Below are 57671 nucleotides of genomic sequence, written 5' to 3' on the forward strand. Positions count from 1 at the left end.
TCCGCGGCATGTAGGCATAGATCGCCTTGTCGTCCGCCACCCCGGTACCCACCGCGTTGGCGATCGCCACCGCGCCTCGCCGCCACGCCTCGATCAACCCCCTTACCCCCAGCGTGCTGCCGGGATCGAACGCTTCGGGATCGAGGAAATCATCGCTGATTCGCCGGTAGATCGTGTGCACCTGCGCCAACCCGCAGGTCGTGCGCATCCACACCTTGCCGCCGTCGACGCACAGGTCGCGGCCTTCCACCAACGGCACGCCCATCTCGCGCGCCAGGAAAACATGCTCGAAATACGCCGAGTTGAAGATGCCGGGCGACAGCACCACGACCTGTGGGTCATCGACCCCCGGCGGCGCGATCTCCGCCATCGCGTTGTGCAGACGCAGGCCGTATTCGTCGACCCCGCGCACCCGCAAGCTGGTCATCAGGTCCGACATCACCCGCAGGCTCATGTGACGGTTCTCGACAACGTAGGCGACGCCTGACGGTGTCCGGGCGTTATCCTCCAGCACCCGAAACGTGCCGGTCTCGTCGCGCACGATATCGATGCCGCAGACATGGACATAGGTGTTGAACGGCACGTCGAAGCCGACCATTGCCTGGCAATAACCGGCGTTTTTCAGCACCAGCTCCGCCGGGATAATCTTGTCGGCGAGGATTTTTCGATCGTGGTAGACGTCATGCAGGAACATGTTCAGCGCCCGTACCCGCTGCACCACGCCGGTCTCGATCTGATTCCACTCGGCCGGCGTGATAACGCGGGGAATCAGGTCGAACGGCAGGATGCGGTCGATCGCGGTGGCGTCGGAATACACCGTGAAGGTGATGCCGCGTTCCAGCAGATCCCGCTCCGCCGCGGCCGAACGTCGGCGCAGGCTGTCGATCGGCAGCGCCGACAGCCGCGACAGCAACAGCGTCAGCGTCGGGTGCTGCGGCTGGCCGGGGCGCATCATTTCACAGAAGAACGCCGCCGGGTCGTAGCCCTGCATCGTGCCATGCGGCTGCAATTGGGCTTGCAACTGACTTTGGACTTGAGTCTGGCTGTCACCGCCCGGCTGCATCCGCGTCTCCGTTTTGCAATGCGGGATGATAGAGCAAACCGGTTCGGGTGAAAGGGTTTTTCCCACCGCCGGCGGTCCCTGCTTTCAGCGATGCCGCGCAGCTTAACCTGCCACCGACCCGCAGACCCCCGAGACCCGCCGGGCCGCGCCCGGCGCCCAGGTCACGGAAATGCTTTATCCGCCACGCCCGCCCCTGTATGGACCCGGCACCGATCGCGGGAGGTCGCCTTGGCTGACGAGTCTCACACCCAACAGCAGGTGGCGGAAATCGCCGATGCCAGAAGCCGAACCGCGACCACCCTGCGCCCCACCGTCCCGGCGTTGGAGGCCATGCTGTTCCATGCCGTCCCAGTGCTCGACCATGGTCTCGTTCGGGTCATCGACTACATGGGTGACGACACCGCCATCGTGCAGGCGGCCCGTGTCTCCTACGGCCGCGGCACCAAGCGAGTGCAAGAGGATGCCGGCCTGATCCGCTATCTGATGCGCCACCGACACACGACGCCGTTCGAGATGTGTGAGATCAAGTTCCACGTCAAACTGCCGATCTTCGTCGCCCGGCAATGGATCCGCCACCGCACTGCAAGCGTCAACGAATATTCCGCCCGCTATTCGATCCTGGACAAGGAGTTCTACATTCCCGCCCCCGAACAACTCGCTGCCCAATCTACCGCCAACCGTCAGGGCCGCGGCGAGGTGTTGGCAGGCGACGAAGCCGCCGAAGTGCTTGGCCTGCTGCGCGACGACGCCGAACGCACCTATGCCAACTATGCCGTGATGCTGAACGAGGGCGCGACCACTGATCCCGCGCGCCGCGGACTGGCGCGCGAGCTTGCCCGGATGAACCTGACGCTGAACACCTATACCCAGTGGTATTGGAAAACCAACCTGCACAACCTGTTCCACTTCCTGTCGCTGCGCGGTGACGCCCACGCCCAGTACGAAATTCGCGTCTACGCCGACGCCATGCAGCGGATGACCGAGGCCTGGGTGCCGATCGCCGCCGCCGCGTTTCGCGACTACCGCCTGGACGCGGTCACCCTTTCGGCGCAGATGGTCGCCGTGCTGAAACGGATGTTGGCCGGTGAGGCGGTCACCCAGGAGACCAGCGGGCTCAACCGTCGCGAGTGGACCGAGTTCAGCCGGCAGATGCTGCCCTGACACTGATATTCCAGGCGCCACCCTTGCGGCGCACCGCCCGCTTGCGTGCTGCAAACAAAGCGCCAGAGTAAGACCAGCCGCGCCCCGCGACCAATCGGCTCATAGCGGGGCGCTGCCAGCCGTTGCCCTACACCATTTTCCGCATGACTGTACCTGCCGAAAATGGTGTAGCTCTTTGTTTTGTCGCATGATTCACGCGCCTTGAACGTTCCGCCCGGCGCGATCATGCTGTACCCAAGCATTCGCCGCCCATCATGAGGTCAACCGTTTGAGCCACGATCATGAGCCCGACGCACGCGGCTCGACCAAGCCAAGCTTCGGCGTGCTGATGGCGGTGTTGGGCGTCGTCTACGGCGATATCGGCACCAGCCCGCTCTACGCCTTCAAGGCCAGCCTGCAGTTGTTCGAGCCGACCCGGACCACCGCCGTCGAGGTCATGGGCGTGCTGTCGCTGATCTTCTGGTCGCTGATCGTCATCGTCACGGTCAAATATGTCTTCCTGGTGATGCGCGCCGATAATCGCGGCGAGGGCGGCATCCTGGCGCTGATGGCGCTGGCGCAGCGGGTTTCGGTTGGCAGCAGCGTCAAGAGCGCGATCGCGCTGATCGGCATTGCCGGCGCCTGCCTGTTCTTCGGCGACGGCGTGATCACCCCGGCGATTTCGGTGCTGTCGGCGGTCGAGGGTCTGGAAGTCTCTGCCCCGCAGCTGAAATTCTACGTGCTGCCGATCAGCATCGCGGTGATCGTAGCGCTGTTCGCGGTACAGTACACCGGCACCGGCCGCGTCGGCCGGATCTTCGGCCCGGTGATGGTCGCGTGGTTCTTCATCATCGGGCTAAGCGGGCTGGGCGAGATCATTCCCCATCCGTTCATTCTGCTTGCGATCTCACCCAGCTACGCGGTGGCGCTGTGCATCCAGTACAAGGGCATGGCGTTCTTCGTGCTGGGCGCTGTGGTGCTGTGCGTGACCGGGGCCGAGGCGCTGTATGCCGATATGGGGCATTTCGGCGCCCGACCGATCCGGCTCAGTTGGCTAGGTTTCGTGCTGCCCTGCCTGATCCTGAACTATTTCGGCCAGGGTGCGCTGATCCTGCGCGACCCGTCGGCGATTGAAAACCCGTTCTTTCTGCTCGACCCGGTCTGGGTGCGGTTGCCGATGGTGCTGCTGGCGACCGTGGCGACGGTGATCGCCAGCCAGGCGGTGATCTCCGGCGCGTTCTCCGTGGCCCGCCAATGCATGCAGCTTGGCTTCCTGCCGCGGATGATGGTGCGGCACACCTCGAATATGGAGGAAGGCCAGATCTACGTCCCGCAGGTCAACATCGCGCTGGCGATTGGTGTCGTGCTGCTGGTGCTGGCGTTCAAGACCTCGGACCACCTCGCCTCCGCCTACGGCATCGCGGTCACCGGAACGTTCCTCTGTACCGCGGTGCTGGCTATGGTGGTGTTTCGCCGCCAGTTCCACTGGTCGCGCGCCGCCTCGATCTCGGTGTTCGGCACCCTGTTCCTGGTCGATATCGTATTCTTCAGCGCCAACACGGTCAAAATCGTCGAGGGCGGCTGGGTGCCGTTGGTGCTCGGCCTCGGCTTGACCGTGATGATGACGTCGTGGAAGCAGGGGCGCGACCTGCTGTTGTCGCGCTGGAAGCAGTCCAGCATGCCGCTGGCCCCGTTCCTTGCCCGGTTGCCGCAGTCGAGGATCATCCGGGTGCCCGGGCTGGCGGTGTTCATGACCAGCAATCCCGACTACGTGCCGACCTCGTTGCTGCACAATCTCAAGCATAACAAGGTGCTGCACGAGAACGTACTGTTCGTGACCGTGCAGAACGAGGACGTGCCGGAGGTATCGCCGCGCCGCCGCGCCGAGGTCGCGCAACTGGCGCCCGGCATCCACCGGGTGATCCTGCGCTACGGTTTCATGGAAAGTCCGAACATCCCACGCGCGCTTGAGGAACTCACCGATCAGCTCAACGTCCGGGTCACCCAGGCGAGCTATTTCCTCGGCCGCGAAGTGCTGGTGCCGGGTATGGCCCCGAAACTGTCATGGTGGCGCCGCGCGCTGTTCCTGGTGATGGCGCGCAACGCGGTGCCGGCGACCGAGTTCTTCCGCATCCCGAGCGATCGCGTGGTGGAACTGGGGGTGCGTATCACAATCTGATGCCGGCGGCCGGCTACCGCCGCCGGCGGTAATTTACCCGCTGTAGGTGAAGGTCGGCATGGCATTCAGGGCGGCCTTGCTGGCGCCCGGCAGGGTCACCTTGGTACCGTCCTGGCCGCTCTCGATGTGCAACTGGTGGTACGGTACCGCGACCAACTTGTTGCCGATTCCCAGAAAGCCACCGACCGAGATCACCGCCGTGACGATCTGGTCACCCTGCTTGATGATCAGGTCGTCGACGCTGCCAACCTTCTCGTTCTGATCGTTATAGACCGCCGAACCAATCAGCCTGCTGGCCCGAAAGCCGCCCTGCTGTTTCACCGTCGCGACCACCAGATCGGTGCTTTTCGGCGCACCCGGCAGGTTCGCCGGCGCGGTCGCCGCCGGCGCGCTCGGGGGTTGCGGATGCAGCGGGGCTTGTGCCCGGGCTGATCCAAGCGCGCCAAGCAAGGCGATAAGGCTGAGACGGACCGGGCGGATCATTTCATTTCCTCGCGTCTGGGTTGATCGCCGGGGTCTGTCGGTTCGCATCCCGATGGGACGAATGCCTGAGCCTCTTGGCGGCGCGGGCCTGACGGTGGCGGCATGGGCTGAATAGGTCTTCTGGGTGCGAAGATAAAGCCGACCGTCGTCGTCTGGCGAACCGACATGATTGTCACACGTCATCGGATTTTGCCGCCCTGTCCCCAGGTGTTGACGCACTCGATGTCAATGCCCCTTGACGACGGGCGCGAAGATCGAAAAAGTTTTCACCGGTTTGATGCTGCGTGTTTGGAACGGCACGCAGCCAAGAGGGAAGCGGTACACTACCGGGGCTGCACCGCAACTGTAAGCGGCGAGCGGCTTTCCAATAACGTCACTGGGGTGCGCGCCTCGGGAAGGCCGGACGGTTGCGCTGACCCGCGAGACAGGAGATCTGCCGCAGCAACAATACACGGACGGGGTGCACCGTTAAGATGCAGGCGTGGCGTATGCCGCGGGCCGGAGATCTGCATTCGGGTGTCCCTGATCGGCAAGAAACGATGGGGAGCGGCCATGCTGGATACCCACGCCTCGACACCCACCGCCAGCACAGCGTCCGTCAGTGCTGGTTCAACGGCAACGCCATCGTTATCGACGATGGTCTACCGCAGCCGGGCGGTGCGTCCGCTGTCTGGATTGGATTTGTATCGATTGACCCAGGCGGCACAGACGCGCAACCGTGCCGAATCCATCACCGGGCTGGTGCTGTACGACGATTCGCGCTTCTTTCAATGGTTGGAAGGACCGCGTGACAGTCTGGCCAGGGTCATGCGGTCGATCCTGAACGATGTTCGCCATACCGACATCGAGATCCTGTACGACCAGCCGATCGCCGATCGCTGTTTCGGTGACTGGAACATGCAGTTGGCGACGCTGGGCGGTCGCAACGGTGCATGGAAACGCGACGTCGTTCAACCGTCCAGGCAGCTTATTCTCGACCTACGCCGAGATCCGGATGCCGCGCCGGCTTTGCTTGCCAAGCTGGTACCGCGCAAACTGGCGTTGCCGTCAAGCGGCTTTGCCGCACCTGACTTGGCGCCCCTTGCGTCCCACGCACCGACCGCGACGATCTTGCAGAACCTGATTCTGCAAACGGTGATGCCGCGGGTTGCGGCCAGGCGAGCATTGGCAGGGGGCACCCATATGCCGCCACCGGGTCCGCTCGACGGTCCGGTCGAGCAACTCGCGGGTCTGCTGACCGGATCCGACCCAGCAGCAGCGGCTGAACTGATCAGCCAGATCCAGGGCGGCGATGGATCGGATTTGCGGCTTTATTCAAGCTTGTTCGAGCCGGCGGCGCGCCGGTTGGGCGACTTGTTCAGCCAGGATCGTTGTAGCGACGCGGACGTTACATTCGGCCTCTGTCGATTGCAGACCGCGATCCGGGTACTGGGTGCCGGCAAACCTCCCCGATCGCGACCGATGCTGTCCGCCCCCGCTGTGCTGCTGGTGCCTCAGCCGGGCGAGCCGCACGGGTTGGGCGCGGCTCTGGGTGCGGACGTGCTATGGCACGCCGGGTGGGTGCCGCGCTGCGATTATCCCGCCGACGACGCCGCGTTGCAGGCGCTGCTGGCGAATACCTGGTTCGATGCGCTGAACATTTCGCTGAGTCCCGCGTTGTGCCGCGGACACTGGCTAGGGCGGGTTTCCAGCACCATTGCCGGGGCGCGCGCGGCGTCTCGCAACCCGGACCTCGCTGTCCTGGTCAGTGGGCGGCTATTCGCCGAACAAAAAGCGGATTGCCTGTCGGTCGGTGCCGACGCGGTGATTCCCACTGCCTTGCAGATTACGCGCGCCATCCTGCTCGCGGTCGCGCGCGATCGGTCTCAGCCGACCGCTCCGCCCGCGCCGGTTTCGCGCAAGCCGCTGGCATGCCTGCCAGCCGGCAATCTTCAGCCGGCGCATCCCGGCTGAAGATTGGGCGATGATCGCGCGGATGCGGACCGTTCACCCGCGCGATCATGCTACACCGCCGGTCATGGCACGGAGCCGGGCATGCCACAGAGCCGGGCATGCCACAGAGCCGGCGTTCAGGCTGTCATCGAGGCCAAAGGCCCGGCGATCGGATGACCGACCGCCAGGCCAACCGCGCGGCGATCAGCGGACGATGATTTCGACACGCCGGTTTTGCGGCTCGCGAACCCCGGGTCCGGTCGACACCAGCAGGTGGGTTTCGCCCAATCCGTGGATATCGATGGCGTTCTGCGGCACGCCGTCGCGGATCAACTCGCCGGCCACGGCACGCGCCCTTCGTTCTGAAAGACCAACGTTGTAGCGGGGCGTGCCGGACGTATCGGTATAGCCGTTCACTTCGATCCGGGTGTACTGCACCCGAGTCGAATTATCCGCGGCTTCCTTGACGATCGCCCGGGCGCGATCGGTCAAAGTCGCCTTGTCCCAGTCGAAGAACACCAGGTAGGACCGGGCGGCGGCGGGCGCTGGCACCGCCACCGGCGACGGTGCCGCCGGCGGCGGCGGGGTCGGCGCTCCGAAATCGTAGCGGATACCGATCAGCAGGGCATGGTTGAAGTCGTTGCCAAGCTTCACCCGGCCGTTGGTGTCGGCAACGCCGGGCGCAGTTTCCACCGTGGCGTCATAGCTGCGGTCCGCCGTGCCGAGAAACCGATACTCGATAGTGGTCGCCAACTGCGGCAGAAACCGGAATGGAATCACCGCCCCGATGATCGCCTGATAGGCCAGCGCGCCGCGGCTGTCATCGGAGAACTGGCGCGGGAAGCCGGTGGCATCATTATAGGTATGGAATGAGTTCAGCCGCGTCCACTGATAGCCGACGCCGACACCGGCGTAGGGTGCCACATAGGGAAAACTCGGGATCAAGCCGGTCAGGTCGTAGACCACGTTGAACATCGGCCCGAACTTGGTCTCACCGCCGCCGGCGCCTGCCGGGTAGCCGAAATTCTTGCCGCTGGAAAACCCGTTGTGCCGATAGTCGCCCTCGAATTCGAGCCGTAGCCCGTTGCCAAGACCGTAGCCGAGGGCGCCGACCGCGACCCCGCCGAAATGCGAGGCCAGGCTGGCATCCGAGGTGTTGCCGTTGGCTCCGACGATGTGCTCGTTCTGCAGAAAATTGCCGCCGCCGCCGAAGCTGACATAGGGCCCGGTCACCGGCGGTGGGTTGAAGGTCTGCGCCTGGGAACTCAGCGGCGCCGCGATCAGGGGCGCCGCGATCAGCGTCGTAGCGAGCAGCATGGTTTTCAATTTCATTCGTCAGTTCCTGAACTCGGTGGGTAAGGCTTCGGTGCCCGCGGGCCGGCAGCCCTTACCGAGTGCGAAGTGTCCTGGCAACCGAATTGATAATCCGCGATTTTGTTCGATTTCAGACCGGTGTCGTGCCGGTTCGGCGCAAATCCGCCGGCGGAGCGGCGCTGATGCCGGCGCGGCCGCGGCGACGTCGCGCCGATCACCCTCAGAGGTCGTCCGCGACCCTCTGATCCGGCGATGACGCTGGCGTCGGCGCCACCACCGCCGCCCCCGAAGCCGTCGACAGCACGGAGATGTGATTACAAAGCGTAATAAGTCCGGATACCCATCGCCGATCGGCCCCTCGCCATCGTGGCCGCGCCCGAGGCACCCGCTCAGCGGCGCCCGAACAGCTTCTCCAGATCCAGCCGCGACAATTTCAGCACCGTCGGCCGGCCATGACTGCAGGTCGAGGCCCGCGGCGTCGCCTCCATCGCCCGCAGCAGCGCGTTCATTTCCGCCGGCGCCAACTTGCGTCCGGCGCGAATGCTGCCGTGGCAGGCCATCCGCGCGATCACCGCGTCGAGCCGCGCCGATAGCACCGTCTGTTCGTCGAACGCGGCGAATTCGTCCGCCAGATCACGCAGCAGCGGGCCCGGTTCGGCCGGCCCCAGCACCGCCGGCAGCGCCCGCACCAGGATCGCCCCGACGCCGAACGCCTCCAGGTCCAGTCCCAGCCGCCCAAGCTCCGCGGCCCGCCCCGCCAGCCGTGCCACGTCGGCGGCGGCCAGGTCCACCACCGCCGGCAGCAGCAGCGGCTGGCTGCGCACCGTCCCGGCCAACAGCTGGGCGCGGATCGCCTCATGCGTCAGGCGTTCATGCGCGGCGTGCTGATCGACCAATACCAGCGCGCCGTCGGATGCCACCGCGATGACGTAGGTATCCAGCACCTGGGCCACCGGCGCGCCCAGCGGGTGCTCGGGCAACGGCGCGGCGGCGGCGATCTGACGCGCCGCCGGCGCGGCGAGCAACCCCAGTTGCGCCTCGGCCAGCCCGGCGTGACCGCCGCCGGGAGCCGCCCGGTCGATCATGGCTCGGTCGATCATGGCCCGGTCGATCATGGCGGGAAGGCCGTCGCCGCCGTTATCGGCGGGCACCGCCGGCGCCGGATAGATCGGCCGCGCTGGCCGCCCGCCGCCCGACCACCCGCTGGCTCCAGACCACGCCGACGCCGCCATCCCGATGGCCGATCCGGCCGCCATCCCCAGCGCTCGCCGCACCGAGCCGATCACCAGCGCGCGCACCGCGCCGGCGTCGCGGAACCGCAACTCGGTCTTTGCCGGATGAACGTTGACGTCCAGTTGCTCCGCCGGCAGGTCCAGGTAGAGCGCCACCACGGCATGCCGTCCGGGCGCCACCACGTCGCGATACGCCAGCTTGACCGCGGTGCGCAGCACCGGATCGGCGACCGGGCGGTGATTGACGATCAGCGCCTGTGCCGCCGGTGTCGCCCGGGTCAGCGCCGGCGAGCAGGCATAGCCGCTGAGCCGCAGGTCACCGCGGGTCTCGTCCAGCGCCAGCATCGCCGCCGCCGCCTCCGCCCCCAGCAGCGCCGCCACCCGTTGCAGGCGCGACTGCGCCGGCGCCTCGAACGCCACGCGCCCGTCGAGCTCCAGCCGGAACGCCACCGCCGGCGCCGCCAGGGCCAGCCGGCGCACCGCCGCCTCGGCGTGCTCGGCCTCGACCCGTGCCGATTTGAGGAACTTACGCCGCGCCGGGGTGGCGAAGAACAAGTCGCGCACCACGACCCGGGTCCCCGCCGCGCCGGCGGCCGGCGTCACCGCCGAGACCCGGCCGCCCTCGACCGAGATCGTGCTGGCATGATCTGCCGCCGCGCCCGCGACCCCTCCCGCCTGATCCGCGCCCACCCGGCCTGCGCCCACCCGGCCTGCGCCCACCTGACCCGCACCTACCTGGCCCGCACCCACCTGACCCGGACCCATCTGAGCGGGGTCCGCTTGATCGGGCTCGGGCGAGCCGGTTGCGGCCGCACCGGGGTCGCGTTGGTTCGGCGGCAAGCGTGACCGTGAGGTGATCCGCAGCCGCGCAGCCGCGCCGATCGCCGGCAGCGCCTCGCCGCGAAAGCCCAACGTGGTGATCCGCAGCAACGTCTCGTCGGCCAGCTTCGAGGTGGCATGGCGGCGCACGCAGAGGCCGAGTTCGGTCGCCGACATGCCGATGCCGTCGTCGGTGACCTCCAGCCGGTCGATGCCGCCGCCGTCGAGGCACACGGTGATTCGTGTCGCGCCGGCATCCAGCGCATTCTCGACCAGTTCCTTGAGGGCGGCGGCCGGCCGCTCGATCACCTCGCCGGCGGCGATGCGATTGACCGTGGTCTCGGGCAATAGCCGGATCCGCGACAGCGGCATGCTCAAGGCGTCCCCCCGCAAGCGCCGAACGCGCTGCTTTCACCAGTCCCCGCAGCCGTCTTAAACCGCAGCCGTCTCAACCGCGACCGTCCCAACGCCAGCCGGCCCAACGCCAGCCGGCCCAACGCCAGCCGGCCCAACGCCAGCCGGCCCAACGCCAGCCGTCCAGCCGGACCCGTCGCAAAACGCCACGCAGCAGCGACTGCGAAGCGCATATTTACTTGGCGTCGCGCGAGGGTGCTGTCCACCGGGCGCAAGATCACAGCCTTGCCACGGCAACGCCCGGTGGCATCGCCAGCCTGCATTCCACCCTGCATCCCACCCTGCATTCCACCCTGCATCCCACAGGGCGGTCCTCCAAGGCGCCCCCTGCCGGCAGCCGTGGAACCGGTGGCCTGCCAGCGGCCCTATCGGAACCCTCTTTGCCGCCCTGCCCGGACGCGCTATGGGTGGGGCGCCACAGGCGCGAGGGCACTGATGGAAGACGATCAGCAGCAGCGGCCGGAGAGTCTGCTGCCCTATGAGACATGGATCGCCCAGGCGCTGCGCCACGTCGTGGCGCAGGCGGTCGAGCACGTGGCCACCGCCGGCCTGCCCGGCGGGCATCATTTCTACCTCACCTTCCGCACCGATCACCCCGGCGTGCAGATCCCCCCGCGAGTGGCCGCGCAATATCCCAATGAAATGACCATCGTGCTGCAGCATCAGTTCTGGGACCTGACGTTCAATCGCGCCACCCAGGCGATCGGGGTCGGCCTGTCATTCGGCGGCGTGCCGTCCCGACTGGTCATCCCGCTCGACGCGGTAGTCGAATTCGCCGACCCGCATATCCGCTACGGCCTGCGCTTCCAGGTCGCGGACCCGGCGGTCGCGGCCTCACGACCGCCGTCCCCGGCCGGCAAGCCCGAGGGTCGCGGCTCGGCGGCGGGGGAGGACGCAGCTGGGGAAGACGCGGCTGGTGAAGGCCAGGGCGCTGACTCCGACGCCGCGGCCAGGGCCAGCGAACCGGCTCAGGTGGTCAGCCTGGACGCCTTCCGCCGCCGCTCACCGCAGGATTGAGCACCGCCGAGCCCGGCGGCTGAAAGGATCGTGACGTGGCTTCCCCCACCCAGCGGCCCGCCGCCCCCGCCGCTGACTTGGCCAGTCCGGCCGCTCGTTCCACCCAAGACGCTGGCCAAGACGCTCGCTCCGGGGCAGCCCCTCGCCCGGCCGGATTTCGTTACAGGCCGATGTTCCCGCTGGCCGCCGACGCCACGTCCTGGCGCCGGCTGCCGATCGAGGGCGTGCGCAGCGTCAGCATCGAGGGCAAGCGCGTGCTGCGGATCGCGCCGGACGCGCTCAGCGAACTGGCCCTGGCCGCGTTCCGTGACGTGTCCCACCTGCTGCGTCCGGCGCACCTGGCGTCGCTGCGCGCCATCCTCGACGATCCCGAGGCCTCCGCCAACGACCGCTTTGTCGCCCTCGACCTGTTGAAGAACGCTAACATCGCCGCCGGGGGTGTGCTGCCGATGTGCCAGGACACCGGCACCGCCATCGTGTTCGGCAAAAAGGGTCAGCGCGTCTGGGTCGACGGCGACGAGGAGGAGGCGCTGTCGTGGGGCGTGCATCGCACCTACACCGAGACCAATCTGCGCTATTCGCAGATGGCGCCGTTGTCGATGTTCGAGGAGGTCAACACCGGCAACAACCTGCCGGTGCAGTTCGACATCATGGCCGCCCCCGGGGAGGACCATGCCGACGAGTTCCATCTGATGTTCGTCGCCAAAGGTGGCGGGTCCGCCAACAAGACGTTTCTGTTCCAGGAGACCCGCGCCATCCTGAACCCGGCCGGCCTGGCCAAATTCCTCGAGACCAAGCTGAAGACGCTCGGCACCTCGGCCTGCCCGCCGTACCACCTCGCCATCGTCATCGGCGGTACCTCGGCCGAGCTGACGCTGAAGACCGTCAAGCTGGCCTCGACCAAGTGGCTGGATGCGCTGCCGACCGCCGGCGACGCCAGCGGCCATGCATTCCGCGATCTCGAGCTCGAACAGCTGGTGCTGCGGATCTCACGCGATCTGGGGATCGGCGCCCAGTTCGGCGGCAAATATTTTTGTCACGACGTGCGCGTGGTGCGGCTGCCGCGGCACGGCGCGTCGCTGCCGGTTGGCATCGGCGTCTCATGCAGCGCCGATCGCCAGATCAAGGCGAAGATCACCGCTGAGGGGGTGTTCCTGGAACAGCTCGAAACCGATCCGGCACGCTTCCTGCCGGATCTCCCCACCGCCGCCATGGGCACAACCCAAGGCGACGAGGCCGCGCCCGGTCACCGCGGCGATCCCGCTGACGCCGCGGTGGCGATCGACCTCGACCGGCCCATGGATGAGATCCGCGCCGAGCTGAGCCGCCATCCGGTGAAGACCCGGCTGTCATTGACCGGCACCCTGGTGGTGGCGCGCGACATCGCCCATGCTCGGCTTTCCCAACGGCTCGACAATGGCCAGCCATTGCCCGACTACCTGAAGCAGCACCCGGTATACTACGCCGGCCCGGCGAAGACCCCCGACGGCATGGCCACCGGCAGTTTCGGCCCCACCACGGCTGGGCGGATGGACAGCTACGTCGCCGCGTTCCAGGCCGCCGGCGGCTCGCTGGTGATGCTGGCCAAGGGCAATCGATCGAACGCCGTCAGGCAAGCCTGTCGCACTCACGGCGGCTTCTACCTGGGCAGCGTCGGCGGTGCCGCGGCGCGGCTGGCGCAGGACTGCATTCGTCGCGTCGAGGTGCTGGAGTTCCCCGAACTCGGCATGGAAGCGGTCTGGCGGATCGAGGTCGAGGACTTTCCCGCCTTCATCGTCATCGACGACAAGGGCAACGACTTCTACGACGGGCTCGGCTGATGCGCTTCACCATCGACCGCATCGATCATCTGGTGCTGAACGTCGCCAGCGTTGAGATCAGCGCCGCCTGGTATCAGCGCGTGCTGGGCATGGAGCGCGAGGATTTCGGCGCCCAGCACCGGACCGCGCTGAAATTCGGCGGTCAGAAGATCAACCTGCGCCCGGTCGATGCCGATGTCGGATCCTGGCCAACCGGAGTGAACGCCGACCCCGGCGCCGGCGACCTGTGCTTCATCACCGCCATACCGCCGGACGAGGTGATCGGCCACCTGCACGACAACGGCGTGCAGGTATTGCAGGGCCCGGTGGAGAAAGCCGGCGCTCTGGGCCCGATCCAGTCGGTGTACTGCCGCGATCCCGACGGCAACCTGGTCGAGATCGCCTCCTACCAGCCGGGTTGAGTGATGCGACCGACCGATCTACGTCGATGATGCCGACAGCCTGGCTTCTGGTCGGATCGGTCGGCGGCATTGCGCCTGGTATCGACCGACCGGATAGCGATTCGCCTCGATGACCACGGCGCCGGACAGCGATCGGGCCGACAGCGGCGCGGCAGCGACCCATCAGGCCGCGCCTGAGCCGGCGGCGACCGCTCAGGCGGCGACCGACCAGGTCGGCGAACCGAGCGTGGGCGAGCTCGGCTTGGCCGACTTCGACTACCCGCTGCCGGCCGGGTTGATCGCCCAGCAACCCGCGCGCCCGCGCGATGCCGCCCGGCTGCTGCGGGTCGGCCGCGACGGCCTGACCGACCGCGCGATCCGCGACCTGCCTGGCCTGCTGCGCCGTGGCGACATCCTGGTGGCCAACGACACCAGGGTGTTTCCGGCGCGGTTGCAGGCCAGCCGCGGCGCGGCGCGGATCGGCCTCACGCTGGACCGGCCGCGCCCGGACGGGGCCTGGCACGCGCTCGCCCGCAACGCCCGTCGGCTGCGTCTTGGCGACACACTGGCGATCGAGGCCGCCGACGGGCTGACCGCCCAGGTCATCGACAAGGCGGCCGACGGCAGCCTGGTGCTGGCGTTCGGCCGCGACGGCGAGGCGCTGATGGCTGCGTTCGCGCAGGCCGGCGCGCTCGCCCTGCCGCCCTATATCCATCGCCCGCACGGTCCCACCGCGGCCGACGAGGGCGACTACCAGACGGTGTTCGCCCGCCATCCGGGCGCGGTGGCGGCGCCGACCGCCGGGCTGCATTTCACCCCAGGCCTGCTGGCGGCGCTCGACGCCGCCGGGGTGCGCCGGGCCACGCTGACGCTGCATGTCGGCATCGGCAGCTTCCTGCCGGTGCGCGCGGAGCGGGTCGCCGATCATCGCATGCATGCCGAGTGTGGTGAGATCAGCGCCGCCACCGCAGCGGCGATCAACCAGGCGCGGGCGGCCGGGGGCCGCGTTGTCGCCGTCGGCACCACAAGTCTGCGGCTGCTGGAAAGCGCGGCGGCGGCGGACGGGTCGGTCACGCCGTTCCGCGGCGACACCGAACTGTTCATTCTGCCGGGCTACCGGTTCAAGACCGTGGATCGGCTGCTGACCAATTTTCACCTGCCACGCTCGACGCTGCTGATGCTGGTCGCGGCCTTCGCCGGACGGCAACGGATACTGGCCGCCTACGCCCACGCGGTGGCGACTGGCTACCGATTCCATTCCTATGGCGACGCGTGCTTGCTCGAGCGGTTATAGCAAGCCTACTATTGTCGTAATGATTTGCTTGACATCGCAGGGCTACGATCCGCTATCTTGAACTGTGGTGGAAACGTCCTTCGCCGCCCCGCCTGCCGTCTCCGGCGCGTCCGAAGGAACACACAGTTGAAGACAATCGAAAGCGTCATGCTCGTCACGCCGGTCAGGAGAGTTGTGCCCGCGGAACATTGTCGGCCGGTGCGCGGCATTGCCGGCTTCGGGTCACCGGCTTTGGGCGCCCGACCGATCAAGCGGTTGGTGCTCGGGATTCTCTTCGCTGCGATGTTGCAGTCCGGCACCCGGGCGCAGCCCGACCAGGCGGTTGATCCGACGATCGGCATGGGTCCGCCGTTCGGTCTGCGTGGCCGGTCCTGCAAACAGTATGACGACACCGGGCGGCTCTACATCTACAGCGAGGGGTTGCCTGATATCAGCATCATCTCTTGGCTGCAACGATCGGCCAACGGCACTCGGCCAAACGTGCCGATGCCTGAGGCGCTGGCGCAGGCTCTGCCACTGCTGCCGGGCTGCCTGCCAGGCAAGCACCACGCCGCATCGGCACACGGCTGACCCCTGCGACCGGCGAAACGCCTAGCCACTATCGCGCCACGCAAAGTCCCCACCGGGTCAATCACCGCTCCCGCCGCCGGAGTTTCCAGGCCGCCCCAACTCGCTCTAAGCTCCGGCGCGCACCAGGGGGATCAGCCATGCCACAAAGCGAACCGGTCACCGGGGCCGAGTACCTGGCGCGGAGCCTGGCGGCCAACGGCACCAGCCATGTTTTCTTCATCGACGCCGTGCTGCGCCGGACCCTGATCGAACTGGGCACGCTGGGTATCCAGCGCGTGCTCGGTCACAGCGAGAAAGCGGTCGCCTACATGGCCGATGGCTATGCCCGGATCGCCGGCCGGCCGGGCGTCTGCTTCGCCCAGTCGGTGGGCGCGGCAAACCTGGCCTCCGGGCTGCAGGATGCCTATCTCGGCCGCAGCCCGGTGATCGCGATGACCGGTCACAAGCAGATTTCGATGCAGTATCGCAACGCCTACCAGGAGATTCCGCACACCCCGCTGTTTGCGCCTGTGACAAAATTCTCCGCCCGGGTCGACCAGGCCGCCGACTTGCCCCGGCTGATGCGCCAGGCCTGGCGCGAGGCAATGACCGGCACGCCCCGCCCCGCCCATCTCGACCTCAACGGCCTGCAGGCCGAGGTGATCGAGGCCGGCGCGGTGCATGAGCCCCCGGTCGCCGATCGCGCACTGCAACTGACAATGCCGCCGCATGGTCCGCTCGCCTCGGCGGCGGACATCCAGCACGCCGCAGAATGTATCTTGCAGGCAACGAACATCGTGATCGTGGCGGGCGAAGGTGCAACCGCGTCTGCTGCCGGCAAGGAAATTCTCGCGCTCGGCGAATTACTGGCGGCCCCGATCGCCACGTCCTTGGGCGGTCGCGGACTGATACCCACCCGCCACCGGTTGTCGATCGGGTGCGCCGGGAGCTACGCCGCCCCGCCGGCCAACCGGATCGTCAATCAGGCGGACCTGGTGGTGTTCATCGGCTGCGACACCGGCGATCAGGTCACTCATGGCTGGCGCATCCCGGCAATCGATACACCGTGCCTGCAGATCGACCTCGATCCCGCCGAGATCGGCCGTTCCTATCCCAACACGACAGCAGTGATGGGCGACCCGAAGGCTACCCTGGCGGGCTTGCTCAGCGCGCTCGGCCGGCCGCGGCGAGACCCTGCGTTCGCTGATCGCGCCGCCGCCATCGTCTCCGCCTGGCGGCACGACCGCGCCGCCGCGCTGGCCAGCCACGCCGCGCCGATCTGGCCCGATCGCCTGTGCGACGAGATCACCCGTGCCCTGCCAACCGACGGCATCCTGGTCGCCGATACCGGTTATTCCGGCATCTGGAGCAGTTCGCTGATCGAGCTCAACGGCGAAGGGCAGACGTATCTACGGGCAGCCGGATCACTCGGCTGGTCGTTTCCCGCCGCCCTTGGCGCCAAATGCGCGGCGCCGCACCGCAAAGTCATCTGCTGGTCGGGCGACGGCGCGCTCTACTACCACCTGAGCGAACTGGAAACCGCCCGGCGTCGCGGCATCGCGGTGGTGCTGGTGGTGAACAACAATTCGGGCTTCGGCCAGGGCTGGCCGAAAATCCAGCGCCAGCAAGGCAACAAGCCCGGAGACGTCGCCGAACTGGTGCGCTTTGGGCCGACCAATTTCGCCGACCTGGCCCAGGTGTTTGGACTGCACGGCATCCGCGTGGAAGACCCGGCGCAAATCGGCCCGGCGCTGCGCGAAGCCCTGGCATCGGATGAGACCGTCGTGGTCGACGTCGCCACCGATATCGATTGCCGAGCGCCTGAGCCTTGGCTGCCGGAGGGGGTGTAGCATGACCGAAGTCGCGGTCCTCGGCGCCGGCCTGATGGGCCACGCGCTGGCCCTGGTGTTCGCGCTTGGCGGACATCGCGTTCGTCTCACCGATAACGACGCGGCAACCCTGGCACGCGCGCCCGGCCTGATGGTCACCGCGCTGACAACGCTGGCCGAGGCCGGCGAAGCCGACGGCACCTGGAACCGGCAGCGGCTCGCCAACGCGGTGCGCTGCGTCCCGGCACTCGCCGAGACCGTCAAGGGTGCCACCCTGGTGATCGAGGCGGTGGTCGAGCGCCCCGACGTCAAGCGCTCGCTCTACGTCGAGCTTGAAGGGCTGATGGAACCCCAGGCGATCCTCGCCAGCAACACATCAAACCTGGATATCTTCCCGCTGGTGCCGGCCGGTCTGCAGGCCCGGACCATTATCGCGCACTGGTACACGCCGCCCTACCTGTGCGATCTTGTTGACCTCTGCCCGGGCCCCGGGACCGATCCTGCCGCCGTCATCGCGGTGCGCGATATCGTCGCGGCGATGGGCAAGGCGCCGGTGGTGTTCAAGCAGATGGTGCAAGGCTATGTCGCCAACCGCCTGCAGGCGGCGATGCAGCTTGAAGTCTATCGATTGCTCGACGAGGGCCTGGTCACCGCGAAAGACATCGACGACTCGGTGCTGCACGGGCTGGCGCTGCGCATACCGATCCTCGGCATCATGGCCAAGGCCGACTTCACCGGATTGTTGCTGATGCAACAAGGCATGCGCAACCGCAGCTACACGCCGCCCGAACCGCACGACCATAGCGAAACACTGGACGCGCTGATCGCCGAGGGGCGCACCGGGGTCATGGCCGGCAAAGGCTATTTCGACTGGGGCGGACGCACAGCTGAGGAATTGTTCCGCGAGCGCGACCGCAAACTGCTGGCACTGAAACAAGCATTGCGGGCGATCGGCCCGATGGAGGGCAAATGATCCACTACGACCTTTCCGGCAAAACTGCATTGGTCACTGGAGGTGCCTCCGGCATCGGCTTGGCCACCGCCAGGATGCTAGCGGGCTTCGGCGCGACGGTGGCGGTGAACTTCCTGAGCGATGATCCGCGCGGGCCCGAAGCGGTCGACCGACTGATCGCGGATGGCGGTAAGGCGTTGATGGCTCCTGGCAGTGTCGCCGATGCGAACGACGCAGTGCGCATGGTTGAGCAGGCCGTTGCCGAACTCGGCCGCCTTGACCTGCTGGTCAACAATGCCGGCACGCCTGGCACCCGGCACCGGATCGCACCGCCGGCGCTGGATCTGATCACCGAAGAACTCTGGTCGCTGCTGCTGGAAACCAACCTGCTTGGGGTGTTCCGCTGCGCCAAGGCCGCGGCGCCGGCTTTGAGGAAGGCTGGGGGTGCAATCGTCAACACCGCCTCGATCGCCGGTCTGGGTCGAGCCGGCAGCAGCCTGGCCTACGGCGCGACCAAGGCCGGCGTCGTCAGCCTGACGCAGAATCTGGCGCGGGCGCTGGCGCCCGAGGTGCGGGTAAACGCCATCGCTCCCGGCGCGGTGGACAGTTCCTGGATGGTGGAGTGGAGCAACGAGGAACGCCAGCAATCGATCGAACACGCGCTGCTGAAGCGCCGCTGTCAGCCGGAGGATCTGGCCGAGGTTATCGTGTTTCTGGGCTTCGGCGCGGCGATGGTGACCGGACAGACGGTGACCGTGGATGGCGGTTTGACGCTGTAGGCGGTTCGGCGGGCCTGGGAAGCTTCCCTGGCCCGCCGTCGCGGTCGAGGCCGGATCAGAACGTCAGCACAGCGTCGGATGCGATGGTGAACGAGCTGTTGTCTTTGTTGCTGTTGAACGCCCGAGCGCCGCCGAGGTCGGTGTCCCAGCGGATTTCCGGACGGAGCAGCAGGCCGCTGACCACGGGCGGCAGATTGGCCGGTTTGTAAGTCACGCCAAGGGTAATTTCGCCGTAGGTGGTCTGATGCAAGGCTGTGCTAAGCGGAGTCCCGAAGCCTTTCTGAAACTGATCGAAGCCATTGTTGGCGCCGAAGCCAGCGACGAAAAAGTTGTTGTCATCTCTAAATAGTTCGCCACGTCCATTGAGCGTGAGCGTATCGGTTAGCGTGTAGCTGGCATATTGGGCGATGCCGAGGCCGTTGGATGCCGATGGTTTGCCGGTGGCGAAACCGGTTGCTCCGAAGTCGTCACGAATCCAGTCCAGTTCGGTTGTCAGGGTGAGCGCCGAGGTCGCCTTGTAGGTGATGACGATGTCATTGAAGTATCGATAGTAACCATCGGCGTTGAAGCCGGCGGGCGATAGCGCGCGCGAAGCATTCTCGGGTCCGAGGTGGGTCAGTGCCAGAACGGTCAGATTGCCGTCGAGCAAGGTCAGGTTGACGCCGCCGAGAAACGCCACGGCACTGTTATTCTCGCCCAACGGCCCGAATGTGGTGTTGGACCCAGTGTCTGCTCCGAGGTAGACGTCCAGCATCGGGTTGACATGGCTGATAGTCAGGACGCCGGTATGCTTGAACGGCAAGCCGAAGTTGAAGATGTAGGAATGCGAGTAGAACGGGTTGGTCGAAGGGTCGATCGTTTCGTAGCCCAGGGGTGTCACATACTGGCCCGCCTTAAGGTCGACACCACCGGAGAATAGCACCGGCAGGTGGAACAGGGCATTGGCTTCGACGATGTCAAACTGGTTGCGGTCGTAAGGATTGACCCGGTCGAGCTCGCCAAGGAAGTGGGTGTAGCGGGCATCGGAGCCGTACATGCCCTGCAGCTTGAAGCCCCAGTCGAAGTCGGTCGCCTTTGGGTCGAGCGGTTTATTGGCGGTCAGCAGAATTTGGTTGAGCAGAAGCGTGTTCGGCTTATCGGTGAACAGCTGGCCGAAATTTTGTTTGGGGCCCGCGAAGTTGCCGGTGATGCCACCTTCAATCTGAGCCGACAGGTGGATGCCATCGATCCAGAAGCCGGGCGGCGGCGCCGGAGCAGCGGCGGGCGCCGGAGTAGGGGAGGGCGCCGGAGCAGGGGAGGGCGCCGGAGCAGGGGCTGCTTCGGTCGCGGCCGGTGGCGCCGGCGTTTGTGCCGCTGCCGGTATGACATTTGTGGCCATCGCGGTTGCCGCGGCGAGCCACGCGCCGTGCCGCAGTTTCATTATGGGCATTAGTTGCGTTCCATTCTGGTCTGATGCAGACGTAACTGAAGACGTCCCGAAGCAACTATATGAACAATCTGTTGCGGTGGGGTGTTCATCTGGCAACACACAGACAAAAACGGCGCCCCGAGTTGGCCGGGACGCCGTCTGACAGACTTAAAAGATCTGCTCGCCGTGCAGAACGATATCGAGCCCTTCGCGCTCTTCGTCCTCACCGACGCGCAACCCGACCAGCGCCTTGGTGACCATCAGCAGGATCAGCGTCATGACACCGCTATAGACCAATGTTGAGCACACGCCGATGGCTTGGAGCTTGAGCTGCGCCAGACCTCCGGGGCTGCCATCCGGCGAGGCATCGGTTGCCGACAGCGGACCGTAGGAGAACACACCTGTCAGCAGCGCGCCGACGATGCCGCCGATACCGTGCACGCCGAAGCAGTCCAGGCTGTCGTCATAGCCCAGCAGATGCTTCAGAGTGGTGGCTGCCCAAAAGCAGATCACACCGGCCGCGACGCCGATCACGATCGACCCACCGGGCAGCACGAAGCCCGAAGCCGGGGTGATGGCGACCAACCCGGCAACGGCGCCGGAGATGACGCCCAGCACGGATGGTTTGCCTTTGGTGATCCACTCCGCGAACATCCAGCCCAAAGCCGCCGCGGCGGTGGCGATCTGAGTCACCGCCATCGCCATGCCGGCGCGGCCGTTGGCCGCGACCGCGGACCCCGCGTTGAACCCGAACCAGCCGACCCAGAGCAGCGAGGCGCCGATGACCGCAAGCGACAGGTTGTAGGGCGCCATGTTGTCGTTGCCGTAGCCGACCCGTTTGCCAAGCACCAGCGCACACATCAGACCGGCGATGCCGGCATTGATATGCACGACGGTGCCCCCGGCGAAGTCCAGGATCCCCATCTGGTTGGCCCATCCCGACGGCGACCAGACCCAGTGCGCAATCGGCGAGTAGACCAGCAAAGACCACAACGCCATGAAGATGCACATCGCCGAGAACTTCATGCGATCAGCGAACGCGCCGGCAATCAGCGCCGGGGTAATGATCGCAAACGTCATCTGGAACATCATGTAGACCGTTTCGGGAATCGTGGTCGTCATATCCGCGACGCCCTTCACGCCCGAAGCCAACACGAAAGCCTGCGAATCGTTTCCCTTGACGATGTGCTCGCCGATCCCATTCAGCAAGATGCGCGAAAAATCGCCCATGTAGGCGTTGCCGGTGGTAAAGGCGATGCTGTAGCCAGCCACCATCCAGACGATCGTTACAATACAGCAGATGGTGAACGACTGCATCATCGTCGCCAGCACGTTTTTCTTCCGGACCATGCCGGCATAGAACAGCGCCAGGCCGGGCACCGTCATCAGCAGCACCAGCGCGGTGCTGCTCAACATCCAGGCGGTATCGCCGGAATCGAGTTTCGGTGGGCCGGCAGGCGCCGCCGCGGCGGCGGCCGGCGCGGCGGCGGTTTGCGCCAAGGCCGGCAACGCTAGCAACAGAGCGAACAGCAGCGCGCTCAGTCCCCAGAAATAACGGGGTCTCTTCATAGTCCTGTTTCCCTCTGCTTTTTGTTTACAGCGCTTCGGTATCGACTTCGCCGGTGCGAATACGCATGGCGCGCTCGATGTCGATGACGAAGATCTTGCCATCGCCGATCTTGCCGGTATGCGCGGCCTTGGAAATCGCCTCGATCACCTGATCGGTCAGGTCATCCGGCACCACGACCTCAATCTTGATCTTGGGCAGGAAGCTGACGTGATATTCCGCCCCACGATAGATCTCGGTCTGACCCTTCTGTCGTCCAAAACCCTTGACTTCGGAAACCGTCAGGCCCTGCACGCCAAGCGGCGTCAGGGCCTCCCGCACGTCGTCGAGCTTGAACGGCTTGATGATGGCCATGATGAGTTTCATGTCGGCCGATCCTCCGGTTTTTCGTCGCGGTGGGGGAAGTCCTGCATTTTTCGGTCCTGTCCTGCCGTTTCGCCGCGCCGCTACGATGAACAACGGCCAGACGCGCTTCCGGTAGAATCAACAATCATGCCAACGTCATCTTAGCGCGGCGGCGGCATTTTCACCGATACTTCACCGACACCGATGCACATTAATCAGGCAGTTGCCCGCGCACGGTCCTCTTGGTCCGCGATACGGTTTTCCCCATCGATCAGCCGCCGCCCATCGGCTTGCCGACGAAGACGTCGGTAATTTGGTTTAGACAAAAAAACCCCGCCGCAAAGACACGGCGGGGGCCGATTGATGTCCAGTTTTTAGACCGAATAGTACATTTCGAACTCGACCGGATGAGGTACATGTTCGAAACGATATACCTCATTCCACTTCAGTTCTATATAGCTCTCGATCTGGTCGGAACTGAACACGCCGCCCTGCAGCAGAAAGTCATGGTCGGCGGTCAATGCCCCAAGCGCCTCACGCAGGCTGCCGCATACTGTCGGGATACCCTTCAGTTCTTCCGGCGGCAGGTCGTACAGGTCCTTGTCCATCGGGTCGCCTGGATGGATCTTGTTAATGATCCCGTCCAGCGCCGCCATCGTGATCGCGGAATAGGACAAATAGGGGTTGCAACTAGGATCCGGGAAGCGAACCTCGACCCGCTTGGCCTTCGGGTTGGTGGTGTATGGGATGCGACACGACGCCGACCGGTTGCGAGCCGAATAGGCCAGCAGAACCGGCGCCTCGAAGCCCGGGATCAGTCGCTTGTAGCTGTTGGTCGAAGGGTTCGAAAAGGCGTTGATCGCCTTGGCGTGCTTGATGATGCCGCCGATCGCATACATGCAGGTCTCAGAAAGGTCGGCGTAGCCATTGCCGGCAAACAATGGCCGTCCAGCCTTCCAGATCGAGATATGGGTGTGCATGCCCGACCCGTTGTCGCCATAGACCGGTTTCGGCATGAACGTCGCCGTCTTGCCGTAGGAATGGGCGACGTTGTGCACGCAGTACTTGTAGATCTGCATCTGGTCCGCCATTGCGGTCAGCGCGCCGAACTTGAAGCCGAGTTCGTGCTGCGACTGCGCGACCTCATGGTGGTGCTTTTCGATGGTCAGTCCCATCTCCCCCATCGTGGACAGCATCTCCGCGCGCAGATCGCTGTCGCCATCGACCGGCGGAACCGGGAAGTAGCCTCCCTTCACCGTCGGACGGTGACCCATGTTGCCTTCCGGATAGTCCTTCAGATTGGAACCGGGGCCTTCGACGCTGTCGACCTGAAAGCTCGCGTAGTTGCCGCCGGTGCCGAACCGTACGCTGTCGAAGATGAAGAATTCGGCCTCGGCGCCGATGGAAACGACGTCGCCGACGCCGCTGGACTTGACGTAGGCCTCGCACAGCTTGGCGGTGGCGCGCGGGTCGCGGGCGTAGAACTGACCGGTGGACGGCTCGATGATGTCGCACACCACGATCATGCTGGGCTTGGCCGAAAACGGGTCCATCGTCGCGGTCGCCGGGTCCGGCATCAGAATCATGTCGCTCTCGTTGATCGCCTTCCATCCCGCGATCGATGAGCCATCGAACATGATGCCGTCACGGAACGCATCCTCGTCCATGGTCGAGACATGCTGGGCGGTATGCTGCCACTTGCCGCGGGGATCGGTGAATCGCAGATCCACATACTCAACTGAGTTGTCGCTGAGCATCTTGAGCACTTTGCCCACGTCGTTGTCCGCGTCTGATGCTGCTACTGCCGGCTTCTTCGCCATCCTGGTATCCTTGTTGTCTGTCTGAAAGCCAAAACCATCCCGCCCGTCATGCGGCGCGGCAACCGAACGACCCCAGCATTCGCGGGGCTCATCTGTCCTGTCCCGCTAGCCACGCCCGGCAGCGGGTTGGAAACCCAATAAATCCGTTCTGAGTGGGAAATCGCACCCGCCCAAACCGGCGGGAGCGGAGAGACCGGGTCGGGCAAGCCGATTAGATCGCGTCCTCCCCACGTTCGCCGGTCCGAATGCGAATAACCTCATCGACACCGGAAATGAAGATCTTCCCGTCGCCGATCCGGCCGGTGCGAGCAGAGTTCACGATCGCCTCGACCGCTCGCTCCACAACCGCATCCTCGCAAATGACCTCGATCTTCACCTTGGGCAGAAAGTCCACCACGTACTCGGCACCGCGGTAAAGCTCGGTGTGACCCTTCTGACGGCCAAACCCCTTGGCTTCCACCACGGTAATGCCTTGCAGTCCAACCTCGTGCAGCGCCTCTTTCACTTCATCGAGTTTGAACGGCTTGATGACGGCTTCGATCTTTTTCATGCTCATCAAGCCCGGTTTAGCCGGGCCTCCCACAAAGTTCAGGCTGCCCGGGTCGCATCAGGAATGTCATGCGGCGTGAACAGCGCCACAGGTTTGCATGCGGCGTGCCAAGCTACAACGACGAAGGTTGCATGGTATCCACCTTTTTGGCCGTTTAATTGCCGGTCCGTCCCCGCCCAGCCGCAAAACCGGCGCCCCCAGCCGCCGGCCGGCTTGGTGCTCACCGCCGCGACCGAGGGCATCGCCGGTTCCCGCCAAGCGCCGTGCCGAATATCGACGGCGCGTTGCGCCGCGCCAACCGCAAAACCGACTGCCGCTTATTTGCTCAGAGGAAACGGATGCAGGTCGCCCGTTTTTTATGCATCGGGTGGAGTCAATATAGACTGCCGCTATGCTTGCCTCCTGGTCTTCCCAGTGCGAGTTGAGAACGGCAGTCCAATGTCTCGCGCGGTGCGCCCCAGCCAGTCTCGCGCGACCAAACCACGACGGAGTATAACCGATGCGCGGAGCCAACAGCTACCTGGGATCGATTGGCACCACCATCTTCACGGTGATGTCGGCGCTCGCGACCGAACATCGATCGATCAATCTTGGCCAGGGCTTTCCGGACACCGACGGTCCGGCGGATATCGTGCAAGCCGCCTGCGACGCACTGCGCGACGGCCGCAATCAATATCCGCCGATGCCCGGCGTGGCTGACCTTCGAGAAGCCGTCGCCGGGGCAAACCGGCGGTTTTATGGCCTGGACATCGACGGGGCGCGCGACGTCACGGTGACATCCGGCGCCACCGAGGCGATCACCGCCAGCCTGATGGCGGTGGTCGACCCCGGCGATGAGGTGGTCCTGATCGAGCCGCTCTATGACACCTACGTCCCGGTTGTTCGTATGCTGGGCGCCGTCCCGCGTATCGTGCGCCTGTCGCCGCCGCATTGGGACCTGCCGTTCGACGAACTCGCGGACGCGTTTGGCGCCAACACCAAGGCGATCCTGTTCAACTCGCCGATGAACCCGTGCGGCAAGGTGTTCACCGCCGACGAATTGGGCTTCGTCGCCGATCTGGTCACCCGCCACGACACCTACGCGATCTGCGACGAAGTCTACGAACACCTGACGTTTGATGGGGCCAGGCATATTCCGCTGATGACGCTGCCGGGCATGCGCCAGCGCACCATGCGGATCGGCAGCGCCGGCAAGACGTTTTCGCTGACCGGATGGAAGGTCGGCTACGTGACGGCCAGCGCGGCGCTGACCCCGCTGGTGCAAAAGGCGCATCAGAACCTCACCTTCACCACCGCGCCCAACCTGCAACGCGCGGTCGCCTTGGGCTTGGCCAAGGACGATGCCTACTTTGTCTCCCTCTCGCGCGACCTGCAGGCACGGCGGGACCAGCTTGCGCAGGGCCTGGCCTCGATCGGATTCTCTGTCCTGCCCACGCACGGCACCTACTTCCTCACCGCCGACTTCGCGCCGCTTGGTTTCGTCGGCGACGACCTCGCATTTTGCCGTCACATTACCGAACAGGCCGGGGTGACCGCGATCCCGGTCTCGGCCTTCTACGAGCAACCCGGGGCTCCACGGCATTACGCTCGCTTCGCCTTCTGCAAGCGGCAAGAGGTGCTGCAAGAAGCGATCGACCGCCTGAAACGTCACTTCGCCGCCCGGTGATGCCGCGCCTCGGAGCCGATCGAAACCGCGAACCGTCGGCGCGTCCGGGCGCCGCGTAACGTCGGCGTCGGCACGTTTCCAGCCGAAGCATCGGTGCTCTATACTGCGCCTCAGATGACGGTGGCCCAGACGGGCTGAAACGGGAACTGCCGAACGGCGGCTGCCCTCGCAACTGTAAGCGGCGAGCCAAGTCCTTATGCCATTGCCTCGGGAGGCGCCTCCTGGGGTGAGAAGGTGGACCCAGGCCAAGACCCGCGAGCCAGGAGACCGGCCGGCATCGAGACTGCGCGTGTGCGCCGGGCGAGGTGAACCGGGGCTACGGGGAGAAACCCGTATGCGGGCAATCGACACTACGGTCGATGGAGTAACCGCATGCGCCTTGATCGCGCGACCTGGCTGTCACGGGCTTGGCTGTCCCTGGCTTGGCTATTACTGGCCCTGCTGTCGATAACAGCGGCAAGCGCCGGGGACGCTCCGCTCGCCATACCCGAAACGGTGGTAACCGCGACGCGGGTGCCGACCCCGATCGAGCAGATCCCGGCCGGTGTCACCGTCATTGATCGAGCAACGATCGATGCACACGGCTATAATACGATCGCCGAGGCGCTGTCGGATGTTCCCGGACTGCATGTCAGCCCGTCCGGCGGCCCCGGCGGCCAGACCAGCGTGTTCCTGCGCGGCACGAACTCCGACCACGTTCTTGTGCTGCGCGACGGAATGCCGATCAACGACGCCGCCGATCCGACCTCGGCGTTCAATTTCGGCGTCGATACCTTGTCCGACGTCGAGCGGATCGAGATCATCCGCGGGCCGATGGCGGCTCTCTACGGGTCGGGGGCCATCGGCGGGGTGATCAACCTGATCTCCCGCCGAGGCTCCCAGCCCGGCGTGCATTGGAGCGGCGACCTGGCCGGGGGTTATCCGGCGTTGGTGCGCGGCAATCTGACCGCGAGCGGCATCCAGGGGCCGGTCGATTTCGCCATCACCGCCGAGTCGCAGTCGCAGCGCGGCTACGATGCCCTGCCGCAGCGGGAAAGTTCCTACACCGGTGTGCCGCAAGGGTTCCGCGACCGGATCCTGACCCTGAACCTCGGCTACACGCCGGTCGAAGGCACTCGGCTGTCATTGTTTCTGCGCGCCGACACCAGTTATTTCGGTTTCAACACACTGGGCACCCCGACATTCGACGACTCGAACTCCAACGGCCAAGCGAGTTCCTTGCTGGGTCGCATCGGCGGCACCACCCACCTGTTCAACGGCCAACTGGAAACCGGACTGTTTCTGGGACAGTTGCAGGATGATCGACGCTATCTGGAGCCACTGGCGCCGGCCGATCCGAACCAGGCGGCGTCGGATTCGCGTTACCACTCGTACCGCACCGATCTGCAATGGAACAACACGCTGCACCTCGATGATCTTATTGCGCTACCCGGGTTGTCCGCCAGCGCGATGACTTTCGGCTATGAATTTACCGGCGACACCGCCAAGGTCCGGGTCAACGAGAATTTTGCCGGGTCCCCATCCACCCAGCGCACGTCGGCGTACATGTCCACCCATGCAGCCTATGCCGGTCTGCAGACCACGCTGCTGCAGCGGTTGGCGCTGACCGCACAGCTGCGGCAGGATTGGGTGGACCAGAACGCGCCGACCACTTGGCGGGTCGGTGGGGTGTACGACCTCAAGCGGATCGCCACCCACCTGAAGGTTGCCTATGGAACCGCGTTCCGCGCGCCTTCCTTGTTTGATCGATTCGGCGTCGATTCTTTCGGCTATGTCGGCAATCCCAACTTGAAGCCGGAACAATCACAAGGCTGGGAAGCCGGCTTCACCAGTGATATTCCGGCCGCTGGACGATCCGATTTCGCGACCCTTGGGGCCACCTATTTCGACCAGCGCATCCGTGACCTGCTGGTAAACGTACCGACCTCCGAGACGATGAACACCGAGGTGAACCTGGCTTCCGCCCATCTGCATGGCGTGGAGACCGAGGCGACCTTGCGCCCGGCATACTGGATCGACCTGCACGCCACCTACAGCTTCCTTAACACCGCCTCGGACGGCGAACCGGCTGGCCAAGGCTCTCAGTTGCTGCGAAGGCCGCAAAACCAGGCGTCCGCCGACGTGACGATACGGCCGTTGACCGGACTGAGCGTCGTCACCACTGTTATATATACCGGATCCGATCGGGATTTCCTGATCGATGATAGCGGCAACAACAGCTTGCAACCCGGCGTCGGCCAGCATGGACTAGTCGCCAACCTCGCGATCAACTACCGGCTGACGCCCCGTGTCGAGTTCTATGTCAACGGTTGGAACATCTTCTATTCGAAGTTCGAGCCGGTGAATGGCTACCAGATCCCTGGGCCGACCGCGCTGGCCGGTATCCGGTTTCGGCTATAGCAAGGTTGAACTCTGCCCGAACCCGCGTCATGCGAAGCTTGCTTGCGCACGACGAGTGCGACGCACCCCTTGATCCCGGTGATTCAGCTCAGGCCGCCGCGCGCGGCCACCGGCCACAGGCACTCGACACGGCGGTTGCGCACGCCGACATACCAGTCGAACTTGTCCACCGTCGGGTCGCAATGGCCGGGCACCAGCCGGAGCTTTTCACCGACCTTGGGCGCTGCGGTCTCGCTGGCGTATTGCAGTTTGCCGTGCTCGTCCGAAGCGCTGGTATAGCGAATGTCCGGCCGCTCCCAGACCGTGGGTAACCCGGAATCCACCGCCACCGCCTTGTGCCCTGCATCCAGCACCGCGACGCCCGTCTGTGCCTGGCTCATCACCGATGCCAGCACGAACAGCGCATGGCGGAACGTGCCGACCGGCGCGCCCTCTTCGTCAAGGTTCCTGGCGTAGTCCGCGTCCATGAAAACATAGCTGCCGGCCTGCATTTCGGTATAGACACCCGACTTCGATTCCAATTCGAACGTTCCGGTGCCGGCGCCGCCCACGATCGCGCAGTCCAATCCTTGTTGACGCAGTTGCTCCACCGTACGCCGCGATGCGTCGACCGCGCCGCCGATCAAAGTCCGCCGTTCCGCTGGCGTGCGCTTGTGCTGAGCACTGCCGTGGTAGGCCTGCAGCCCGCCGAACACCAAGTGTTTTGACCCGGCGATCCGCTTCGCCAGCGCCACCGCGTCCGGTCCGGGCTGGACCCCGCAGCGCCCGGCACCGACGTCGATCTCCACCAGCACCGGCATGCGAACGGCGGCGTCGGCCGCCGCCGCCTCGATCGCCGTGATCTGCCCGGCATCATCGGCACAGACCGCGACCTTGGAAATCCGCGACAGCGCACAAAGCCGAGCCAGCTTGGCCGCGCCGATCACCTCGTTGCTGACCAGGATGTCGGGAATGCCACCCCAGGCCAGCACCTCGGCTTCCGCCACCTTCTGCACACAGTTGCCGACCGCGCCGCGCGCCATCTGCAGCTTGGCGATGACCGGGGATTTGTGCGTTTTGGCATGCGCCCGCAACTTCACCCCGGTCGGCGCCAGTAGCGCCGCCATGGTATCGAGGTTTGCCTCGAAAGCGTCCAGGTCGATAACCAGGGCAGGGGTGTCGACCTCCTCTTCGCGCATGCCGGGAACGGCGGGGGGCATTTGCAACATGGGCTTGTTCCTTCAGGAGGCCGGCCAGTTTCGCCGCATCCCCGGCCATCGGCAACCCAGGTTCGATCTCTTTTTAAGAGATAATCCTATATCATTTAATAAGCGAGCTCGCTATTAACGCATCCTTTAACAAGGTCGTCGATGCCCGACCACCCAAGCCGCCTGGGTCGCTACGAAACCACCGCCATTGGCGGCGAGACGGTGCGCGCCTACATCCCGCCACCCCTGCCGCCTATACCGCCGATCGACCTCGCGGGCCTGCACGTCCCGCTCGAACAAGCCAACCAGACGCTTGGACGGCTCGACGGCATCGCCTCGGTGCTGCCCGATCCTTCCTTGTTCCTCTACATCTATATCCGCAAGGAGGCCCTGCTGTCCTCCCAGATCGAGGGCACACAGTCGTCGCTGTCCGACCTGCTGCTGTATGAGGCGGAAGCGGCGCCCGGCGTTCCGATCGATGACACGCGCGAGGTCTCCGGCTACGTCGCCGCGATGAACCACGGTCTGCATCGCCTGCGCGAGGACTTTCCCCTGTCGCTCCGCCTGATCCGGGAAATCCACGGCATTCTGCTTTCCCAAGGCCGAGGCCGCGACAAGGATCCTGGAGAATTCCGCCGCACCCAGAACTGGATCGGCGGCACGCGGCCCGGCAACGCCTTGTTCGTGCCGCCTCCGCCGCATCTGGTCATGGACAGCCTCGGCGCGCTTGAAGCCTTCATCCACGCCGACAGCCCGGACTTGCCGCTGCTGGTGAAAGCCGCCCTGGTACACGTCCAGTTCGAAACCATCCACCCGTTCCTTGACGGTAACGGTCGCCTCGGCCGCTTGCTGATAACCTTCCTGCTCTGCGAACGCGGTGTCCTGCGCGAGCCTCTGCTCTATCTCAGCCTGTTCTTCAAGCAGAACCGGCAGGCCTATTATGACCACCTGCAGGCGGTTCGCGAGCACGGCGACTGGGAGGCATGGGTCGGTTTTTTTCTCCGCGGCGTCACCGAGACCGCACGCCAGGGCACCCAGACCGCCCAGAGCCTGCTGCGGCTGTTCGGCAACGACCGAGCCCGTATCGAGCAACTTGGCCGCCCCGCTGCCACGGCGATGCGACTGCACCTTTTCCTGCAGCGTCGCGGATTGACCACAATCCCGGATGCATCCCGCCGGCTTGGCCTGTCGCAGCCCACCGTCACCAGCGCTATCGCCCACCTGCGAAAACTGAGCATTGTTCGCGAAACAACGGGCCGTCAGCGCGGGAAGGTGTTCGTCTATGGCGGGTTCCTCGATTTATTGAGCGAGGGCACCGATCCCTTGCCACGGTGATCCGCCCGGTTCCCCGCCATCCCAACCTCATCTAGGCTACTGCGATGCCAAACCGGGGGAGACCGAACCATGTGGGCACCAAGCCAGCGCTATCCCGATCCGAACGTGCAGGTGCTGGATCCCAGCTTCAACGCGCTGCGCCTGCCGCTTGCCTCTGTCGAACAGTTGGCCACCGGCTGCCGCTGGTCGGAAGGCCCGGTGTATTTCGGCGATGGCCGCTACCTGCTGTGGAGTGACATCCCCAACGACCGTATCCTGAAATGGGAAGAGGAGACCGGCGCGGTCAGCGTGTTCCGCAAGACCTCCTGGAACGCCAACGGCAATACCCGCGACCGTCAAGGTCGTCTGGTGACGTGCGAGCATCGCGGCCGCCGCGTCACCCGCACCGAGTATGACGGCAGCATCACAATCCTGATGGATCGCCACGAAGGCAAACCGTTGAATTCGCCTAACGACGTGGTGGTGAAATCCGATGGCTCGATCTGGTTCACCGACCCGACTTTCGGCATCAGCGGCTATTACGAGGGCGAGAAGGCCGCCTCCGAAATTCCCGCCGCGGTCTGGCGCGTCGACGCCCAGACCGGCCACGCCACTATGATGGCCGACGACATCGAGGGGCCCAACGGCCTCGCTTTCTCCCCCGACGAGCAACTCCTGTATGTGGTCGCCTCGCGGGCCGAACCGAACCGTCTGATCCGCGCCTTCGATGTCGTGGACGGTGGCAGCAAGCTGGCGCGGAATCGCGTGTTCATCGACGCCGAGGCAGGCACGCCCGATGGTTTTCGCGTCGATATACATGGCAATCTTTGGTGCGGCTGGGGCATGGGCCAGAACGAGTTGGACGGCGTGCGGGTATTTGACAAAAGCGCCACGCCGATCGGCCACATAACGCTGCCCGAGCGAGCCGCTAATCTTTGCTTCGGTGGCCGCTTCCGCAACCGATTGTTCATGGCGGCCAGCCACGGACTCTATGCCTTGTACGTCAATACGCAGGGTGCGGTTGGCGGTTGAAATCAGTGCCGGCATCGGTTCCCGATTCAACCGTCGTTTGCTCGGTGGAGGCGCCGCGGCGCTATCGCGAGCGAGCGCTAACCGCCCGGTGAACCAGCCATGCCCCGGCGCAACCGGTTAACAGCGCCGCGCCCCAAAGCGCGGCGGATTGCCAGTCGCCATCGCGCAGCCGCCCGATCGACAAGCCGGCGATCTGCGCCGGGTAGATGTGCACCGGCGCCCAGATCAACGCCGAGGCAACATTCGCCGCAACGAAGCGCCGCTGTCGCATCCCCGCCATGCCGGCAACCAGCGGAACGGTGGACCGCAGCACTGGCACAAATCGGCACAATGCCACGCTGTAGACGCCATACCGATCGAAGAAACGCACCGCGTTGTCCATCAGCAGGGGCCGTTGCGAAAACGGCCAGACGCCACGTAACCGGAGGCTGAACCGCTTGCCTGCCCAGAACGAAAGAAAATCGCCGATGACCGCGCCCAGGATGGAAAGTGCCAGGAACGGCAGCATCGATTGGCCCGCAATCGCCGCCGCGCCTGCAACCGCCATCAGGATTGGAGTTCCCGGAATAAGGATTCCCAGCACCGCCACGGCCTCGATGATCGCGGCAAGAAAAACCGCGCCCAGCGCCCAGCCCGGATGCAGCTTGACCATGTCGACTATGATGTCGATGCAATACCACATAAGCCGGATGCAAACCCCTGCAGCGAAAGCCGGCAACCACTATCGCTAATCCGGACAAGGAAGAAAAGCAGCCGCCATTCAGGCGCAGTTCGATCCGAAACCGGCGTTTCCATTATTTAAAGGCATCGGTTTCCCGGGTCCGCTAAAAACTGCCATGTGTTGCCCGCCTGCACGGCACTCGATTTGCGTCGCGGCGCCAAAGATGAAATAACGAAAAAGTTGATAGTTCACCAAAAGCTTCGACGCGGGCAACGCAATCCAAGCGAAAGCAATCAGTTATCCGACCTTTTCGGGTTCGCTTCAAATCCTCGCATGGCCGATCCGACAGGTTCGCGTCGGGCTTTCGCGATGCTGTTCAAGTCGTGGTGAATTGCCGGTTCGGACCGGCTATCGAATATGCGGGAACGCCAAAGGGCTGGGCGCAAGCAGCCGCTTCCAGCGGTTGCTCCTATCCCGGACAATCCAAGACCCAACCAGGAGTTCAGACGCATGCGTCTTCGCGGTGCGATCCTTGCCACGGCCCTTCTGACGACACCGATCCTCGCCACCGCGCAGCCGATCAGCGGACTGTATGTCGGCGCCGGCGCCGGGCTGCATGCCCCACAGAACCCGAAGGTGACGCCGTCAGGCGCTGGATTCGGCACCGGGCAACTGCAATTGAACGAGGATTTCGGCTTCAACTCCAATCTCGCCGTTGGATATGGCCTGGGCAACGGGTTCCGCTTCGAGATCGAGGGCGACTTCGCCCGCAGCGATCTGCGTCATGTCCTTGGCACCCCGTTCCCGACCGCCAGCAGCGGCACGATCCGTTCATACGGCGTGATGGCCAACGCCATCTTCGACATGGACATCGGTTCGCGCTGGGTGTTTCCCTATCTCGGCGGCGGTGCCGGATATCAATGGACGAAGCTGAACGCGGTGAATGCCACTGCGCTGAATGGTGGGTTTTCATCGTCGACCAGCACCCAGGACGGCGCATTCGCCCTTCAGGGCATCTTCGGCGCGTCGTTCCCGATCCCCAACGTGCCCGGTCTGTCGCTGACCGCGGACTACCGTTTCATGGACATCCTCGGGGGCGCCAAGTACGACGGCGTCGTGGACAACGGCGGCGTGATCACAGCTTCGGAACTCAAGCTGCACAATCAGTTCGATCATGACGTGGTGATCGGCGTTCGCTACGCCTTCAACGTGCCACCGCCGCCCGCGCCGCCGGCCCCGGAAGCCACGGCCACTCCGGCACCCGCGCCAGCCCGGTCCTACCTGGTGTTCTTCGACTGGGACAAGGCGGATCTGACTGAACGCGCGCGGGCGATCGTAAAGGAGGCGGCGGATAACTCCACCCGCGTTCAAGTCACCCGGATCGAGGTCAACGGCTATACGGACACCTCTGGAATCCGGGCTTACAACCAGGATCTCTCGGTTCGCCGCGCCAAGGCCGTGGCCGGCGAATTGGTGCGCGACGGCGTGCCGCGGAGCGTCATTAGTGTGCAGGGCTTCGGAGAGACCCATTTGCTGGTCGCCACCGGCCGCAACGTCAGGGAGCCGCAGAACCGCCGGGTCGAGATCATCATCCGCTGATCCCCGAGGCACTTGATCGCGATCGCGCAGCGGGTAATCGCCAGTTTCCGATTGGGGCAACGCCGGCCCGGGCCATATCTGGAATTGAGCCGCCGCAATCGCCGGATGGCGGCACGATGCGGTCCGGGCCAGATTATCGACCATGCAAGACACACACATCATCGACCGGGTTTCGGAAGAGCATCTCTGGAATCAGGTCTTCACCCGCCAGACCGGGGCCGACTTCTTCTATGCGGTATCCACCATGGGGGTGTATTGCCGCCCGGGTTGCCCCTCGCCGCGCCCACTGCGCAAGAACACCCGCTTCTTTCGATCCCCGACGGAAGCCGAGGCTGCGGGCTTTCGCGCCTGCAAGCGCTGCGACCCGAAAGGCGAACGTGCCCGTATCGCTCAGGACGTGGTGCGCGACGCCAGCGCCTTCATCGAGGCCAGCGATGAGGTCCCTTCGCTCGACGTCTTGGCCAAACGCTCAGGCTATTCGCGCTTTCACTTTCTGCGCATGTTCCGTAACCATACCGGCCTGACCCCACGCGCCTACGCCGACGCGATCCGCGCCCGTCGGCTGCACGCGTCGCTCGCCAACGGCAATCGAGTGATCGATGCTGTCGCCGACGCCGGCTTTGGTTCCGAGAGCCGGGTCTATGAAAATACCGCCACCCTGCTAGGCATGACCCCCGGCGCGGCTCGGCGCGGCGGTCAGGGCGAGCGCATCCGCACCGCGTTCGCCGACTGCCCGTTCGGCCGGTTGCTGGTCGGCGCGACCGCTAAGGGCGTCTGCTTCATCGGCTTCGCCGAACCGGATGAGGCATTGATGGCCGATCTGCGGCGGCGCTTCCCCCAAGCGGCGATCAGCACGGACGATGCCGCGCTGGCTGGAACGGTCGGTGCGGTGCTGGATTTCTTGCGCGAACCAAGGCAGGCCTTGGACCTTCCTCTCGACCTGAGAGGCACCGCTTTCCAGCAACGGGTATGGCGGACGCTATGCACCATTCCGCCCGGTGAGACCCGCAGCTATGCGCAGCTCGCCGCGATGGCGGGAAATCCGAAGGCAGTCCGAGCGGTGGCGCGGTCGTGCGCGACCAATCCTGTGTCGCTCGCGGTGCCCTGCCATCGGGTGGTCGGCAGCGATGGTGGGTTGACCGGCTATCGCTGGGGCGTCCCGCGTAAGCAGGCGCTGCTGGAGCACGAGAGAGCGCTTTCAGCCGGGCCAAAACCTCAAGTCTGAAAGGTGAATCGAGCCATGCGCGAACTCGCCGGCAAGACCGCATTCGTGACCGGCGGGGCAAGCGGCATCGGGCTCGCGCTCGGTCGGGCCTTTGTGCGGGCAGGCATGAATGTGATGTTCGCCGACATCGAAACTGACGCATTGACGCTCGCCGTCAAAAGCCTGCACGGCGTCGGTCGGGATGTGCGCGGCATTGGCTGCGACGTGACCGACCCGGCAAGTGTCGAGCAGGCGGCCAATGCGTCGTTCGCGGCATTTGGAAAGGTCCACGTGGTTTGCAACAATGCCGGCGTTGGCGGCGGCAGCGGCATCGACGACATCTCGCTCGAGACCTGGCGATGGGTACTCGACGTCAATCTGATGGGCGTGCTGCACGGCATCCGAAGCTTCCTGCCGCACCTGCGCGCTCACGGCGAAGGCGGCCACATTGTCAACACCGCATCGATGGCCGGAATGAACAGCGGGCTTGGGTTCAGCCCCTACTCGGCCAGCAAGTTCGCGGTGGTCAACATGTCGGAGGGGCTGGCGATGCAGGTCGCGCCGCTGGGGATTGGCGTGACCGTGCTGTGCCCGGGGTTTGTCCGCACTCGCATCTGGCAGAGCAGTCGCAATCGGCCGCGGCGCTACGGCGCGACGCCGGCGCCAGGCCCGGCAAGCCAGGCGGGCAAGCTGGCCGCCACCCTGGCCGAACGCGGACGCTCCGGGCTCGACCCGTCCGATGTCGCCGCACAGGTCCTGGCGGCGATCCGCAATAACGAACTCTACGTTTTCACCCATTGCGGCGCCGACTGGCGGGCGGAGTTGGCGGACCGCTTCACCGCCATTCTGGCGGCGATGGACGAGGCAGCGGCTCGGTAATTCCCGAGCTGCCGCGGCTGAGCGGCAGTCGCGCCACGTCGTTGAGAACAGATCCGACGGCTATCAGCGCGGCCCCAGCGGCGCGCACGCCGCCGCCAGCCAGTCGCGCTCCGCGTCGCCCAGCGCAGGACCGACCGTGCGCAGGACCCTGGCGTGATAGGCATCCAACCAGTCAATCTCCTGCCCGGTCATCAGCGCCGGACGCAGCAGCCGCCGATCGAACGGCGCCAATGTCAGGGTCTCGAATTCCAGGAACGGTTTTACCGCCCCGGGTAGGTCGGCCGGCTGCACCAGCAGCAGGTTTTCCAGGCGGATGCCATACCGTTCCGGCAGATAGAATCCCGGTTCGTTGGACAGGATCATCCCGGCATCGATCGCTACCGGACGAGCCAGCCGGGACAAACTGACCGGCCCCTCATGCACCGACAGATAGCTGCCCACCCCGTGACCGGTGCCGTGGTCGTAATCCAGTCCTACCTGCCACAACGCCCGCCGGGCAAACGCATCCAGATGAGCTCCTCCGACCCCTTTCGGAAACACCGCGGTGGCGATCGCGATGTGCCCCTGCATCACCCGAGTCACACGATCGCGCAGTTCGTCCGGCGGATCGCCGGGTCCGGTCCAGACGGTTCGGGTGATATCCGTCGTCCCGTCCGCATACTGCGCCCCTGAATCGATCAGGTACACCTCGTTCAACCCAAGCTGGCGGTTCGATCCCGCGCTTACCCGATAATGAATGATCGCGCCGTGCTCCCCGGCACCCGAGATCGCCGGAAAACTCTCGCCGCGAAACCCATCGACTTCACGCCGAAATCCCAGCAGCGCCTCGGCGGCGGAGATTTCGCTCTGCCGCCCGCTCGACGCCGCAACCGACAGCCAGTGCAGGAACCGGCAGACCGCGACCGCATCCCGCAGATGCGCCTCACGCGCGCCCTGCTGTTCGGTTGGGTTCTTGCAGGCCTTCGGCAACAGGCAGGGGTCGCTGGCCGACGCGACCACCGCCCCGGCGTTTTCCAGTCGCTGAGCAAACCAGACCGGCGACCCCGCCGCGTCAACCCGCACCGTCTTGCCCGCCAGCTTGGCCAACGCCGGGCCCAATTCGGTCCGATCCGCCACCGACACCGCGTTGCCCAACCAGGCCCGGGTCTCCGCCGGCAGCTTGGCCGCGTCCATGAACAGATCAGTCGCCGCATCGGCATGAATCAGTGCGAAGCCCAATGCGAACGGCGTGAACGGCACGTCCCCGCCGCGGATATTCAACAGCCATGCGATCGAGGCCGGATCGGTCAGCACCGCCGCGTCCTGCTTGGCCTCCCGCAGCAGCTTGGCAACATCGCCGCGCTTTTGCTCCGACGTCCGCCCGGCGAAAGCCAGCGGGTGCGGGACCGCCGGCGCCGCGGGCGCTGCCGGGCGGTCCGGCCAGATTGCGTCGATCGGATTGTGCTCGACCGCGACCATGGTCAGACCGGCATCGCAATAGCGGCCCAGCGCCTCCTGGCTGATCAGCATCGGATCATAGCCGATCCGGCCGCCCTTCGGAGCGTGTGCCGCCGCCCAGATCGGCGGTGGCTGCTCGATCAGATGCAGCCGCTGCCACAGCGCCGGATCGGTCTGCTCGGCAAGCTGCAGCACATAGCGCCCGTCAGTGAACACCGCCGCAGTCGCGGTCAGCACCACAGCCAGACCGGCACTGCCGGTGAAGCCGGTCAGCCATGCAAGGCGCTCCGCCGCCGCCGGCACATACTCCCCAAGGTGTTCATCCGCGCGTGGAACGATGAACCCATCCAAGCCCTGGCGGACCAATTCCTGCCTCAGCGCAGGCAACGCTGAATCGTCCATTTCAATCCTCGGAACACGGTTGCTTCAGATTTTCATGGCTCCATGCCATTCCATGCTTTTGACGCATGGCAGTTGGTTGATTCCGCGACTTAACGTCCACGTAATCCGCATTATGTTGCACTGCGTCATGACCGGAAGCGACCGCCAGCCCGACGGCACGCACGACCGGGAGACGTATGGATAGTTGCCATGAGCGTTCACACCGCCAAATCCGAATTTTCCTTCCAGTTACCCAGCATGAGCTACATCGACGCCAAGTGGGAAGAGCCGAACCTGCGCGCGCCCGCCTCCGTCCCCGCGGATCGCCAGCGTGGTGGCCTCGCCGCCTGGGTATCCCGTCCGATCCGCGGCTTGATGTCCTGGTACCGCGACAATCAGGCCGCTCAGGAACTATCGTTGATGTCGGACCGTGAACTCAGCGATATCGGCCTCAGCCGAGCTGACGTGGGTCGCGTCTTTCAGACCCGCTTCAACGCCGATCTAAGCCAGCGCGGCGTGAGTCGCTGAACGCTATGACCGGGGTCGGCGGCGCTGCCTGATGAATGTGTCCTCAGGTAGCGCCGCCGACCAAGCTTGACATGTGCATACAATTGTGATCGCGGACGTCATCGCGGCCAGCGCAAGGACGCTAGCGCCCGGGTGATCGTGGCCGGGACGTCGTGCCACTCCGCCAGAATCCAATAGCACAGCAACAGGACCAAGATCCCGAACACCGGAACCGCGAAGCCGCGGCCTGTGCGCGCCTGCTTGCGGGATACCGCCATGACAACCTCCAGTTCGCCGCCGCGTCAAAGACCACGACGCGCCGACGCGGTGACTATGGCCCTTGGAACAGGGCAAAAATTAGCGGCATCGGTGGCTTCATTGCGAGCATAATGATGCCCGAGTCCGGCTCGCCGTTGCTGGAAAAGATCGAGCGGTGGGAAATAGGTCACAGCGAGCCGCCCCCTCGGCCACCCAACCAAAGTCTCCCCGGCTCCTGGCAACGCCGGCTCCAGTCAACGACAGCCCGAACTTCGACCGCGGGAGGAACGCGATGGATCACGTCGAACTGGCGATGGTGTTGGCGGTGGATGGGTCGGCCAGCGTCACCTATGACGAATTCGGATTGATCGCCCGAGGCATGGCGACGGCGCTGCGTGATCCGGCGGTGGCCGCTGGACTGACCGGGCGCAGTGTGCTCGCCCTGTTGCTATGGTCTGGCGCCGGCCAGCAGGACATCATCACCGGCTGGACGCTGATTACCACGGCGGCCGACCTGGCCGCATTTGCTGATGGGGTCGACAACATGCCGCGCACCGTGAAGGCCGGCAACACCGCGATCGGCGAGGCGCTGCTGGCTTCACTGACGCTCCTCGCGCATGCACCGGCGATTCCTGGACGCAGCATCGTCGACGTCATCGGGGATGGCCGATCCAACGATGGCATCGCCCCAGGGCCGGTCCGCGACCGCATGGCAGCGGCGGATATCACCATCAACGGCCTCTGCATCCTGCATGAGGAGCCTGACCTGCTGACATCCTACACCAACGACGTGATCGGCGGCCCCGGCGCCTTCGCCGTCACCTGCCGCGACTATCGCGATTTCACTGAAGCCATGCGGCAGAAGCTGACGCGCGAGGTCAAATTCCCTATCGTCTGACCGCTGTCGAAAAGGTGTTCCGCTGCCTTGGCGCGGTGCGGCGTTGTAGGTCATGTGACAGCCGACATCGTCGCACCAACAAGAGGATCGATCGTCTGACTGACCAACCCACAGAAGCCGACGAAAACCGCCTCGTTGCCAAGGAAGTGCGGCACGAGTACGTCGCCGTGACCGAAGCCGAGGGCGACGTCCTGCGCGGCCGCACCGTCGGTTCGGTGACCGAAAAGAAGACCTTTGGCGACGATGAAGACGACGCCATGCCGCTGCCCACCGACCCGCGGACCTTCTTTTTGGGCGGGCTGTTCACGCTGGCCTGCATGGCCGCGCTCTATATTGCCGCCCCGATCGTGCTTCCGCTGATACTCGCCATTGTCCTCAAGCTTCTGCTGCAGCCGCTGGTCCGCCTTCTGGAACGTGTCCACATCCCGCGCGCCATCGGCGCCATCCTGTCGGTGCTGCTGGTCTTGCTGGCCTTCGCCGGCACCATCAGCATGCTCGCCGGTCCCGCCGCCGCCTGGGCCGCGAAGTTGCCCGAGGCGATCCCCAAACTAAAGGACAGCCTGAGCGTGCTGCAGCCGCCGATCGATGCCATCCAGCGGATGATGACCCTGGTCGCGGGCCCGGCCGTCGGGGCTGGAGCGCAGGCACCGAATATGCATCCGTCCAGCCTGCTGGGCGCACTGCTGGCCGGGTCCGCCACCGCCACCTCGGGCCTGTTCACCACCCTGCTCATTCTGTTCTACATGCTGGTGTCGGGTGAGACCTTCCTGCGCCGCATGGTCGAGATCCTGCCGCGGTTCAAGGACAAGCGCCAGGCGGTCGAATTGTCGCTGCACATCGAGCGCGACGTATCCGCCTATCTGCTGACCGTCTCCTGCATCAATTTGCTCGTCGGCGTCGCCACCGGCTGCGTCATGTGGCTGTGCGGCGTCGCCAACCCGGTGCTGTGGGGCGCCGTCGCCTTCGTGCTGAACTTCGTGCCGATCCTCGGGGCGATGGTCGGGCTCGTCATCTTTCTGATGGCCAGCGTGCTGGCGCTTGGCGTCACCTGGTGGGCGTTGCTGCCGGTCGGCCTCTATTTGGGCATCCACATCATCGAGGGCGAATTCGCCACCCCGATGCTGCTGGCTCGGCGTTTCACCATCAATCCGGTGGCGCTGATCCTGGCGTTGATCTTCTGGTACTGGATGTGGGGCGTAACCGGCGCGATCCTGGCAGTGCCGCTGCTGGCAATCGCCAAGATCATCTGCGACGAACTCCGCCCGCTGCGCGCTTTCGGTCATCTGCTGGAGGGTTGAGGCTCGCGCAGCCCCATTTTCCGCCAACGTACCGCGGCTAGCGCGTCCCGCCCGACGCGCCTGCCCAGGCCGTCAGTCGATTCCAGATCCGATGATTTGCAGCGTCATGGCCGCGAAGATCGCGGCGATGAATACGCTGGCGGTGGCCATTGCTGCGCGTCCGCCCCAATTCTGCAACGCGGTCGCCTTGTACGCCAGCGCCAATTCCCATACGCCGTAGCCGGCGAAAACGGCGCTGAGGCTCCCCAGGACAACGGATCCGATTTGCTCGTGCATAGATAATTGTTACACCGATCCGATATGGCAAGGCAACAAGTATTCCACGCCGTGTCCCCGCAGCTGGAAACGTCCCCGGCGCCATAAGCTTGATCGAAAACGCCCGATTCCCGGCGGCTGGACGCCCCGCAACCGTCGGTCGCAAACATTGCCGTCAGGCAGCCGGCATCCCATACTGATGGCATGCATGGTTCCGTGACATTGACCCTCAACGGCGAAACCAGGGTGTTCGCTGGCCCCGCCGACGGCCCGCTTTCGCTCTCGGCGCTGCTGGGCGTGCTTGGGCTCGACGGCCGCAAGGTTGCGGTCGAGCGGAACCAGGAGATCGTGCCGCGGTCGCGCTACGCCGAGACCTGGCTGGCCAGCGGCGATGCGCTGGAGATCGTGCATTTCATCGGTGGAGGCTGAGCATGGATGGATCAATCGTGGCGGACGACACCTGGTCGGTGGCAGGACGGAGCTTCCGCTCTCGGCTGATCGTCGGAACCGGCCGTTACAAGGACCTGGAGGAAACTGGCCGCGCGATCGAGGCCAGCGGGGCTGAGATCGTCACCGTGGCGGTGCGACGGGTCAACCTGTCCGACACCGGCGCGCCGATGCTGCAGGATTACGTCGATCCGAAGAAATACACCTACCTTCCGAATACCGCCGGATGTTTCACCGCAAATGAAGCCGTTCGCACCTTGCGGCTGGCGCGGGAAGCAGGCGGGTGGAATCTGGTCAAGCTGGAGGTCCTTGGACCTCCGCCGCTGCTCTATCCCGACATGCAAGGCACTTTCCAGGCCGCGGAAGCGCTGATCAAGGACGGCTTCCAGGTCATGGTCTACTGCGCCGACGACCCACTCGCGGCCAAGCGGCTGCAGGACGTGGGCTGTGTCGCGATCATGCCGCTGGGTGCACCGATCGGGTCCGGTCTGGGCATCCAAAACCCGGCGATGATCTCGATGATGATGGAACACGTGACGGTGCCGTTCCTGGTCGATGCCGGTGTCGGCACCGCGTCGGATGCGGCGATCGCGATGGAGTTGGGCTGCGACGCCGTTCTGCTGAACTCGGCGATCGCCCATGCCAAGGATCCGGTATTGATGGCACGCGCGATGAAGGCCGCGATCGAGGCCGGACGGTTGGCCTATCGGGCCGGCCGGATGCCGCGTCGGATGGGTGCGGATCCGTCCAGCCCGCTGACCGGGCTGATTCGATAGCGGGGAGCCGACTTTACAGGTAATACTCCGCGAGCGGCGCGAAGCCGTTGAACCTGGTGCTGGCGTAGGTCGTCACATACGCACCGGCGGACAGCAGCTCCACCCGATCGCCACACTGCAGCGCCAATGGCAGCCGATAGTTCGACCTCTCATACATGATGTCCGCGCCGTCGCAGGTGGGTCCGGCGATCGCCACCGGCCCGGTCTTGCTGCCATCGTGTGCCGTGGTGATGCGATACTTGATCGACTCGCCCTCGGTCTCCGCCAAGCCGCCGAAACGGCCGATATCGAGGTAGACCCAGCGTAGCGGGTCGTGCCTGTCACGGCGGCTGACCAGCACCACCTCGGCCTGCACCAGGCCGGCATCCCCGACGACGAAGCGGCCAGGCTCGATCACCATCTCCGGCAGGTTGTTGCCGAAGTGCCGGGTCATCGCCGTCATGATGGCGTCGCCGAAACGGTCAATCTCCGGCACGTCGTCTCGGTAGCGGGTCGGAAAACCGCCGCCCAGGTTCATCATCCGCAGGTTTACGCCAGCCTCGGTCAGGTCGGTGAACAGCATCGCGACCTTGCCGATGGCGGCCTCGTAGGCGTGCGTGGTGACCTGCTGACTGCCGACGTGAAACGACAGCCCGTACGGGTCCAGCCCAAGCTTGCCCGCCTGCAACATCAGTTCGCGGGCATCCTTGATCGTAGTGCCGAATTTGCGCGACAACGGCCAATCCGCGCCCTCATTTTCGACCAGAATGCGGCAATAGACCCGAGAGCCCGGGGCATGACGGACAAGCTTCTGCAACTCCTCTCGGGAGTCGAAGGCGAACATCGTGACGCCGGCCTGATGCGCCCGGCGGATTGCCGACACCTTCTTGATGGTGTTGCCGAAACTGATCATCTCTGGCGCTGCGCCGGCGTCCAGGCAAGACACCACCTCCTCGATGCTTGCGGCGTCGAAGTAACTGGATAGTCCTGCCAGACGCTCCAGCACCTGCGGCGCCGGATTTGCTTTGACCGCGTAGTAGATGCGCGCCAACGGCAGCGCATCACGCAGAGCGCGGAAATTATCCTCCACGCGGTCCACATCAAGCACCATGCACGGCGTGGCCGGCTGCTGCTGCGCAAGGAATCGGGCGATTTTCGGAGTCATCGCGCCGGGCCTCCCTCGGTTGGACGCTCACCTATCCAGGCGATGAGCGTAGTTGACGAAACGGTCGAACGAACCAGCGACCAAACGATTGCCAGAACGCTTGACGTCGTTGCGTAACCACAGAGGGCCAGAGGCACGTGCGTTGCTGCGTGAGCGCCATCTAAGACCCCCCTCCCCCCCTTGCAATAGGAAATTCGTGTACGGGGTCAAAAAACCCCCCGCGCCGAGCCACATGCTTGATCGCACTGTGTTAACCAAGGACGACGTGGCACCCGATATGACGCCTCGACACGCCGCCCCGGCGTGGCACGGCCTGCTCGGCCGCACCCTCCGAGAGAGCACGTCGGATCGGGTTTCGCTCGCCGCCGCGGGCTGCGCATTCTATGCCACCTTGGCGCTGTTTCCGGCGATCAGCATGCTGATCTCGGTAGCCGGCATGATCCTCGATCCGGTTACCGCCGAAAAACAGCTTGCGGTGGTGTCCGGCCTGCTGCCGTCACCCGCCTTCTCGCTGATCGAGGACCGCGTACACCAACTCGTCAACCAGAGTGGCGGCGCGCTCAGCCTGCATCTCGCGGTCAGTTTCCTGCTGACGTTCTGGAGCAGCGCCAGCGGCAGCAAGTCGGTTCTGTCGGCGGTCAACGTGGCTTATGACGTGACCGAGCAGCGGCCCTTCCTGCGGTTTCAGGCGATCGGGCTGGCAATGACACTGGTTTCGGTGCTGTGCGCGATCCTGGCGATAAGCGTTCTGCTGCTGCTGCCCCCGGCGATCAATTTACTCGGCCTTTCCAGTCATGGCGGCGGACTGATCCACCTTGCCGGCATGACGATGCTGATCGGCTTCTTCTTGGCCGCCATCATGCTGCTTTATCGCTTCGGTCCATCGCGACCCAAGCCGCCGCATCCGCGCGTCATCCCGGGTGCCGTGCTGGCCACCATGCTGTGGCTGATCGCGTCGGAGCTGCTGTCGTTCTATGTCTCTCGGATATCCTCATTCGGCGCCACCTATGGCTCGCTCGGGGCCGCTGTCGGGATCATGCTCTGGTTCTATATCTCCGCCTACGCCGTGCTGCTCGGCGCGGAACTCAACGCCCGTCTGGAAGAGGTCCACGAGGCCGGCTGGGAACCCGATACACGAGGCCGCTAAAGCGCTATTCCGTTTCCATATCGCAGCATAAATACGGCCACATTCATCGCGCTGCCGGATAGGCTTCGTTATCGGGCCTCCGCCTCGGAAGCTGCATCTTGTTGAGACTGATACCATATCGGCGCCCCGGCGTTTTTCGTTGATCGCTCCGAGCCCCAGGTGATATCGACGTTGCGCGACGCACAAGAGAGCATCCATGACCGATCTCCATTGGTTGCCGACCATTGCCGACTGGCGTCAACGCCTGCGCGCCTTGCCCGCCGATCCAGCGACCGCCTGGGAAAACGCCGTTGTGCTGGCCAACGCGCGACTGAATTTCGTGTTGACCAATTCCCTGGATGAAACCATCCGCCGCGTGCTGCCTGCGGGGCCCGAGGCTCTGGCCACCAAGAAAGTAAGGCTCGCGGTGCTGGGGTCCTCCACCCTGACTCACCTGCTGCCCGCCATCCGGGTCGCCGGCCTGCGACGTGGGATCTGGGTCGACACTTACGAGAACGACTACGGACAATATCTGCAGGAACTATCGGACACCGATTCACCGCTGCACGCATTCAAGCCCACGGCGGTACTGGTCGCGCTCGACGCTTATCACCTGACCGCCGGGGTAACCGCGGCGATGGACGCCGATACCGCCGACGCCGCGTTGACCGAGATGGGGGACCGCCTGCGCGAGGTCTGGCGCCTGGCCCGCGAAGCGTTCCGCTGCCCGATCATCCAGCAGGCGGCGCTGCCGGTTCACCTGTCTTTGCTTGGAAATAACGAACACCGGCTGCCTGGGTCACGCGCCTGGCTGCTGACCCGGCTGAACGCGGCGATCCGCGACATGGCCGATGCTGAGGGCATTGACGTGCTGGCGGTCGACGACCGCGCCTGCCGCGATGGTGTCGGCAGATGGCACGACGCGGCTCTGTGGCATCGCTCGAAGCAAGAGGTGTCGCCAACCGCCGGTCCGCTGTACGGCGATCTGGTCGGCCGCTGGCTTGCAGCGAAGCAGGGTCGCTCGTTCAAGTGCCTGGTGCTGGATCTCGACAACACGGTCTGGGGTGGCGTCATCGGTGATGACGGTCTGGAAGGTATCGTGCTCGGTCAGGGCAGCCCGCTGGGGGAAGCCTACGCCGCGTTCCAGGAATATGCCCGCGAACTCAGCCGTCGCGGCGTGATCCTGGCGGTGTGTTCGAAGAACGACGAAGCCAACGCACTGGAGCCGTTCGAAAAGCACCCGGACATGGTGCTGAAGCGCGCCGACATCGCCAGCTTCGTCGCCAACTGGTCGAACAAGGCCGACAACATCCGCGCCATCGCGCAGGAATTGAACATCGGCCTCGATGCCCTGTGTTTCATCGACGACAATCCTTTCGAGCGCAACCTGGTGCGTCAGGAGCTGCCCATGGTCGCGGTGCCCGAGGTGTCGGACGATCCGACCGGTTATCCGCTGGCGCTATCCGACGCCGGCTATTTCGAGGCGCTGTCTGTCACCGATGAAGATCGCGAGCGCACCTCGCAATACCAGGGCAACAAGGCGCGCGACGCACTGAAGGCGGCGGTGACGGATCTGCCGTCGTATCTGCGCGGGCTGGAGATGGCCCTGATCTGGCGGCGCTTCGACAAGCTCGGCTTGCAGCGGATCGTGCAGCTCATCAACAAGTCGAATCAGTTCAACCTCACCACCCGGCGCTACACCGACGAAGACATCCTCGCGCTGATGTCCGATCCGCGGGCCTTCGGGCTGCAGCTTCGGCTGACAGACAGGTTCGGCGACAACGGCATCATTGCCATCATCATCGGGCGAATGCAGGCGGACCAGGACCTTTATATCGATACCTGGCTGATGAGCTGCCGCGTGCTTGGACGGCAGGTCGAGCCGACGACGCTGAACCTGATCGCCCAGCAAGCGGCCAACCTGGGGGCCAGGCGGCTGATCGGCGAATACATCCCGACCAAGAAGAACGCCATGGTCAGGGAGCACTATGCCCGGCTGGGCTTTACCGTTATGCAAACGGACGACACCGGCGGCAACCGCAATATCCTGGATCTTGCCGCGTTCACGCCGGCCAAAACTTTCATTCATGTGGTCGAGGGCTGACCTGATGGCGACGGAAGCCGAAATCTATGGCGATCTGACAGAGATCTTCCACGACGTGTTCATGCGCGACGACATCAAGCTATCGCCGGAACTCACCGCAAAGGGGGTGCAGGGTTGGGACAGCTTCAAGCAGATCGAGATCATCATGGCCTGCGAGGAGAAGTGGGGGATCAAGTTCAACACCCGCGAACTCGACGCTCTTCGCTGCGTCGGCGATCTGGCAACGATGGTGCAGAAGAAGACCGCCTAGATCGCCGCCCGCTAGCCCGGCATCACCAGCGAACTCGCCTCAGGTCCTAGAGCCAGCGGCTAGCATCTCGGGCGGCAACCATACCCGTTGCACGCGCCATGCTCCGTTCTGCAGGTCCATTTCCAGCTTGATTGGATCCGTTTGGCCGCCTGCCCGCAAACTGACCAGGAACGTGGTTGGGCTGTCGAAGAATGCCCAATTGACGTGGACATCGGCTCCCCTCGGCGCCCGCGTCGGCTGATTTGCCGGCACGGTGGTGGTCGCGGCGGCCAATAGCGCCTGCGGAGTGACAGATTTATCGATCGAGTTCGATGCAATGCCACGAACGAACGATGCTCCGAACGGCGGCAAGCTCGCCGTCGTCGTAGACGCCGGCGTTTCGGTTCCAAGATCGCAGACGTCTTCCTTGATTCCCTCCCGCACCGCGGGCCAGTCAACTAGAGACTCCAAGGTGGAGGCATCAGCGCTTTGGAGGGCCGATCCGAGCCGATAAAGCGTCACGTAGGGATAGGCGACATAGGCGACACCGACACTCAACACAGTCGCAAGCAGTGGCCACCTGGCACGCATTCGTATGCTCCGTGTTTTGTCGCCCCGTTCCGTTCGACGTGTAGCAGCTAAACGCGGAGGGGTGGAGTGCTTTCCTTGAGGAAACAGCACATTGAGCCTCAACTAGTTGATAAACCGTTAACTCTGTCGTGAGCGTCGCAGATCATCGCAACCGCCGAACCGGCAATGCCACGTGCCGACAGCACGACCAGGGGCGGCAACCGACGCCGGCGAGGCAACACCATCGACCCTGACCTCGGTTCCGCGCTAACACCCGACCATGAACTCCTCCGATCTCTACGCCCGCCTGCGCGAGACCGTCCTCGCCGCCCTGGGCGACATCGTCCCCGACCTGCCCGCGGACGTCGCGGCGCGTGTCGAGATCACCCCCACCCGAGACCAGGCGCATGGCGACATGGCCACCAATGCCGCCATGGTCTCGGCCAAGGCCGCCCGCCAGCCGCCCGCGAAAATCGCCGCCACCTTGGTCAAGCACCTGACCGCCGCACCCGATGTCGCCGCCGCCGAGGCTGCCGGGCCCGGCTTCGTCAACCTCCGCCTGCGCCCCGACGCGTTTCGAGCCATTCTCCCCGCCATTCTGCGAGGCGGTGAATCCTGGGGTGACGCCACCATCGGCGCGGGAACCAGAATCAATGTGGAATACGTCTCCGCCAACCCGACCGGTCCGATGCATATCGGTCACTGCCGAGGCGCCGTGGTCGGCGACGCGCTCGCCAATTTGCTCACCAAGGCCGGCTACGGCGTCACCAAGGAATACTACATCAACGACGCCGGCGCGCAGATCACCGCGCTCGCCTGGGCGGCCTACTGGCGCTACCTTCAGGCCATCGGCTCGCCGATCACCGAGCAGATGTTCGCCAGCGAAGTTCCAGGCGGACTGCAATATAAGGGTGATTACCTCGCCGACGTCGGCAGAGCCCTGGGCGAACGATACCAAGCCTCGCTGGCCACGCCCGACCTCGGCATCGCCCCGCCCGAACTCTGGCTCAACGCGGTCAAGGACCTCACCATTGCCGCAATGATGACCGAGATCCGCGAAGACCTGCGCCGGCTTGGCGTGCAACAGGACGTTTTCTCCAGCGAGCGCGCCCTGCTTGCTTCCGGGGCCGCCGACGCGGTAATCGCCAAGTTGCGTGCCGACGGGCTGATTTATCAGGGCGTGCTGGAACCCCCGAAGGGCAAGACGCCGGACGACTGGGAACCGCGCCCGCAAACCTTGTTCCAGGCCACCCGGTTCGGCGACGACGTCGACCGGCCGTTGCGCAAATCCGACGGCTCCAACACCTATTTCGCCAACGATATCGGCTATCACGCCGACAAGGTCTCGCGCGGCTATGACGTGCTGATCGACGTCCTCGGTGCCGACCACGGCGGATATGTCTCCCGCATCAAGGCAGCGGTTCGCGCGATCGCGGCCGACGCCGTCAAACTGGAGGCCGTGCTCTGCCAGATCGTCCACATCGTCAAGGCCGGCCAGCCGGTCCGCATGTCCAAGCGCGCCGGCAGCTACGTCACTCTGCGCGACCTGCTGGACGAAGTCGGCAAGGACGCTGTCCGGTTCACCATGCTGACCCGCAAGGCCGATGCGCAGATGGAGTTCGATCTCGACCAGGTGCTGGCCACCAGCCGCGAAAACCCGGTGTTCTACGTCCAATACGCCCATGCTCGCTGTCGCTCTGTGCTGCGCGCCGCGGCCGAAATGTTCTCCCGCCACGGTCTGGCCGACCCCGACTTGGCCGACCCCGACCTGGCCGAGACAGCCCTGGACACCCTGACCGGAGAGCCCGAACTGACCCTGATGCGCCGCCTGGCACTTTGGCCGCGTACCGTGGAAAGTGCGGCTATTGCAAGAGAGCCTCATAGGATAGCGTTTTTTCTCTATGACTTGGCAGCCGACTTTCATATGTTATGGAACCGAGGCAAGGACGACACCACGCTTCGATTCCTGCAGCCCGATCAACCGGCGGAGACCCGTGCGCGGCTCGCCCTGGTTGCGGCAACGGCGATCGTGATCCGTTCCGGCCTTGCGGTGATGGGCGTCACGCCCGTCGAGGAAATGCGCTGACCGCCGGCTGATTCCGCCGGCCAAGGCCAAGCGGGAAAGAGTGTCACGTGTCGGACGATCTGAGCATCCCCAATCCCGGTTATCGCGGAACCCAGGCTCGCCGCTATGGCACTGGCCAAGGCCGAGTCCGCCGACGGCTGGACCCGGATACCCGCCGCCTTGCGCTGTTCGCCGGCGGCGTCGGCGCCGTTTTGGTCGTGCTGATCGGCGGTTCCGCCCTGATCGGTCATCGCGGCACCGAGGTCCCGGTAATCACCGCCGACACCCGACCGATCCGCGTCAAGCCCGACAACCCCGGCGGAATGAAGATCGACGGCGCCGAGAACGACGTGTTCACCGCCGGTTCCGACATCGCCGGCTCCAAGCTGGCTCCGCCGCCGGAGAATCCGGACGCCAAGGCGCTGCGCACCGCGTCGGCGCCCCCCGTCGCCATCAAACCGACCACGCCGACGCCCGCTCCTTTGGCCGTTACCCCGCCGCTGCCCGCTCCTCCGGCGCCCGTGGCCATCACCCCGCCGCTGCCCACGGCCATCGCGCCGCCGCCCTCGGGCAAGCCAGCCCAGGTCACCAGCGTGCTCGCCCGGCCCGCTCCATTGGCGGCCCCGAAGCCGGTATTGGCCGCCGAAACCCATCCCCCCGGGTCCGGACATCAGATCGAGGTCCAGCTTGCCGCACTCACGTCGGAGGATGCGGCGCGCAACGAGTGGCAGTTGCTGTCCAAGCGGCTGCCGGACCTGCTCAACGGCAGGCAGCCGGATTATTCTCGCACCGAACGGGATGGGCATACGTTCTGGCGCATTCGCACATCGGGCTTCGCCGACATGGCTCAGGCCCGCACCTTCTGTGACCACATACGGGCCAAGGGTGGCGGCTGTTCGGTGGCCGATTTCTAGTATCGCGCATCAGTGAAGCGCGACACCTCGGTGTTTGTTTGAGTATCCGACTCACGCGCCAAACCGCAGACGCTTCGCGTCTCGCGCTTCTCTGTGACCGGATACTAGGGCACTATCCGGCCCTGGCGCGGCACTTCAAGGGTCCACCATGCTGGGAACCATAAGCCGACACCGATGACGTTCCCATCGACCCGCGCCGCCATCGTCGGGATCGCCGGACCGACGCTTTCGGCTGAGGAAGCCACATTGTTCCGGGCCCTCCCCCCAGCCGGCGTGATCCTGTTCTCCCGCAACATCCAGCACCCGGAGCAACTGACCGCGCTGATAATTTCGCTGCGGGAGGTATTGTTGGCGGACGCCGACCTCATGGTCGATCAGGAAGGAGGACGGGTGGCCCGGCTCAAGCCACCGCACTGGGACGCCCACCCGGCCGCCGCGACGCTCGGTCAGCGATTCGCCACCGACCCGACGGCGGCCCTTCGGGCTGCCTGGCTGACCGGTGCGCTGATCGGTCGGCAATGCCGAACCGCCGGCTTCACCATCGCCGCCACGCCGGTGCTGGATCTCTCGGTTCCCGGCGCGCACGGCGTGATCGGTGACCGTGCGTTCGCCCACCATCCGGCCGCTGTGGCCCGACTGGGCCGGGCGGTCGCCAATGGGCTGCTCGCCGCCGGCGTCGTACCGGTCGGCAAGCACGCCCCAGGACACGGCCGCGCGCGGGTCGACAGCCATCTGTCGCTACCGAAGCTGACCGACACCGACCTGGCCGCCGATATCCGGGCTTTCGCGCTGAACGCCGACCTGCCATGGATGATGACGGCCCATATCGTGTATGAGGCGCTCGATCCCCATCTTCCGGCGACCCTGTCGGCCAAGGTGATCGAGACCGTCATCCGCGGCCGCATCGGCTTCAAAGGAGTGTTGGTGACCGACGACCTGGCGATGCAAGCGCTTTCCGGTGCTCCGGCCGACCTGGCGGTCCAGGCGCTGATCGCCGGCTGTGACCTCGCGCTGTACTGCAGCGGCGATTTCGCCGCCAACCAGGCACTGTTGCGCGCCGTCCCGCCACTAGACGCCCGTACCCAGCAGCGCCTGCGCGCCGTCCGGGTCGCCGCCGTTCGACGCCACCAAACGCTTCACCCGGCGGCGCTGACCGCCGAGCGGGATCGGCTACTGACGTGAATCACCTCCTGTTCAGCCTTGCACTCGCTGTCATTCCGGTGGTCCTGGCAATCACCTTGCACGAGGCCGCGCACGGCTATGCCGCCTTGGCGCTGGGCGACACCACTGCCCGTGATGCCGGGCGGCTGTCGCTCAATCCGATCCGCCATATCGACCGGTTCGGCACCATCATCCTGCCGGGCTTCCTGCTGATCAGCCAGTTACTGGTGCCCCCGCACCGGATTTTTTTCATGTTCGGCTGGGCCAAGCCGGTGCCGATCGGAGCCTGGAAGTTTCCCAATCCGCGGCGCGGCATGGCGCTGGTGGCGAGCGCCGGGCCGCTGATGAACTTCTTCCTCGCCTGGCTCGCCGCACTGGTGATTCCGGTGGCCGATACCGATAGCGCCAGCCAGGCGGTGATCCAGCAATTCCTGCTCTATTTCATACTTTCAAACATCGTGCTCGGCATGTTCAATCTGCTGCCGATCCCACCGCTGGATGGCGGCCGTATCGCTGTCGGCCTGCTGCCGGAGAGCCTGGCGCGGATCTGGGCGCGGCTCGAAAAAGCCGGCATCGTGATCGTCCTGCTGGTTGTGTTCATCCTGCCCCGCATCATCGGGGTCGATCCGGTCGGACAGGCGCTCAACCACGTGCTGCCGTGGGCATTCCGCACCCTGTTCTGGCTCGCAGGACGAAATACCGGTGGGATGGATGGAAACTTCATCTGACACAGCCGAACCTGATCCGGCATCGGACAACCTCGTGCTCCGGCTTGAAGGGTTCGAGGGGCCGATGGACCTGCTGCTCGACCTGGCGCGGTCGCAGAAGCTGGATCTGGCGAAGATCTCCATCCTGTCGTTGGTCGATCAATATCTGGCGGTGATCGAGGGTGCCAGGCGGGTCCGGCTGGAACTGGCTGCCGACTGGCTGGTGATGGCGGCATGGCTGACCTGGCTGAAATCCCGCCTGCTGGTCCCCGCAGCCGAAGGCGACGACCTCGAAGACGCCGACGGGGCGGCCGAGGCACTGGCCGAGCGGTTGCGAGAGATGAACGTCGTTCGCAGCCTTGCCTCCTGGCTGGCGGCGCGGCCGGTTCTGGGCCAGGACGTGTTCGCCCGCGGCGCGGCCGAGACCCACTTCGAATACGATCGCTCACGCATCATACTGGAACCAGGTCCGTTCGTGCGCGCCTACCTGCAGGCGATCCGGCGCGCGACCAGAAGCTCGCCATACACGCCGCGCGCGCTCACGCTATGGACAGTGCAGGACGCGCTGCGACGTCTGGCTGATCTGCTCGGCAGCCTGCCGGACTGGAGTACGCTCGATCAGTTCCTGCCCGACCACGTCGACGGTCCGACCGAACGGCGCGCCGCCCTGTCAAGCACCCTGCTGGCCGGTCTGGAGATGGCACGCGGAGGTGCCATCAGGCTCCGCCAAGAGCAGGCGTTCGGACCGATCCTGGTGCGCCGGGGCAACGCTGAAGTAGATCAGGACGCATGAACGACGATCCCAAACAGCAAATCGCCAATCCGGCGGACTGGAATCCGTTGCCTGTCGAGCCTGAGGCCGGGCATCAGACCGCCGAACAGCCGTTTGCCGAACCGCCGGCGAGCGATGCGGCACCTCCGCGAGAGCCCGACGAAGACGCGCTGCGGCTGGCCGAGGCGCTGGTGTTCGCCAGCGCCGAACCGGTCACGCCGCGCGGTCTTGCCAGGGTGCTAGCGGATGATATCGACGCCGAGGCCGTGCTGTCGGCACTGCGGGCGCGTTATGCCGGGCGCGGCGTTGAACTGGTCGATGCCGGCAACGGCGTGATGTTCCGGTCTGCCCTCGACCTCGCGCCCCGCCTGCGCAAGGTAATCGATTCGCCGCGCCGGCTGCCTCGGGTTGCGATGGAGACGCTGGCGATCGTTGCCTATCATCAGCCGATGACTCGCCCCGAGATCGAGCACATCCGCGGCACGGCGTTGTCGCAGCAGACCTTGGACTCGCTGTTGGAGCTGAATCTGATCGCGCCAAAGGGCCGGCGGGAAACACCTGGGCGGCCGACCTTGTGGGGCACGACGCCGGAGTTCCTGGCGCATTTCGGCCTGAGCGATCTGCGCCAACTGCCGCGGCGCGAAGACCTGCTGCTCGATGCCGCGCCGCCACGACCCGCGCCCGAGGTGTTGCCGGCCGACCTGCAGCCGCCTTCGCGGGGGCGTATCGAATAGGCACATCGGCGGAATCGCGCTGAGCGCAACGTTCGAGCCACGCGCCAACACAAGTGTATACAAATGTCACGCTATCCGACCGCATGGCTGGGTCGTCATAGTTGCATAACAATCAGGCAGAATGGTTGGTTTATCGCGCCCACGTTAGAGTATGCTTTGCATTGTTAGGGAAGAGCGTCCTTCGCCTCCTGTCCGGCCTGACCCCGGCAGCTCCGAAGGAACGTGGATAATGAACCTGTACAGCAACATTTCGATCAGCTCCGGCAGCCAGCGAAAGTTCGCCGGCGATGCCGGCACGTCGATCTCCAGTTTTACGCAACGGCTGCGGCGTCTGGCCGCTTACCTCTCGGACCGGCGCGAACGCCGCCGGGCGGCGGACTCATTGCATAGCTTCAGCGACCGCGAGCTTTGGGATGTTGGACTGAGCCGTGCTGATATCTTGTCGATCGGGCAGGGGACTTTCCGTAGGGATCGGTAGCATCGGTGGCGAATTAACGGCTGCGCGGGCCAATTCTTCCGTATATAAATCGTAGTTCGCTCGGCCGTTATTTGTCCAGAATAAAACCAACCGGTTGGTTCGACTTTCGCGACCCGCCGGCAACTGTGCAGACGGCGGGTTTTCTGCACCAGGGTGTCGCAAGGTCGATATAGCGGGACCACTCTCCTGGAGATCCTGGGTGGCGGTTGGCCGGACTAAACTTCTCTTCGGTCGCCTGGTCGTTTCGCGGCAACCCTGCTGAATGACCCGCCGAATTTCCGCCCCGGCCTGCTTCCTGGAACCCCCAGCTTCATCAGCAGCTGGGCCCCGGGTCAGCGTCTGCTGGCGCGCATTTCCTGCGGCCACTTAACCAGCTTCTTCAGCCGACGGCGGCGCATCGACCTGCGCCAGGAAGAAAAAGTTCGATCCCTCGTTCAACCACCTTCTTCTGGACCGCATCGCGAACCTGCGCTCATAGGCTGGCGGCAAGCCATCCCGTGGTGACGAACACCCCGAGCGCGGTCGACGCGTCTATTCCGACGTTAGCCATGCCGACGCTGACCGGCCCAGGCCGAAGGCTCCAGCTTAAATCTCGTATCCGAACTGGTCTAAGAAGGGGTTGAACACTTCACATCTATTACGTTGTTCGGCCGTCAGGTCTTTTTTCCAGCGGCCGATCGAGGCAGCCGGCGTGGCGCTGGTGGCGTGAGTCGCGAACAACGCGGTCATCCCGTCCTGATCAGAAACGATCGGCGCCAGCCCGAGAAACCCGAAAAGCCTGCTGACGGTGCTAGCGTTGTCCAGCACGAAATCCTCGTACTTAAGCAGCATCACGCTGCGATCCTTTGCCGCATCGATGATTTGCAGATTTCTCGCCGCGCTTTTGGTGGCCTCCATCACTCGATCGAACGCCGAACCGTTCGAGGAGCGGGCGGAACAGACGACATCACGCAAATCGCGAACCAGCAAAACCTCTTTGGTTTTGGGGAACATGTAGCGAATTCCGAGCCTGGAATCTCGTTCCGGAAGGGTCTTTTCAGCAAAGAAAATCGGATAGTCCATCGCCTGATCGCGAGCAACCTCCTCATAATAATCAAGAATGATCTCGCGAAACGCGTTTGCCAGCCGTGCCGGAAGGCGATTCGTCATGAAGTGGTCGAGAACCGTCGGGTTCTTGAACACCTGACCATGGCCTTTGCGAAAATACGGGTTGAAGCCGATTTGATAATTGTTTTCTCCCGCCGTTATCATGTCCGTGGCCAACGATTTCTCGTGGTCGGCATTGGCGACATGGGTTCTCAGGGCATAGGCATAATAACACCCTAATTCGATCTCGAACGGTCGTGTTCCGGCCACCACGATGTTTGGGTGCTGTGCCAAACTAGCCATCACCGCCGTCGAACCGGTGCGTCCCATCGTAGTCAGCAACACCGGCGCGATCGGACGCAGGACGGAAACGGCAGGATCTGGCATGATCGCATCGATCGCCGGTTGATCCTGGGTCAGATAGAAGCTTGATCCGGTGACTCGAACCAAGACCTCCTGTTGCTCATACATTGATAGCGGGTTTGGAAAATGGACGTTGAAAGCATATCGACCCGTCGCTTCAGGAGCGAGTTCATCAAGCTTTGCCCTGAAGATGTCGGCGTTGACGACGTCACGACCCCGGCCGCCGACTATAATATCGACCCGTAACGATTTGTTCCAGTCGTCGCGGTCAGCGACCCAGCCAGCGACGCGGAACCGGGTAACCTCGTCAACGTAACCGACATAGTCCATCTGTTCTCGTTCCACTGATCAGTATTTAACAAAGCGCAAGAAAAATATCCAAGAGCTGTGACCTTTCCTCAGCGATGTCGACGGTTGCGCTGTCATTGCCATAGTTTCCAGCGTAACCGACTTGGCGGCGCGGGCGCAACAACATGGGCTGAACTTGCGCCGATACAGCACGCCCGCGGTCGGCCCTGGCCGAAAAGGCAATGCTCAGCACAGGGCCCGAAGCCGCAACTCCTGCAACACCTGGTCGACCGACTCCTCGACCGTGCCCACAGATGCCCTGACATGAATGTCGGGGACAGCCGGCGCCTCATACGGCGCATTGACTCCGGTGAAGTTCTGGATCAGCCCGGCATCGGCCTTGCTATACAAACCCTTTGGATCGCGGAGTCGACACTCCTCGATCGGCGTATCGATGAATACTTCCAGGAACTCCCCCGCCGGTAGCTTTTCTCGTGCCGCGTCGCGATCGGCCTGATAGGGCGAGATGAACGATACGATGACCAACAAGCCGGCATCCGCCATCAACGCCGCGACCTCGCCGACACGGCGGATATTCTCTACCCGGTCCGCCTCGGTGAAGCCGAGATCGCGGTTCAGCCCATGGCGTACGTTGTCGCCGTCCAGCACATAGGTGTGCCGCCCCTCGTTGTGCAACTTGCGTTCAAGCAGGTTGGCGATGGTTGATTTACCCGCCCCGGACAGCCCGGTGAACCAGAGCACTGCCGGCTTCTGGCCCTTTAGCGCGGCCCGCGCGGCGCGGTCGACGTCCAACTCCTGCCAGCGAATATTCGTGGCGCGCCGCA

General features: G+C 64.8%; 51 protein-coding genes and 2 riboswitches (2 of these 53 only partly in view). Of the genes, 33 read left to right on the plus strand and 18 right to left on the minus strand.

The window, feature by feature from the left end:
- Positions 1-1063, minus strand: partial view of a circularly permuted type 2 ATP-grasp protein gene (locus ACQY4Y_RS10580; protein WP_428490509.1) — the 5' portion only. 434 nt of this gene lie to the left of the window's left edge; 1063 of the gene's 1497 nt are visible here — the first part of the coding sequence; it begins with the start codon at positions 1061-1063; its stop codon lies beyond the left edge, outside the window.
- A gap of 228 nt (positions 1064-1291) precedes the next feature.
- On the opposite strand from ACQY4Y_RS10580, the gene thyX reads away from it, so the two are divergent.
- On the plus strand, positions 1292-2224 hold the full coding sequence (gene thyX, locus ACQY4Y_RS10585; RefSeq protein ID WP_428490510.1) for an FAD-dependent thymidylate synthase: 933 nt from the start codon (positions 1292-1294) through the stop codon (positions 2222-2224).
- A gap of 328 nt (positions 2225-2552) precedes the next feature.
- Positions 2553-4382 (plus strand): potassium transporter Kup, encoded by a 1830-nt coding sequence (locus tag ACQY4Y_RS10590; RefSeq protein ID WP_428490773.1) that lies wholly within the window; start codon positions 2553-2555, stop codon positions 4380-4382.
- A 33-nt stretch (positions 4383-4415) separates the two neighbouring features.
- On the opposite strand, the gene ACQY4Y_RS10595 is transcribed toward ACQY4Y_RS10590, so the two are convergent.
- Positions 4416-4865 carry a PRC-barrel domain-containing protein gene (locus tag ACQY4Y_RS10595; RefSeq protein WP_428490511.1) on the minus strand — a complete coding sequence of 150 codons (450 nt, stop codon included), beginning with the start codon at positions 4863-4865 and terminating at the stop codon, positions 4416-4418.
- 266 nt (positions 4866-5131) lie between these two features.
- A riboswitch (cobalamin riboswitch) is annotated at positions 5132-5320 on the plus strand.
- Between the two features lie 97 nt (positions 5321-5417).
- On the opposite strand from ACQY4Y_RS10595, the gene ACQY4Y_RS10600 reads away from it, so the two are divergent.
- On the plus strand, positions 5418-6818 hold the full coding sequence (locus ACQY4Y_RS10600) for a BLUF domain-containing protein (protein ID WP_428490512.1): 1401 nt from the start codon (positions 5418-5420) through the stop codon (positions 6816-6818).
- A gap of 183 nt (positions 6819-7001) precedes the next feature.
- Here ACQY4Y_RS10600 and ACQY4Y_RS10605 read toward each other — a convergent pair whose 3' ends face one another.
- Complete coding sequence (locus tag ACQY4Y_RS10605; protein WP_428490513.1) at positions 7002-8129, minus strand: OmpA family protein; 1128 nt, start codon at positions 8127-8129, stop codon at positions 7002-7004.
- A gap of 371 nt (positions 8130-8500) precedes the next feature.
- Positions 8501-10534 (minus strand): DNA mismatch repair endonuclease MutL, encoded by a 2034-nt coding sequence (gene mutL, locus ACQY4Y_RS10610; RefSeq protein ID WP_428490514.1) that lies wholly within the window; start codon positions 10532-10534, stop codon positions 8501-8503.
- A gap of 477 nt (positions 10535-11011) precedes the next feature.
- Here mutL and ACQY4Y_RS10615 point away from each other — a divergent pair, with 477 nt between their 5' ends.
- From ACQY4Y_RS10615 to ACQY4Y_RS10650, 8 genes are all read left to right on the plus strand, one after another.
- Positions 11012-11593, plus strand: coding sequence for an SspB family protein (locus ACQY4Y_RS10615; RefSeq protein WP_428490515.1), 582 nt, complete (start codon positions 11012-11014; stop codon positions 11591-11593).
- A gap of 170 nt (positions 11594-11763) precedes the next feature.
- Positions 11764-13413 carry a fumarate hydratase gene (locus ACQY4Y_RS10620; protein WP_428490516.1) on the plus strand — a complete coding sequence of 550 codons (1650 nt, stop codon included), beginning with the start codon at positions 11764-11766 and terminating at the stop codon, positions 13411-13413.
- Complete coding sequence (locus tag ACQY4Y_RS10625) at positions 13413-13814, plus strand: VOC family protein (protein WP_428490517.1); 402 nt, start codon at positions 13413-13415, stop codon at positions 13812-13814. The genes ACQY4Y_RS10620 and ACQY4Y_RS10625 overlap by 1 nt, the downstream gene beginning before the upstream one ends.
- A gap of 109 nt (positions 13815-13923) precedes the next feature.
- On the plus strand, positions 13924-15087 hold the full coding sequence (gene queA, locus ACQY4Y_RS10630) for a tRNA preQ1(34) S-adenosylmethionine ribosyltransferase-isomerase QueA (RefSeq protein ID WP_428490518.1): 1164 nt from the start codon (positions 13924-13926) through the stop codon (positions 15085-15087).
- Positions 15088-15213: 126 nt separating this feature from the next.
- Entirely contained in the window at positions 15214-15657 is a 444-nt protein-coding gene (locus tag ACQY4Y_RS10635; protein ID WP_428490519.1) for a hypothetical protein, read from the plus strand.
- A 137-nt stretch (positions 15658-15794) separates the two neighbouring features.
- Complete coding sequence (locus ACQY4Y_RS10640) at positions 15795-17486, plus strand: thiamine pyrophosphate-binding protein (RefSeq protein WP_428490520.1); 1692 nt, start codon at positions 15795-15797, stop codon at positions 17484-17486.
- A 1-nt stretch (position 17487) separates the two neighbouring features.
- Positions 17488-18438 (plus strand): 3-hydroxyacyl-CoA dehydrogenase family protein, encoded by a 951-nt coding sequence (locus ACQY4Y_RS10645; RefSeq protein ID WP_428490521.1) that lies wholly within the window; start codon positions 17488-17490, stop codon positions 18436-18438.
- Complete coding sequence (locus ACQY4Y_RS10650) at positions 18435-19196, plus strand: SDR family NAD(P)-dependent oxidoreductase (protein ID WP_428490522.1); 762 nt, start codon at positions 18435-18437, stop codon at positions 19194-19196. The genes ACQY4Y_RS10645 and ACQY4Y_RS10650 overlap by 4 nt, the downstream gene beginning before the upstream one ends.
- 55 nt (positions 19197-19251) lie before the next feature.
- Here ACQY4Y_RS10650 and ACQY4Y_RS10655 read toward each other — a convergent pair whose 3' ends face one another.
- The 5 genes from ACQY4Y_RS10655 to ACQY4Y_RS10675 all read right to left on the minus strand — a co-directional run bounded on the left by ACQY4Y_RS10655 (position 19252) and on the right by ACQY4Y_RS10675 (position 24886).
- Entirely contained in the window at positions 19252-20625 is a 1374-nt protein-coding gene (locus ACQY4Y_RS10655) for an outer membrane beta-barrel protein (RefSeq protein ID WP_428490523.1), read from the minus strand.
- A gap of 147 nt (positions 20626-20772) precedes the next feature.
- Positions 20773-22173 (minus strand): ammonium transporter, encoded by a 1401-nt coding sequence (locus ACQY4Y_RS10660; protein ID WP_428490524.1) that lies wholly within the window; start codon positions 22171-22173, stop codon positions 20773-20775.
- Between the two features lie 25 nt (positions 22174-22198).
- Positions 22199-22537, minus strand: coding sequence for a P-II family nitrogen regulator (locus ACQY4Y_RS10665; RefSeq protein ID WP_428490525.1), 339 nt, complete (start codon positions 22535-22537; stop codon positions 22199-22201).
- Positions 22538-22890: 353 nt separating this feature from the next.
- Positions 22891-24336 (minus strand): type I glutamate--ammonia ligase, encoded by a 1446-nt coding sequence (gene glnA / locus ACQY4Y_RS10670; RefSeq protein WP_428490526.1) that lies wholly within the window; start codon positions 24334-24336, stop codon positions 22891-22893.
- 211 nt (positions 24337-24547) lie between these two features.
- Complete coding sequence (locus tag ACQY4Y_RS10675; RefSeq protein ID WP_428490527.1) at positions 24548-24886, minus strand: P-II family nitrogen regulator; 339 nt, start codon at positions 24884-24886, stop codon at positions 24548-24550.
- A 499-nt stretch (positions 24887-25385) separates the two neighbouring features.
- Here ACQY4Y_RS10675 and ACQY4Y_RS10680 point away from each other — a divergent pair, with 499 nt between their 5' ends.
- Positions 25386-26552, plus strand: a complete 1167-nt coding sequence (locus ACQY4Y_RS10680; RefSeq protein WP_428490528.1) for an aminotransferase — start codon at positions 25386-25388, stop codon at positions 26550-26552.
- 101 nt (positions 26553-26653) lie between these two features.
- A riboswitch (cobalamin riboswitch) is annotated at positions 26654-26841 on the plus strand.
- Positions 26842-26924: 83 nt separating this feature from the next.
- Positions 26925-28952: a TonB-dependent receptor plug domain-containing protein gene (locus ACQY4Y_RS10685; protein ID WP_428490529.1), complete on the plus strand. Its 2028-nt coding sequence runs from the start codon at positions 26925-26927 to the stop codon at positions 28950-28952.
- An 83-nt stretch (positions 28953-29035) separates the two neighbouring features.
- Here ACQY4Y_RS10685 and ACQY4Y_RS10690 read toward each other — a convergent pair whose 3' ends face one another.
- Entirely contained in the window at positions 29036-30160 is a 1125-nt protein-coding gene (locus ACQY4Y_RS10690) for a DSD1 family PLP-dependent enzyme (RefSeq protein ID WP_428490530.1), read from the minus strand.
- A 141-nt stretch (positions 30161-30301) separates the two neighbouring features.
- On the opposite strand from ACQY4Y_RS10690, the gene ACQY4Y_RS10695 reads away from it, so the two are divergent.
- Positions 30302-31474: a Fic family protein gene (locus ACQY4Y_RS10695; protein WP_428490531.1), complete on the plus strand. Its 1173-nt coding sequence runs from the start codon at positions 30302-30304 to the stop codon at positions 31472-31474.
- A gap of 69 nt (positions 31475-31543) precedes the next feature.
- A complete protein-coding gene (locus ACQY4Y_RS10700) occupies positions 31544-32485 on the plus strand; it encodes an SMP-30/gluconolactonase/LRE family protein (protein WP_428490532.1) in 942 nt (313 codons plus the stop codon).
- A 61-nt stretch (positions 32486-32546) separates the two neighbouring features.
- Here ACQY4Y_RS10700 and ACQY4Y_RS10705 read toward each other — a convergent pair whose 3' ends face one another.
- Positions 32547-33137, minus strand: a complete 591-nt coding sequence (locus ACQY4Y_RS10705) for a DedA family protein (RefSeq protein ID WP_428490533.1) — start codon at positions 33135-33137, stop codon at positions 32547-32549.
- A 519-nt stretch (positions 33138-33656) separates the two neighbouring features.
- On the opposite strand from ACQY4Y_RS10705, the gene ACQY4Y_RS10710 reads away from it, so the two are divergent.
- The 3 genes from ACQY4Y_RS10710 (at position 33657) to ACQY4Y_RS10720 (ending at position 36828) form a co-directional block, all read left to right on the plus strand.
- Entirely contained in the window at positions 33657-34745 is a 1089-nt protein-coding gene (locus ACQY4Y_RS10710; protein ID WP_428490534.1) for an OmpA family protein, read from the plus strand.
- Between the two features lie 142 nt (positions 34746-34887).
- Entirely contained in the window at positions 34888-35970 is a 1083-nt protein-coding gene (ada, locus tag ACQY4Y_RS10715; RefSeq protein ID WP_428490535.1) for a bifunctional DNA-binding transcriptional regulator/O6-methylguanine-DNA methyltransferase Ada, read from the plus strand.
- Positions 35971-35985: 15 nt separating this feature from the next.
- Positions 35986-36828, plus strand: a complete 843-nt coding sequence (locus ACQY4Y_RS10720; protein WP_428490536.1) for an SDR family NAD(P)-dependent oxidoreductase — start codon at positions 35986-35988, stop codon at positions 36826-36828.
- A gap of 63 nt (positions 36829-36891) precedes the next feature.
- Here the strand turns inward: ACQY4Y_RS10720 and ACQY4Y_RS10725 are convergent, their stop codons facing one another.
- Complete coding sequence (locus ACQY4Y_RS10725) at positions 36892-38667, minus strand: aminopeptidase P family protein (protein WP_428490537.1); 1776 nt, start codon at positions 38665-38667, stop codon at positions 36892-36894.
- A 189-nt stretch (positions 38668-38856) separates the two neighbouring features.
- Here ACQY4Y_RS10725 and ACQY4Y_RS10730 point away from each other — a divergent pair, with 189 nt between their 5' ends.
- Positions 38857-39174 carry a DUF1127 domain-containing protein gene (locus ACQY4Y_RS10730; RefSeq protein ID WP_428490538.1) on the plus strand — a complete coding sequence of 106 codons (318 nt, stop codon included), beginning with the start codon at positions 38857-38859 and terminating at the stop codon, positions 39172-39174.
- A 98-nt stretch (positions 39175-39272) separates the two neighbouring features.
- Here the strand turns inward: ACQY4Y_RS10730 and ACQY4Y_RS10735 are convergent, their stop codons facing one another.
- Positions 39273-39431 (minus strand): hypothetical protein, encoded by a 159-nt coding sequence (locus ACQY4Y_RS10735; protein ID WP_428490539.1) that lies wholly within the window; start codon positions 39429-39431, stop codon positions 39273-39275.
- A 272-nt stretch (positions 39432-39703) separates the two neighbouring features.
- Between ACQY4Y_RS10735 and ACQY4Y_RS10740 the strand changes: the two genes are divergently transcribed.
- Both ACQY4Y_RS10740 and ACQY4Y_RS10745 read left to right on the plus strand, forming a co-directional pair.
- Positions 39704-40309 carry a DUF1194 domain-containing protein gene (locus ACQY4Y_RS10740; RefSeq protein ID WP_428490540.1) on the plus strand — a complete coding sequence of 202 codons (606 nt, stop codon included), beginning with the start codon at positions 39704-39706 and terminating at the stop codon, positions 40307-40309.
- A gap of 167 nt (positions 40310-40476) precedes the next feature.
- Complete coding sequence (locus ACQY4Y_RS10745) at positions 40477-41607, plus strand: AI-2E family transporter (RefSeq protein ID WP_428490541.1); 1131 nt, start codon at positions 40477-40479, stop codon at positions 41605-41607.
- Positions 41608-41679: 72 nt separating this feature from the next.
- On the opposite strand, the gene ACQY4Y_RS10750 is transcribed toward ACQY4Y_RS10745, so the two are convergent.
- Positions 41680-41811 (minus strand): hypothetical protein, encoded by a 132-nt coding sequence (locus ACQY4Y_RS10750; protein WP_428490542.1) that lies wholly within the window; start codon positions 41809-41811, stop codon positions 41680-41682.
- Positions 41812-42078: 267 nt separating this feature from the next.
- Between ACQY4Y_RS10750 and thiS the strand changes: the two genes are divergently transcribed.
- Entirely contained in the window at positions 42079-42291 is a 213-nt protein-coding gene (thiS, locus tag ACQY4Y_RS10755; RefSeq protein ID WP_428490543.1) for a sulfur carrier protein ThiS, read from the plus strand.
- Positions 42292-42293: 2 nt separating this feature from the next.
- On the plus strand, positions 42294-43085 hold the full coding sequence (locus ACQY4Y_RS10760) for a thiazole synthase (protein ID WP_428490544.1): 792 nt from the start codon (positions 42294-42296) through the stop codon (positions 43083-43085).
- A gap of 13 nt (positions 43086-43098) precedes the next feature.
- Here ACQY4Y_RS10760 and ACQY4Y_RS10765 read toward each other — a convergent pair whose 3' ends face one another.
- Positions 43099-44229 (minus strand): type III PLP-dependent enzyme, encoded by a 1131-nt coding sequence (locus ACQY4Y_RS10765; RefSeq protein WP_428490545.1) that lies wholly within the window; start codon positions 44227-44229, stop codon positions 43099-43101.
- A 232-nt stretch (positions 44230-44461) separates the two neighbouring features.
- Here ACQY4Y_RS10765 and ACQY4Y_RS10770 point away from each other — a divergent pair, with 232 nt between their 5' ends.
- The 3 genes from ACQY4Y_RS10770 to ACQY4Y_RS10780 all read left to right on the plus strand — a co-directional run bounded on the left by ACQY4Y_RS10770 (position 44462) and on the right by ACQY4Y_RS10780 (position 47709).
- A complete protein-coding gene (locus tag ACQY4Y_RS10770) occupies positions 44462-45376 on the plus strand; it encodes a YihY/virulence factor BrkB family protein (protein WP_428490546.1) in 915 nt (304 codons plus the stop codon).
- Positions 45377-45572: 196 nt separating this feature from the next.
- Positions 45573-47459 (plus strand): HAD-IIIC family phosphatase, encoded by a 1887-nt coding sequence (locus ACQY4Y_RS10775; RefSeq protein WP_428490547.1) that lies wholly within the window; start codon positions 45573-45575, stop codon positions 47457-47459.
- Between the two features lie 4 nt (positions 47460-47463).
- Positions 47464-47709 carry an acyl carrier protein gene (locus ACQY4Y_RS10780; protein ID WP_428490548.1) on the plus strand — a complete coding sequence of 82 codons (246 nt, stop codon included), beginning with the start codon at positions 47464-47466 and terminating at the stop codon, positions 47707-47709.
- A 39-nt stretch (positions 47710-47748) separates the two neighbouring features.
- On the opposite strand, the gene ACQY4Y_RS10785 is transcribed toward ACQY4Y_RS10780, so the two are convergent.
- Entirely contained in the window at positions 47749-48246 is a 498-nt protein-coding gene (locus ACQY4Y_RS10785) for a DUF2939 domain-containing protein (protein WP_428490549.1), read from the minus strand.
- A gap of 292 nt (positions 48247-48538) precedes the next feature.
- Between ACQY4Y_RS10785 and argS the strand changes: the two genes are divergently transcribed.
- The 7 genes from argS to ACQY4Y_RS10820 all read left to right on the plus strand — a co-directional run bounded on the left by argS (position 48539) and on the right by ACQY4Y_RS10820 (position 55089).
- On the plus strand, positions 48539-50344 hold the full coding sequence (argS, locus tag ACQY4Y_RS10790) for an arginine--tRNA ligase (RefSeq protein ID WP_428490550.1): 1806 nt from the start codon (positions 48539-48541) through the stop codon (positions 50342-50344).
- A 47-nt stretch (positions 50345-50391) separates the two neighbouring features.
- On the plus strand, positions 50392-51237 hold the full coding sequence (locus ACQY4Y_RS10795) for an SPOR domain-containing protein (protein WP_428490551.1): 846 nt from the start codon (positions 50392-50394) through the stop codon (positions 51235-51237).
- A 174-nt stretch (positions 51238-51411) separates the two neighbouring features.
- The gene (nagZ, locus tag ACQY4Y_RS10800) at positions 51412-52419 is read left to right on the plus strand and encodes a beta-N-acetylhexosaminidase (RefSeq protein ID WP_428490552.1); all 1008 of its coding nucleotides are present in this window, start codon (positions 51412-51414) and stop codon (positions 52417-52419) included.
- Positions 52416-53126 carry a site-2 protease family protein gene (locus tag ACQY4Y_RS10805; protein ID WP_428490553.1) on the plus strand — a complete coding sequence of 237 codons (711 nt, stop codon included), beginning with the start codon at positions 52416-52418 and terminating at the stop codon, positions 53124-53126. The genes nagZ and ACQY4Y_RS10805 overlap by 4 nt, the downstream gene beginning before the upstream one ends.
- 34 nt (positions 53127-53160) lie before the next feature.
- Complete coding sequence (locus ACQY4Y_RS10810; protein WP_428490554.1) at positions 53161-53898, plus strand: segregation and condensation protein A; 738 nt, start codon at positions 53161-53163, stop codon at positions 53896-53898.
- Positions 53895-54611 carry an SMC-Scp complex subunit ScpB gene (gene scpB / locus ACQY4Y_RS10815; protein ID WP_428490555.1) on the plus strand — a complete coding sequence of 239 codons (717 nt, stop codon included), beginning with the start codon at positions 53895-53897 and terminating at the stop codon, positions 54609-54611. The genes ACQY4Y_RS10810 and scpB overlap by 4 nt, the downstream gene beginning before the upstream one ends.
- A gap of 229 nt (positions 54612-54840) precedes the next feature.
- Positions 54841-55089 carry a DUF1127 domain-containing protein gene (locus ACQY4Y_RS10820; protein WP_428490556.1) on the plus strand — a complete coding sequence of 83 codons (249 nt, stop codon included), beginning with the start codon at positions 54841-54843 and terminating at the stop codon, positions 55087-55089.
- A gap of 585 nt (positions 55090-55674) precedes the next feature.
- Here the strand turns inward: ACQY4Y_RS10820 and ACQY4Y_RS10825 are convergent.
- Together ACQY4Y_RS10825 and cysN are read right to left on the minus strand one after the other, a co-directional pair.
- Positions 55675-56868, minus strand: a complete 1194-nt coding sequence (locus ACQY4Y_RS10825) for a sulfotransferase (protein WP_428490557.1) — start codon at positions 56866-56868, stop codon at positions 55675-55677.
- Between the two features lie 204 nt (positions 56869-57072).
- Positions 57073-57671, minus strand: the final stretch of a protein-coding gene (cysN, locus tag ACQY4Y_RS10830; protein WP_428490558.1) for a sulfate adenylyltransferase subunit CysN. It continues 1291 nt past the right edge of the window; 599 of the gene's 1890 nt are visible here — the last part of the coding sequence; its start codon lies off the right edge, out of view — the gene reads right to left on this strand; its stop codon occupies positions 57073-57075.

Source organism: Rhodopila sp., from assembly GCF_965277165.1.
Lineage (GTDB): Bacteria > Pseudomonadota > Alphaproteobacteria > Acetobacterales > Acetobacteraceae > Rhodopila.

Excerpts from the sequence above, each read along its gene's own strand:
- scpB (WP_428490555.1), top strand. The coding sequence starts at position 53,895 with ATGAACGACGATCCCAAACAGCAAATCGCCAATCCGGCGGACTGGAAT.
- ACQY4Y_RS10820 (WP_428490556.1), top strand. The coding sequence starts at position 54,841 with ATGAACCTGTACAGCAACATTTCGATCAGCTCCGGCAGCCAGCGAAAG.
- ACQY4Y_RS10770 (WP_428490546.1), top strand. The coding sequence starts at position 44,462 with ATGCTTGATCGCACTGTGTTAACCAAGGACGACGTGGCACCCGATATG.
- ACQY4Y_RS10655 (WP_428490523.1), bottom strand. The coding sequence starts at position 20,625 with ATGCCCATAATGAAACTGCGGCACGGCGCGTGGCTCGCCGCGGCAACC.
- ACQY4Y_RS10595 (WP_428490511.1), bottom strand. The coding sequence starts at position 4,865 with ATGATCCGCCCGGTCCGTCTCAGCCTTATCGCCTTGCTTGGCGCGCTT.
- ACQY4Y_RS10695 (WP_428490531.1), top strand. The coding sequence starts at position 30,302 with ATGCCCGACCACCCAAGCCGCCTGGGTCGCTACGAAACCACCGCCATT.
- ACQY4Y_RS10705 (WP_428490533.1), bottom strand. The coding sequence starts at position 33,137 with ATGGTCAAGCTGCATCCGGGCTGGGCGCTGGGCGCGGTTTTTCTTGCC.
- ACQY4Y_RS10600 (WP_428490512.1), top strand. The coding sequence starts at position 5,418 with ATGCTGGATACCCACGCCTCGACACCCACCGCCAGCACAGCGTCCGTC.
- ACQY4Y_RS10650 (WP_428490522.1), top strand. The coding sequence starts at position 18,435 with ATGATCCACTACGACCTTTCCGGCAAAACTGCATTGGTCACTGGAGGT.
- ACQY4Y_RS10710 (WP_428490534.1), top strand. The coding sequence starts at position 33,657 with ATGCGTCTTCGCGGTGCGATCCTTGCCACGGCCCTTCTGACGACACCG.
- ACQY4Y_RS10730 (WP_428490538.1), top strand. The coding sequence starts at position 38,857 with ATGAGCGTTCACACCGCCAAATCCGAATTTTCCTTCCAGTTACCCAGC.
- ACQY4Y_RS10665 (WP_428490525.1), bottom strand. The coding sequence starts at position 22,537 with ATGAAACTCATCATGGCCATCATCAAGCCGTTCAAGCTCGACGACGTG.
- ACQY4Y_RS10725 (WP_428490537.1), bottom strand. The coding sequence starts at position 38,667 with ATGGACGATTCAGCGTTGCCTGCGCTGAGGCAGGAATTGGTCCGCCAG.
- ACQY4Y_RS10625 (WP_428490517.1), top strand. The coding sequence starts at position 13,413 with ATGCGCTTCACCATCGACCGCATCGATCATCTGGTGCTGAACGTCGCC.
- ACQY4Y_RS10825 (WP_428490557.1), bottom strand. The coding sequence starts at position 56,868 with ATGGACTATGTCGGTTACGTTGACGAGGTTACCCGGTTCCGCGTCGCT.
- ACQY4Y_RS10590 (WP_428490773.1), top strand. The coding sequence starts at position 2,553 with ATGGCGGTGTTGGGCGTCGTCTACGGCGATATCGGCACCAGCCCGCTC.
- ACQY4Y_RS10660 (WP_428490524.1), bottom strand. The coding sequence starts at position 22,173 with ATGAAGAGACCCCGTTATTTCTGGGGACTGAGCGCGCTGCTGTTCGCT.
- ACQY4Y_RS10765 (WP_428490545.1), bottom strand. The coding sequence starts at position 44,229 with ATGACTCCGAAAATCGCCCGATTCCTTGCGCAGCAGCAGCCGGCCACG.
- mutL (WP_428490514.1), bottom strand. The coding sequence starts at position 10,534 with ATGCCGCTGTCGCGGATCCGGCTATTGCCCGAGACCACGGTCAATCGC.
- ACQY4Y_RS10740 (WP_428490540.1), top strand. The coding sequence starts at position 39,704 with ATGGATCACGTCGAACTGGCGATGGTGTTGGCGGTGGATGGGTCGGCC.
- ACQY4Y_RS10735 (WP_428490539.1), bottom strand. The coding sequence starts at position 39,431 with ATGGCGGTATCCCGCAAGCAGGCGCGCACAGGCCGCGGCTTCGCGGTT.
- ACQY4Y_RS10760 (WP_428490544.1), top strand. The coding sequence starts at position 42,294 with ATGGATGGATCAATCGTGGCGGACGACACCTGGTCGGTGGCAGGACGG.
- ACQY4Y_RS10700 (WP_428490532.1), top strand. The coding sequence starts at position 31,544 with ATGTGGGCACCAAGCCAGCGCTATCCCGATCCGAACGTGCAGGTGCTG.
- ACQY4Y_RS10615 (WP_428490515.1), top strand. The coding sequence starts at position 11,012 with ATGGAAGACGATCAGCAGCAGCGGCCGGAGAGTCTGCTGCCCTATGAG.
- queA (WP_428490518.1), top strand. The coding sequence starts at position 13,924 with ATGACCACGGCGCCGGACAGCGATCGGGCCGACAGCGGCGCGGCAGCG.
- ACQY4Y_RS10780 (WP_428490548.1), top strand. The coding sequence starts at position 47,464 with ATGGCGACGGAAGCCGAAATCTATGGCGATCTGACAGAGATCTTCCAC.
- ACQY4Y_RS10690 (WP_428490530.1), bottom strand. The coding sequence starts at position 30,160 with ATGTTGCAAATGCCCCCCGCCGTTCCCGGCATGCGCGAAGAGGAGGTC.
- ACQY4Y_RS10680 (WP_428490528.1), top strand. The coding sequence starts at position 25,386 with ATGCGCGGAGCCAACAGCTACCTGGGATCGATTGGCACCACCATCTTC.
- ACQY4Y_RS10775 (WP_428490547.1), top strand. The coding sequence starts at position 45,573 with ATGACCGATCTCCATTGGTTGCCGACCATTGCCGACTGGCGTCAACGC.
- ada (WP_428490535.1), top strand. The coding sequence starts at position 34,888 with ATGCAAGACACACACATCATCGACCGGGTTTCGGAAGAGCATCTCTGG.
- ACQY4Y_RS10605 (WP_428490513.1), bottom strand. The coding sequence starts at position 8,129 with ATGAAATTGAAAACCATGCTGCTCGCTACGACGCTGATCGCGGCGCCC.
- nagZ (WP_428490552.1), top strand. The coding sequence starts at position 51,412 with ATGACGTTCCCATCGACCCGCGCCGCCATCGTCGGGATCGCCGGACCG.
- ACQY4Y_RS10685 (WP_428490529.1), top strand. The coding sequence starts at position 26,925 with ATGCGCCTTGATCGCGCGACCTGGCTGTCACGGGCTTGGCTGTCCCTG.
- argS (WP_428490550.1), top strand. The coding sequence starts at position 48,539 with ATGAACTCCTCCGATCTCTACGCCCGCCTGCGCGAGACCGTCCTCGCC.
- glnA (WP_428490526.1), bottom strand. The coding sequence starts at position 24,336 with ATGGCGAAGAAGCCGGCAGTAGCAGCATCAGACGCGGACAACGACGTG.
- ACQY4Y_RS10620 (WP_428490516.1), top strand. The coding sequence starts at position 11,764 with ATGTTCCCGCTGGCCGCCGACGCCACGTCCTGGCGCCGGCTGCCGATC.
- ACQY4Y_RS10640 (WP_428490520.1), top strand. The coding sequence starts at position 15,795 with ATGCCACAAAGCGAACCGGTCACCGGGGCCGAGTACCTGGCGCGGAGC.
- ACQY4Y_RS10675 (WP_428490527.1), bottom strand. The coding sequence starts at position 24,886 with ATGAAAAAGATCGAAGCCGTCATCAAGCCGTTCAAACTCGATGAAGTG.
- ACQY4Y_RS10720 (WP_428490536.1), top strand. The coding sequence starts at position 35,986 with ATGCGCGAACTCGCCGGCAAGACCGCATTCGTGACCGGCGGGGCAAGC.
- ACQY4Y_RS10645 (WP_428490521.1), top strand. The coding sequence starts at position 17,488 with ATGACCGAAGTCGCGGTCCTCGGCGCCGGCCTGATGGGCCACGCGCTG.